Source organism: Actimicrobium sp. CCI2.3 (assembly GCF_035019065.1).
Lineage (GTDB): Bacteria > Pseudomonadota > Gammaproteobacteria > Burkholderiales > Burkholderiaceae_D > Actimicrobium.
Window position 1 is genome coordinate 57,672 of record NZ_JASJWR010000007.1, and the last position, 57,671, is coordinate 115,342.

48 protein-coding genes and 1 tRNA gene (2 of these 49 cut by a window edge) are annotated in these 57,671 nt (G+C 57.9%); 16 read left to right on the top strand and 33 right to left on the bottom strand.

All coding sequences use genetic code 11. The features are described 5' to 3' along the window. Nucleotides 1-671 carry the 5' portion of a protein-L-isoaspartate(D-aspartate) O-methyltransferase gene (locus tag QN370_RS05915; RefSeq protein WP_322128072.1) on the bottom strand. The gene continues 175 nt to the left of window position 1, outside the view, so 671 of the gene's 846 nt are visible here — the first part of the coding sequence; its start codon is at nucleotides 669-671; its stop codon lies off the left edge, out of view. After that, entirely contained in the window at nucleotides 668-1,405 is a 738-nt protein-coding gene (gene surE / locus QN370_RS05920; protein WP_322128073.1) for a 5'/3'-nucleotidase SurE, read from the bottom strand. Before surE ends, QN370_RS05915 begins: the two co-directional genes overlap by 4 nt. Nucleotides 1,406-1,530: 125 nt before the next feature. On the opposite strand from surE, the gene QN370_RS05925 reads away from it, so the two are divergent. Further along, the gene (locus tag QN370_RS05925) at nucleotides 1,531-2,511 is read left to right on the top strand and encodes an NADPH:quinone oxidoreductase family protein (protein WP_322128074.1); all 981 of its coding nucleotides are present in this window, start codon (nucleotides 1,531-1,533) and stop codon (nucleotides 2,509-2,511) included. Nucleotides 2,512-3,088: 577 nt separating this feature from the next. Beyond that, nucleotides 3,089-4,786 carry a methyl-accepting chemotaxis protein gene (locus tag QN370_RS05930; RefSeq protein ID WP_322128075.1) on the top strand — a complete coding sequence of 566 codons (1,698 nt, stop codon included), beginning with the start codon at nucleotides 3,089-3,091 and terminating at the stop codon, nucleotides 4,784-4,786. Between the two features lie 304 nt (nucleotides 4,787-5,090). On the opposite strand, the gene QN370_RS05935 is transcribed toward QN370_RS05930, so the two are convergent. The 3 genes from QN370_RS05935 to QN370_RS05945 all read right to left on the bottom strand — a co-directional run bounded on the left by QN370_RS05935 (nucleotide 5,091) and on the right by QN370_RS05945 (nucleotide 8,421). Next, nucleotides 5,091-6,011 (bottom strand): flagellar brake protein, encoded by a 921-nt coding sequence (locus QN370_RS05935; protein ID WP_322128076.1) that lies wholly within the window; start codon nucleotides 6,009-6,011, stop codon nucleotides 5,091-5,093. Between the two features lie 144 nt (nucleotides 6,012-6,155). Next, on the bottom strand, nucleotides 6,156-8,174 hold the full coding sequence (locus QN370_RS05940; protein WP_322128077.1) for an ATP-dependent DNA helicase: 2,019 nt from the start codon (nucleotides 8,172-8,174) through the stop codon (nucleotides 6,156-6,158). Between the two features lie 40 nt (nucleotides 8,175-8,214). After that, the gene (locus QN370_RS05945) at nucleotides 8,215-8,421 is read right to left on the bottom strand and encodes a YdcH family protein (RefSeq protein WP_322128078.1); all 207 of its coding nucleotides are present in this window, start codon (nucleotides 8,419-8,421) and stop codon (nucleotides 8,215-8,217) included. A 148-nt stretch (nucleotides 8,422-8,569) separates the two neighbouring features. Between QN370_RS05945 and QN370_RS05950 the strand changes: the two genes are divergently transcribed. Further along, the gene (locus QN370_RS05950) at nucleotides 8,570-9,328 is read left to right on the top strand and encodes a PP2C family protein-serine/threonine phosphatase (RefSeq protein ID WP_322128079.1); all 759 of its coding nucleotides are present in this window, start codon (nucleotides 8,570-8,572) and stop codon (nucleotides 9,326-9,328) included. 85 nt (nucleotides 9,329-9,413) lie between these two features. On the opposite strand, the gene QN370_RS05955 is transcribed toward QN370_RS05950, so the two are convergent. The 6 genes from QN370_RS05955 to QN370_RS05980 all read right to left on the bottom strand — a co-directional run bounded on the left by QN370_RS05955 (nucleotide 9,414) and on the right by QN370_RS05980 (nucleotide 18,637). Next, entirely contained in the window at nucleotides 9,414-10,229 is an 816-nt protein-coding gene (locus QN370_RS05955; RefSeq protein WP_322128080.1) for a hypothetical protein, read from the bottom strand. Between the two features lie 19 nt (nucleotides 10,230-10,248). Next, nucleotides 10,249-11,346, bottom strand: coding sequence for a cell division protein ZapE (gene zapE / locus QN370_RS05960; RefSeq protein WP_322129164.1), 1,098 nt, complete (start codon nucleotides 11,344-11,346; stop codon nucleotides 10,249-10,251). Between the two features lie 203 nt (nucleotides 11,347-11,549). Next, complete coding sequence (lpdA, locus tag QN370_RS05965; RefSeq protein WP_322128081.1) at nucleotides 11,550-12,977, bottom strand: dihydrolipoyl dehydrogenase; 1,428 nt, start codon at nucleotides 12,975-12,977, stop codon at nucleotides 11,550-11,552. A gap of 76 nt (nucleotides 12,978-13,053) precedes the next feature. Beyond that, nucleotides 13,054-14,352 (bottom strand): 2-oxoglutarate dehydrogenase complex dihydrolipoyllysine-residue succinyltransferase, encoded by a 1,299-nt coding sequence (gene odhB, locus QN370_RS05970; protein ID WP_322128082.1) that lies wholly within the window; start codon nucleotides 14,350-14,352, stop codon nucleotides 13,054-13,056. 61 nt (nucleotides 14,353-14,413) lie between these two features. Further along, entirely contained in the window at nucleotides 14,414-17,269 is a 2,856-nt protein-coding gene (locus QN370_RS05975) for a 2-oxoglutarate dehydrogenase E1 component (protein ID WP_322128083.1), read from the bottom strand. Between the two features lie 228 nt (nucleotides 17,270-17,497). Then, complete coding sequence (locus QN370_RS05980; RefSeq protein ID WP_322128084.1) at nucleotides 17,498-18,637, bottom strand: mechanosensitive ion channel family protein; 1,140 nt, start codon at nucleotides 18,635-18,637, stop codon at nucleotides 17,498-17,500. Nucleotides 18,638-18,748: 111 nt separating this feature from the next. Here QN370_RS05980 and QN370_RS05985 point away from each other — a divergent pair, with 111 nt between their 5' ends. Further along, entirely contained in the window at nucleotides 18,749-18,895 is a 147-nt protein-coding gene (locus QN370_RS05985; protein WP_322128085.1) for a hypothetical protein, read from the top strand. Nucleotides 18,896-19,100: 205 nt separating this feature from the next. Here the strand turns inward: QN370_RS05985 and gltA are convergent, their stop codons facing one another. The 7 genes from gltA to QN370_RS06020 all read right to left on the bottom strand — a co-directional run bounded on the left by gltA (nucleotide 19,101) and on the right by QN370_RS06020 (nucleotide 25,091). Continuing rightward, on the bottom strand, nucleotides 19,101-20,405 hold the full coding sequence (gltA, locus tag QN370_RS05990; protein WP_322128086.1) for a citrate synthase: 1,305 nt from the start codon (nucleotides 20,403-20,405) through the stop codon (nucleotides 19,101-19,103). 75 nt (nucleotides 20,406-20,480) lie between these two features. Continuing rightward, a complete protein-coding gene (locus tag QN370_RS05995; RefSeq protein WP_322128087.1) occupies nucleotides 20,481-20,750 on the bottom strand; it encodes a succinate dehydrogenase assembly factor 2 in 270 nt (89 codons plus the stop codon). Between the two features lie 74 nt (nucleotides 20,751-20,824). Continuing rightward, the gene (locus QN370_RS06000) at nucleotides 20,825-21,535 is read right to left on the bottom strand and encodes a succinate dehydrogenase iron-sulfur subunit (RefSeq protein ID WP_322128088.1); all 711 of its coding nucleotides are present in this window, start codon (nucleotides 21,533-21,535) and stop codon (nucleotides 20,825-20,827) included. Between the two features lie 111 nt (nucleotides 21,536-21,646). Next, complete coding sequence (gene sdhA, locus QN370_RS06005) at nucleotides 21,647-23,425, bottom strand: succinate dehydrogenase flavoprotein subunit (RefSeq protein ID WP_322128089.1); 1,779 nt, start codon at nucleotides 23,423-23,425, stop codon at nucleotides 21,647-21,649. A gap of 2 nt (nucleotides 23,426-23,427) precedes the next feature. Further along, on the bottom strand, nucleotides 23,428-23,793 hold the full coding sequence (gene sdhD, locus QN370_RS06010) for a succinate dehydrogenase, hydrophobic membrane anchor protein (RefSeq protein ID WP_322128090.1): 366 nt from the start codon (nucleotides 23,791-23,793) through the stop codon (nucleotides 23,428-23,430). Continuing rightward, nucleotides 23,793-24,203, bottom strand: coding sequence for a succinate dehydrogenase, cytochrome b556 subunit (gene sdhC / locus QN370_RS06015; protein ID WP_322128091.1), 411 nt, complete (start codon nucleotides 24,201-24,203; stop codon nucleotides 23,793-23,795). Before sdhC ends, sdhD begins: the two co-directional genes overlap by 1 nt. 123 nt (nucleotides 24,204-24,326) lie before the next feature. Continuing rightward, a complete protein-coding gene (locus tag QN370_RS06020) occupies nucleotides 24,327-25,091 on the bottom strand; it encodes a GntR family transcriptional regulator (RefSeq protein WP_322128092.1) in 765 nt (254 codons plus the stop codon). Nucleotides 25,092-25,416: 325 nt separating this feature from the next. Here QN370_RS06020 and QN370_RS06025 point away from each other — a divergent pair, with 325 nt between their 5' ends. From QN370_RS06025 to QN370_RS06055, 7 genes are all read left to right on the top strand, one after another. Further along, nucleotides 25,417-26,406 (top strand): malate dehydrogenase, encoded by a 990-nt coding sequence (locus QN370_RS06025; RefSeq protein ID WP_322128093.1) that lies wholly within the window; start codon nucleotides 25,417-25,419, stop codon nucleotides 26,404-26,406. Nucleotides 26,407-26,507: 101 nt separating this feature from the next. Then, complete coding sequence (locus tag QN370_RS06030) at nucleotides 26,508-27,485, top strand: HpcH/HpaI aldolase/citrate lyase family protein (RefSeq protein WP_322128094.1); 978 nt, start codon at nucleotides 26,508-26,510, stop codon at nucleotides 27,483-27,485. 16 nt (nucleotides 27,486-27,501) lie between these two features. Then, nucleotides 27,502-28,029: a hypothetical protein gene (locus QN370_RS06035; protein WP_322128095.1), complete on the top strand. Its 528-nt coding sequence runs from the start codon at nucleotides 27,502-27,504 to the stop codon at nucleotides 28,027-28,029. An 86-nt stretch (nucleotides 28,030-28,115) separates the two neighbouring features. Next, nucleotides 28,116-30,827: an aconitate hydratase AcnA gene (gene acnA, locus QN370_RS06040; RefSeq protein ID WP_322128096.1), complete on the top strand. Its 2,712-nt coding sequence runs from the start codon at nucleotides 28,116-28,118 to the stop codon at nucleotides 30,825-30,827. 241 nt (nucleotides 30,828-31,068) lie between these two features. Then, entirely contained in the window at nucleotides 31,069-32,316 is a 1,248-nt protein-coding gene (locus QN370_RS06045) for a DUF2863 family protein (RefSeq protein ID WP_322128097.1), read from the top strand. A gap of 56 nt (nucleotides 32,317-32,372) precedes the next feature. Further along, a complete protein-coding gene (locus QN370_RS06050) occupies nucleotides 32,373-34,271 on the top strand; it encodes a DUF1631 family protein (protein WP_322128098.1) in 1,899 nt (632 codons plus the stop codon). Between the two features lie 109 nt (nucleotides 34,272-34,380). After that, a complete protein-coding gene (locus QN370_RS06055; RefSeq protein WP_323581688.1) occupies nucleotides 34,381-35,991 on the top strand; it encodes a methyl-accepting chemotaxis protein in 1,611 nt (536 codons plus the stop codon). 85 nt (nucleotides 35,992-36,076) lie between these two features. Here QN370_RS06055 and QN370_RS06060 read toward each other — a convergent pair whose 3' ends face one another. Next, nucleotides 36,077-37,195 carry a M14-type cytosolic carboxypeptidase gene (locus tag QN370_RS06060; protein WP_322128101.1) on the bottom strand — a complete coding sequence of 373 codons (1,119 nt, stop codon included), beginning with the start codon at nucleotides 37,193-37,195 and terminating at the stop codon, nucleotides 36,077-36,079. Nucleotides 37,196-37,367: 172 nt separating this feature from the next. Here QN370_RS06060 and QN370_RS06065 point away from each other — a divergent pair. Next, nucleotides 37,368-37,444, top strand: a tRNA-Pro gene (locus QN370_RS06065). 193 nt (nucleotides 37,445-37,637) lie between these two features. On the opposite strand, the gene QN370_RS06070 is transcribed toward QN370_RS06065, so the two are convergent. The 8 genes from QN370_RS06070 to cyoA form a co-directional block, all read right to left on the bottom strand. After that, nucleotides 37,638-38,924, bottom strand: coding sequence for an anthrax toxin-like adenylyl cyclase domain-containing protein (locus QN370_RS06070; RefSeq protein WP_322128102.1), 1,287 nt, complete (start codon nucleotides 38,922-38,924; stop codon nucleotides 37,638-37,640). A gap of 312 nt (nucleotides 38,925-39,236) precedes the next feature. After that, nucleotides 39,237-39,797 carry a response regulator transcription factor gene (locus QN370_RS06075; protein ID WP_322128103.1) on the bottom strand — a complete coding sequence of 187 codons (561 nt, stop codon included), beginning with the start codon at nucleotides 39,795-39,797 and terminating at the stop codon, nucleotides 39,237-39,239. Next, nucleotides 39,790-41,097 (bottom strand): ATP-binding protein, encoded by a 1,308-nt coding sequence (locus QN370_RS06080; protein WP_322129165.1) that lies wholly within the window; start codon nucleotides 41,095-41,097, stop codon nucleotides 39,790-39,792. The genes QN370_RS06075 and QN370_RS06080 overlap by 8 nt, the downstream gene beginning before the upstream one ends. 20 nt (nucleotides 41,098-41,117) lie before the next feature. Further along, nucleotides 41,118-41,957 (bottom strand): SURF1 family protein, encoded by an 840-nt coding sequence (locus QN370_RS06085; RefSeq protein WP_322128104.1) that lies wholly within the window; start codon nucleotides 41,955-41,957, stop codon nucleotides 41,118-41,120. A gap of 49 nt (nucleotides 41,958-42,006) precedes the next feature. Continuing rightward, entirely contained in the window at nucleotides 42,007-42,540 is a 534-nt protein-coding gene (gene cyoD, locus QN370_RS06090; RefSeq protein WP_416172154.1) for a cytochrome o ubiquinol oxidase subunit IV, read from the bottom strand. Beyond that, nucleotides 42,537-43,145, bottom strand: coding sequence for a cytochrome o ubiquinol oxidase subunit III (gene cyoC, locus QN370_RS06095; RefSeq protein WP_416172155.1), 609 nt, complete (start codon nucleotides 43,143-43,145; stop codon nucleotides 42,537-42,539). The genes cyoD and cyoC overlap by 4 nt, the downstream gene beginning before the upstream one ends. A gap of 4 nt (nucleotides 43,146-43,149) precedes the next feature. Further along, nucleotides 43,150-45,153 (bottom strand): cytochrome o ubiquinol oxidase subunit I, encoded by a 2,004-nt coding sequence (gene cyoB, locus QN370_RS06100; RefSeq protein ID WP_322128106.1) that lies wholly within the window; start codon nucleotides 45,151-45,153, stop codon nucleotides 43,150-43,152. A gap of 125 nt (nucleotides 45,154-45,278) precedes the next feature. Next, entirely contained in the window at nucleotides 45,279-46,214 is a 936-nt protein-coding gene (gene cyoA / locus QN370_RS06105) for a ubiquinol oxidase subunit II (protein ID WP_322128107.1), read from the bottom strand. A gap of 117 nt (nucleotides 46,215-46,331) precedes the next feature. On the opposite strand from cyoA, the gene QN370_RS06110 reads away from it, so the two are divergent. Next, entirely contained in the window at nucleotides 46,332-47,681 is a 1,350-nt protein-coding gene (locus QN370_RS06110) for an MFS transporter (protein WP_322128108.1), read from the top strand. A gap of 482 nt (nucleotides 47,682-48,163) precedes the next feature. On the opposite strand, the gene QN370_RS06115 is transcribed toward QN370_RS06110, so the two are convergent. The 3 genes from QN370_RS06115 to QN370_RS06125 form a co-directional block, all read right to left on the bottom strand. Beyond that, nucleotides 48,164-49,309 (bottom strand): IS481 family transposase, encoded by a 1,146-nt coding sequence (locus QN370_RS06115; protein WP_323581689.1) that lies wholly within the window; start codon nucleotides 49,307-49,309, stop codon nucleotides 48,164-48,166. Nucleotides 49,310-49,858: 549 nt separating this feature from the next. Beyond that, nucleotides 49,859-50,329, bottom strand: a complete 471-nt coding sequence (locus QN370_RS06120; protein ID WP_322129167.1) for an MgtC/SapB family protein — start codon at nucleotides 50,327-50,329, stop codon at nucleotides 49,859-49,861. Between the two features lie 39 nt (nucleotides 50,330-50,368). Continuing rightward, entirely contained in the window at nucleotides 50,369-50,635 is a 267-nt protein-coding gene (locus QN370_RS06125) for a hypothetical protein (RefSeq protein ID WP_322128109.1), read from the bottom strand. Nucleotides 50,636-50,927: 292 nt separating this feature from the next. Here QN370_RS06125 and QN370_RS06130 point away from each other — a divergent pair, with 292 nt between their 5' ends. The 3 genes from QN370_RS06130 (at nucleotide 50,928) to QN370_RS06140 (ending at nucleotide 54,792) form a co-directional block, all read left to right on the top strand. Then, entirely contained in the window at nucleotides 50,928-52,592 is a 1,665-nt protein-coding gene (locus tag QN370_RS06130) for an ice-binding family protein (protein ID WP_322128110.1), read from the top strand. A 79-nt stretch (nucleotides 52,593-52,671) separates the two neighbouring features. Then, nucleotides 52,672-53,799, top strand: coding sequence for an outer membrane beta-barrel protein (locus tag QN370_RS06135; RefSeq protein WP_322128111.1), 1,128 nt, complete (start codon nucleotides 52,672-52,674; stop codon nucleotides 53,797-53,799). Between the two features lie 204 nt (nucleotides 53,800-54,003). Then, a complete protein-coding gene (locus tag QN370_RS06140) occupies nucleotides 54,004-54,792 on the top strand; it encodes a Crp/Fnr family transcriptional regulator (RefSeq protein ID WP_322128112.1) in 789 nt (262 codons plus the stop codon). Here QN370_RS06140 and QN370_RS06145 read toward each other — a convergent pair. The 3 genes in view from QN370_RS06145 to QN370_RS06155 are tightly spaced (each overlapping or abutting the next) and all read right to left on the bottom strand, a layout consistent with a single transcriptional unit that may run on beyond the window. Next, nucleotides 54,747-55,616 (bottom strand): Brp/Blh family beta-carotene 15,15'-dioxygenase, encoded by an 870-nt coding sequence (locus QN370_RS06145; protein ID WP_322128113.1) that lies wholly within the window; start codon nucleotides 55,614-55,616, stop codon nucleotides 54,747-54,749. The genes QN370_RS06140 and QN370_RS06145 overlap by 46 nt on opposite strands. Further along, the gene (locus tag QN370_RS06150) at nucleotides 55,613-56,788 is read right to left on the bottom strand and encodes a lycopene cyclase family protein (protein ID WP_322128114.1); all 1,176 of its coding nucleotides are present in this window, start codon (nucleotides 56,786-56,788) and stop codon (nucleotides 55,613-55,615) included. The genes QN370_RS06145 and QN370_RS06150 overlap by 4 nt, the downstream gene beginning before the upstream one ends. After that, nucleotides 56,778-57,671, bottom strand: the 3' portion of a protein-coding gene (locus QN370_RS06155) for a phytoene/squalene synthase family protein (protein WP_322128115.1). It continues 51 nt past the right edge of the window; the window shows 894 of its 945 coding nt (coding positions 52-945); its start codon lies beyond the right edge, outside the window; it ends in the stop codon at nucleotides 56,778-56,780. The genes QN370_RS06150 and QN370_RS06155 overlap by 11 nt, the downstream gene beginning before the upstream one ends.

Below are 57,671 nucleotides of genomic sequence, written 5' to 3' on the forward strand. Positions count from 1 at the left end.
CCCGCTGCTGCCAGGATAATGCCGTCAAAGGGCGCTGCCTGCGAGAGCCCGAGCATACCATCTCCGTACTGCAAACGGACATTTGCGATCCGCATCGGGCGCAGATTGGTGCGCGCCAGCTCATGCAACGGACGAATCCGCTCGATCGAATACACGTCTCTGGCCACCAGCGACAGCACCGCTGCCTGGTAACCACAGCCGGTACCAATTTCAAGCACGCGATTGAGCGGGCCGCCATTGCGCAGCACTTCGATCATGCGCGCGACGATGTATGGCTTCGAGATGGTCTGGTGATAACCGATCGGAATCGCGGCATCCACATACGCCTGGGCGACCAGGCCGGGCTCGATGAACAGGTGGCGCTGGACCGCTTCCATCGCGGCCAGCACCATGGTGTCCTTGATACCTTGCGCCGACAGTCGCATCACCATCGCGCGACGCACGCTATCTGACACCAGTGGTTGCTGGCGCTGCGGCAACTCGGCGGCGCGACGTTCCTGCGCTTCGGCTGCACGCACTACCGGCATCACCGGCGCGACATGACCGGCTGCATTGCGGGTCGCCGTCTGCGGCGTTGCGACACGGGGCGCGACAGAGCCGCTGTTACCGCGGGAAGATTTGCTGATCAGGGAGGACAGCGTCAACGGAAAGCGCTTGTCCTTATCGGTCATGACAAGCTTTTCTTGAGGCTGTCTAGCTGGGCACGGTGAGTCAGGTCGATCTGCAATGGCGTGATCGAAATCTTGCCGTTGGCAACCGCATGGAAGTCGGTTCCTTCGCCCGCCTCGCGGGCCTGGCCAGCCGGACCGATCCAGAATATCTCGCGACCATGCGGGTCGGTGGCACGGATTACCGCTTCCGATTGATGGCGCTTGCCGAGCCGGGTGGCAACGATGTCGCCAAGACGTTCATAAGGCAGATTGGGAATATTGACGTTGAGCAGATAGGGCTTGTCCAGGGTCTCGAACTTGCGCAGCACAATCTCGCGCGCCACCCGCGCCGCCGCATCCAGTTCACCCCAGCCTTTCTCGACCTGAGAAAACGCAATCGACGGGATACCGAACAGATAGCCTTCGGTGGCTGCCGCGACGGTGCCCGAATACAACGTGTCATCGCCCATGTTCTGGCCCTGGTTGATGCCCGAAACAATCAGGTCAGGCCGAAACGACAGCACGCCGGTCAATGCCACATGCACACAGTCCGACGGCGTGCCATTGACAAAATGAAAGCCGTTGGCCGCCTTGTAGACGGACAACGGCCGGTCGAGTGTCAGTGAATTGGAAGAACCGGAACGGTTGCTGTCGGGTGCGACCACGACGATCTCGGCGATCGAAGCCAGTGCATCGGCCAGCGCCACGATGCCGGGCGCGAGGTAACCATCGTCATTGCTGATTAAGATTTTCATGCGCCTGATTTTACCTGAAGCATCATCCGGAATCGGTCGTGAGCACGAGAATTTACGGCATAATCGACAAACTCAAAAAATCTAACGATCGTTCTATTAATTTTCATCCAACGAGGAGACACGCCATGAAAGCCATCGTCTGCAACGCCTGGGGACTGCCCGATACATTGGTCATTGAAGAGTTGCCCGATGCCGCGCCCGGTCCCGGCCAGATTGCCATCGAGATCCGCGCCGCTGGCGTGAATTTTCCTGATGTGCTGATCATCCAGAACAAATATCAATTCAAACCTGCCCTGCCCTTCACACCGGGTAGCGAACTGGCCGGCATCGTACTGGCCGTCGGCGAAGGCGTGACGCGCTACCAGGCGGGTGACGAAGTCATCGCTTTCAGTGCGCAGGGCGCGTTTGCCCAGCAGATCGTCGTTCCGGCCAATGCGGTGATGCCGATGCCTCCCGGCATGGACTTCGATATCGCTGCCGCCATCACACTGACCTATGGCACGTCGCATCACGCCGTGGTCGACCGGGCGCAGCTGAAAGCCGGCGAAACCATGCTGGTTCTGGGTGCTGCAGGTGGTGTCGGCCTGGCCGCCATCGAGATCGGCAAGGCGCTCGGTGCACGAGTGATTGCGGCCGCCTCGTCCGATGAAAAACTTGCGGTCTGTCGCGAGCACGGTGCCGACGTCACGATCAACTACAGCACCGAAGATTTGCGCGGAGCAATCAAGGCCGCCACCGATGGCAAGGGACCGGACGTGATTTACGATCCGGTCGGCGGCATCTATACCGAACCGGCCTTCCGTTCAATCGGCTGGCGCGGTCGTTATCTGGTAGTAGGTTTTGCCAATGGCGAAATCCCGGCCTTGCCGCTCAACTTGATGCTGCTCAAAGGCGCGTCACTGGTCGGTGTGTTCTGGGGCGAATTCGCCAAACGCGAACCAAAAGCCAATGCGGCCGCGATGCAGCAACTGATGGGCTGGCTGGCCAACGGCACGATCAAGCCACGGATTTCCGGGCGCTATGCGCTGGCGGAGACGGCGCAGGCGTTGAATGACATGGCGGCGCGCAAGGTGATGGGGAAAGTCGTGATCAAGCCCTGGGCTTGAGGAGGCGTTTTCTCGCGGGGGTAGCAAGCGGCGCACTGACTGCGGTTGCTGATTCTGTATGCACTCCGTCATGACCAAGCCGGGAGCGGACCGGCAGGCGGACCATACACTTCGCCAAAAAGAAGTCACCAAGAAAAAGGCGACCGCGAGACTGCTGCCCTCCGGGTTCCCAAAAACGGACTCTGCCTCAATGCGGAACAGGTCAACGTCAACTGCCACATCAACCGCAACCGCAAACCCAAAACCTCAAACCTGAGATATTCAACGTCGAGGCAGGCACTCCCGGCAACGCAACACGACCAATTTTATGGCCCGTGGGGTGACTGGCCGGATTGCCTCGACGTTACTCCCAAAATAGTCGTCACTTAGCCGCGATCAGGGAACAATCATTGCCCTGTCAAACCAGCTTACGACGCATTCACGTTCAAAACTATTTTTGAACCACACCCTCAAATTTGCAAATACTCAACCGTTAATTCCATAGGTATTAACTTTTGGTTTCTATGCTTTAATATTTAGTCGTTGCCGGTGCTGTGCGTACCTGTTTCATCACTTCACATTTAAAACTGAGGACACCATGAGAATCCATACGAAACTGATCATCTCTTTCGCCGTCCTTACAGGCATGGTCTTGCTTGTTGCCGCCATCGCTCTGAATTCGATATCCAAGGCGAATGATCACTTCTCTCAATACATTCATGGGATCAAGGCGCGCGGCGCGGAGGCAGACAAATTTCGTCGTGCGGTCGACGAACGGGCGATTGCAGTGCGTAATCTGGTTCTGGTCACCAAACCGGCAGATCTTGCACTGGAAACGGAGCTGGTTAAAGCCGCCCATGCGCGGGCGGGTGAACACTTCGCCAAATTAAAAGACATGCTCGCCAAGGCAACCGATGTCAGCGAAAAAGGTCGCCTGATGGTGGTCGAGATGGAGAAGCTCGAAACGAAATACGCACCGGTGGCGCTGGCCATCGTGGACCTTGCGCTAAAGAAGAAAACACAGGAAGCCATTGCGATGATGAATGACGAGTGCAGACCTCTGCTAGCGTCGATTGTCAAGCTGTCCACCGAATACGCAGAAGTCACCGAGGCACGCTCGATTCAAATTATTGAGGAATCACAGGCCAACTATATCGTGCGACAGAATCTGCTCATCGCCGTCTGTCTGCTAGGCATTTGCTTTGCCGCAGTCACTGGCGTGCTGGTCACACGCAGCATCACCCGGCCGATCAACAAGGCGGTGCAATTGGCCGATGCCGTTGCCAAAGGCGATCTGACCATGCAGATCGATATCGAGGGCAAGGATGAAACAGCAAGACTCCTCGCCTCGCTCAAGACCATGCAGGAGAGTCTTTCTCAAGTGGTCGCGGGCGTACGCCAAAATGCCGAAGGCGTAGCCACTGGCAGCGAGCAAATTGCGCAAGGCAATGCTGACCTGAGTCAACGCACGGAAGAACAAGCCTCTGCGCTGGAAGAAACCGCATCATCGATGGAAGAACTGGGCTCAACCGTGCGCCAGAATGCCGAGAATGCAAAGCGAGCAAGCCAGTTCGCACTAGGTGCATCGGCGGTGGCCTGCGAAGGCGGCAAGGTCGTCAACCAGGTGGTCGAGACGATGAAAGGCATCAATGACTCGTCAAGGCGCATCGCCGACATCATCAGTGTCATTGATGGAATCGCCTTCCAGACCAACATTCTTGCGCTAAACGCAGCAGTTGAAGCCGCCCGCGCCGGTGAACAGGGACGTGGCTTTGCGGTGGTCGCGTCGGAAGTGCGCAGTCTGGCGCAACGTAGCGCTGAAGCCGCCAAAGAAATCAAGAGCCTTATTGGCACTAGCGTCGAGCGCGTGGTGGAGGGCACCATGCTGGTCGATAAAGCCGGTGCCACGATGACGGAAATCGTTGACTCGATCAAACGCGTGACCGACATCATGACGGAGATCAGTGTCGCGAGCGTTGAGCAAAGCACTGGCGTTGGTCAAGTGAGCGAAGCAGTAAGCCAGATGGATCAAGCCACCCAGCAAAATGCGGCGATGGTGGAGCAAAGCGCCGCAGCGGCTGAGAACCTAAAAGATCAGGCCAGTGCACTTGTGCAATCGGTCGCTGTCTTCAAATTAACTATGCAGCAAGGCGTCAACAACAGCACTGCGCCAGCACCGGAGCGTCGCAGTCCGAACAGAGCCAGGAATGTGATCCGCCCCGCTTTCAAACTGGTCAATACACCGACACGCAAAACCATCGCCGCGGCCGCTCCTCCCCTCTCCAGCCTATCGTGAAACAACTTGATCGAACTCGTTCAGAAAGCTGGATACCGGGATTCCAGGACGACATTCGACACATCGCAACACAGGATGTGTCGACTGCCGATACGTAGGTCGGAGTTGGGGAGACAACACCGATCAGCAAGTGATCTGGCGACTGGACATCGCGCGAATCGCCGATGCCCACGTCAGACCAATGATGGTCTGACTGGTGGCTACGGAGAACCAGAAAGAGACATGTCGAATCAGGCACGGGCACTGTTCGGCATGCCAATGCATGGCAACGTCGGAATCAGCAGCGCCGCCCAAAAAGCAAACCTCAGCTATCCGTCTCGACCAGCGTCTGGTGCACGTAAGCCGACAGAACCAGACGATCCTGCACCGACACGTCAACAAATTCAAATCCATGCCGAAACCCCTCGCCGACATCCGCCGGGGCGACGGAACGCAGCACGGTTTGCAGATTCAGAAACAGGTCCTGCTCGGCCACAAAGACCTTCATCTTGATGCGGCCAGTCTCGCCTTTTTCACCGAGGATTTCCTTGGCAATAGCCGAGGCACCACCCATGCTCAAATCGGTGATGGTGGCAGCCGAATTGCGCTCGGGTTGCCCGAGGGAGATCGCCGAAATCACCCGCACGGCAACCCGCGCGGTTTGTCGCACGACGGTGCAACGCAATTGCTTGGGATACGAAAGATGAAGGTAAGGATGCGGCGTATGGACCGAGCGCACCGCAGCGGCGATGAATGCGTACGCTTTTTTCCCGGAAAAGGCGCGGACAACAAAACTCTGGCCATCGCGTATCAACTCGTACTTGCCGTCCAACATGGGAGCGGTCACGTACACGGTTTTGCCCTTGACGAAGCCAATCAATTTGACCGTGTAGCGAATCGACGGCTTGTCCTGCATCTGCAACATCATTGTTTCGCCGATGTTCCAGCGCACATCCTGCATGTTCACGGCAATCTCGCGCTCGGCAGCTTCCGGCTTCGGTGCGACAGTGGCCTCGACCAGGCGCTTTGTGTTGTGTTCCGCCGGGATAGGGCCGGCAGGACGCTCCCAGCCACCTTGCTGGTAGTACCCGTTTTCCAGCACACCGGCGATCTTGGCAGGATTGTCGATCACGTATCCGGAAGCCAGTAGCAGGTTGCCGTGGTAGTCGTAGATAGCGCGTGGCAATGGCTTGCCGACGATGATTTCGGAGGCACGAACTGGAATCAGAGCAAGGGACTCGGACATGCACACCCTTCTGGATCAGGCGCGGAATCGGCTTGGCATGTTGCCTGCCCGGGTACCGCATCGCCCGAAATAAATGTGCCCAAGTATAACAACTATTGCTTCTGAGTTATTCGACAAAACCTGTGTGCGGCGACGCCCTCCTTGCTACGGCGTCGCTGAGAAAAAGGCCAGCACCGCATCACGCTCACGGGTGCGCTTGAAGGCTGGCAGGCTTTGCCAGATGCGCTTTCCGTACGGCTTGGAGAGCAGGCGCGGATCGCACAACATCAGCACGCCACGATCGCTTTCATCGCGGATCAATCGACCAGCACCCTGCTTGAGGTTGATGATGGCCTCCGGTAACTGGTGATGAATGAAGCCATTGCGGCCCTTGCGTTCGAGCGCCGCAATCCGTGCCGCCAGCACGGGATCATCCGGTGGTGAAAACGGCAGCTTGTCGATGATGACCAGCGACAGCGCGTCGCCGCGTACGTCGACACCTTCCCAGAAGCTCTGGCTACCAATCAGTACTGCATTACCCGCTGCGCGGAAGCGGTCGAGCAATTCGTTGCGTCCTGCCTCGCCCTGCACCATCAGCGGAAACGGCAAGTTGCGTCGGGCGAATTCGTCACGCAATCGTTCGGCGGCGCGACTGACCGCGCGTAGCGTCGTACACAACAGGAAGGTCCGACCACCGGCGGCTTCGATGACCGGCAACGCCGCATCAATGACCGCGTCGGTGTACTCCGACGAATTCGGCTGCGGCATATTGTGCGGTACGTACAGCAAACCCTGCTGTTCGTAATCGAACGGGCTGGGCCAGGAGCGCGCAACGACGTCGGCCAAACCCATCTGATCAGTGAAATGATGAAAATCGTTTTTAACCGCCAGCGTCGCCGACGTGAAAATCCACGCACGTGGCGAGCCTTCACGCTGCTTGCTGAAGATCGGTGCGATCGACAGCGGCGTCTGGTGCAGTTGCAGCGAACTGGAAAACGCCTCGACCCACAAGACATTTTCCTGGTCCGTATCGGTCACTGTCGCCGCCGCATCGGTGGCCACCAGCCAGGCCGACAACTGGTTGCCCAGCTCGATCGTACGCACCCGGCACAGCTCGATGGTTTCAGCGCGCTCTGCCTGTTTTTCGAGCACCGCGACCATACTCTGCAACTCGGTCTGCAAGGTCAGCAACGCAGGAAAGAACGCACTCGACGGCGCAATCTGGCTGACTGCCAGCCGCATCACATCCTGCGGAAAAGCCAGGCGCAAGTCGCGTGCAGCACGGTCGACCGGTGCCACCACGCGCGCCCAGTCTGCCCCGTCACGGGCATGCGACAAGCCTTCGGCCTGCACGTCGCGGCACAACTCGATGATTTGCGAGGTCGAAATGGTCTCGCCAAAAAACAGCGTCGCCGTATCCGGCAATTGATGGGCTTCATCGAAAATGATGGTGTTAGCCGACGGCAGCAATTCAGCCATGCCGGTTTCCTTGAGCGCGACATCGGCAAAGAACAGGTGATGGTTGACCACCACGACATCGGCTTGCTGGGCTTCCTTGCGGGCCTTCATCACGAAGCAATCCTGGTAGTACTGGCATTCGGCACCCATACAGGTATCGCGGGTCGACGTGACCAGATTCCAGATCATCGCGTTCTCCGGCACGCGCGACAGCTCGGACTTGTCGCCGGTCGTCGTGGTCTTCATGAAGCGCGAAATTTCACGCAGGTTGCCGATATCATCGCGCGAGGTCATGCGGCCGTTCTGCTGCGTGCGTTCCAAATGGAAATGACACAGGTAATTCGAGCGCCCTTTGAGCAACGCCACCGAGACCGGTGCATTGAGTGCCTTGCGCACCGTCGGGATGTCGCGGGAAAAAAGCTGGTCCTGCAAGTTCTTGGTCCCGGTCGAAATAATCACCTTGCCGCCCCATAGCAGCGCCGGTACCAGATAAGCAAAGGTCTTGCCGGTACCGGTGCCGGCTTCGGCGATGAGGGTTTCCTGGCCGGCAATCGCGTTGCCGATCGCCTTGGCCATTTCGGTTTGCGCATGGCGCGATCGAAAGCCGCGCACGGCCTGGCTCAGCGCACCGCCTTCGCCAAATAACCGTTCGACATCGGCATTATGAACACCGGGCACAAGGGGAGCGACGGTCGCGAGGGCGCCATCTGGAAGTTCTTCAGTCAAGTAAGCAATCAGTGAGTCGAGCGGGCAGCATGCTACGGATTCAGGCCGGAATGTCGGGAATGAGCTGCATTTTCAGCAGCGTGATGTGGTCTTTGAGTTGCAGCTTGCGCTTCTTGAGGCGTCGCAATTGCAATTCTTCGTGACGGGTGTCGCGGATCAACGTATCGATGACGGCATCGAGATCGCGATGTTCGACTTCCAGTTCGATGATGCGGCGGCGCACATCGTCCGACGGCGGGTTACTCATGATGAGCCGACATCCGTGTCGCAATCACGCTGCGATGCTGCGCACCGGGATACCATAAAAAGAGGGAATTCATTTGACTCCAGGTTTTACCGTGTAATGATTACGTACAATCCAAAAATCTCTAGCGCAGTTTAATCTACCCCGGTCCATGAGCCAATACAAGATAGAAGCAGGAACCGGCCAGTACATCGGTGACCGGGAAGAACAACAGGATCGGGTCGCCCTGTTTGGCTCCGACAAGGCCCCTGGCTTCATGATGGCCGTACTCGCCGACGGAATGGGCGGTCGCACTGGCGGAGCGATGGCCGCAGAACAAGTCATCCGCACTTCACGCCAGCTGTTCGACGAATTTTCACCGCTGACCGACGACGTCGACGTGATGTTACACACTATCGCATTCGAAGCGCACACCATCATCAAACTCAGCGGACTGACTGCCGAAAAAGAACCCCACAGCACACTCGTCGCGCTAGTCCTGACACCCTCCGGAACTGCCCACTGGGCCCATGCCGGTGATTCGCGGTTATATCGCTACAGCGGTCCGGCCTTTGCGGAACGAACTGTCGATCACTCGTTTGTCGAACGCCTGATCAAACAGGGTAAGCTCAAGAAGGAAGAAGTCGCCCGCCATCGCCTGTCGAATATCCTCGTCAACGTACTGGGCAGTCCGCAAAAAGAACCGTTCGTGACGCTGGGTCGGCATGATGGACTGAAAGCTGGCGATGCGTTCCTGCTGTGTTCGGACGGTCTCTGGCAGTACTTCAACAAACGGGAAATCGGTGCAGCCATTACCAACTACGCGCCGCGTCAGTGCTCCGAACGACTGATTGAAGAAGCCCGTGAACGGGCCGTTGGCAGCAATGCGGACAACTGCACGTTGGCGGTGATAAAGCTCGTAGCGAAGTAGGCGACTGCGCCAGCGCAAACAGCGCTCTGCGTGACCTGAAGGTTCGGCATGTATTTACTTCAGCGCGACCAGTCTCGTCCCGACCTTATTGCTTCACAGCCGCAGCAGCCGCCGCAGCAGCCGCCTCCTCCGCAGCTTTCTCGTTAGCCGCTTTCAACGCAGCCGCTTTTTGCTCCTGCTCCACTAACTTTGCCGCTTTGCGCTCGGCGATCTGTTTCTGACGTGCGGCGGTTTCACTTTGTTTTTTCTCGAACACCGTAACGTTGGCGGCACGCTGCGCCTGACTGGCCAGCTCGGCGGCTTGTTGCTGCCCGGCCTTGAGATCGAAAGCGCGCTGCCTGCTTTGCGGATCGATACCAACCTCGCGTTGCGCCGTCTCTTGTACTTTCCGATCATTTTTGGCGCGATCAGCAGCCTTCAGCGCCGCCGCTTTTTCACGTGCCTGCTGATCCAGCAAGCGCTGTGGTGCTTCTGCCTGCTCTTGTGCCGTACGCTCTGCGAGTGCCTTGTCGCGCTGCTCGGCCCGGTCACGCCGGTTGATGTAATTGGCCTCGACTTCGACCGCACGGACTTCAGCGAGCGCAATGCGTCGTTGCTCTTTGCCGCGATCAGTGCATGCCGTCATGAAGAACTTGTCGAAACACACGCCTTGCACACGCAGGTAATCTTGCTCGACCATCTCGCGCCGCGTCTTGGCATCACTCAGTGCTTGCGACGCCAGTTCGACCGTACCAATCGAACCAGGCGGCCAATCGAGCCGCAAGCCGGACGGGGGCAACGGTGCCTCCACCGCATCGGCCGGATACAGCACGGAACAGGCACCGGCCAGACTGATGCTGATAGCCAGGAGCGCCAGTCGCAAGGCACGGCGTATGGAAAAAAAATGGGGCTCGGAAATCATGATTGACTATCTTTCAGGTTCAGACCGCAACATCAATATCATTGCGGCGCGGTGCTTCCATGTACTCGCGCGATTGCATTTCGATGATACGCGAGACAGTCCGATGGAATTCATTTGCCAGTGTGCCTTGCGTGTACAACTCGTCCGGCGCAACCGCCGCAGACATCAGCAGCTTGATCTTGTGATCGTAGAACACGTCGATCAGCCAGGTAAAGCGGCGCGCTTCCGACGACATCGACGCGGACATTTCGGGAATACCCGACAGCACCACCGTATGGAACCGGCTGGCGATTTCAAGATAGTCATTCTGCGATCGCGGACCACCGCACAGCGTGGCGAAATCAAACCAGATCGCACCACCGGCACGCCGCAATGCGCGGATTTCACGCGCTTCGATGCGTACCCGCGGATCTTCATCCGCCGTATCCGCAACGCTGGCGAAGGCATCGCGCAAGGCCTTGTCCGACACCGCATTGAGTGGCATGTGATACGCCTCGACCTGCTCCAGCGCACGCTTGCGGTAGTCATTGCCGGCATCGACATTCATCACGTCCAGATGCTGCTTGAGCAGCGCAATGGTGGGCAACATACGGTCACGATGCAGTCCGTCCGGATACAGGGTATCGGGCGCGTAATTCGAGGTAATCACAAACGACACGCCGTTGGCAAACAGCGCACGCATCAGGTTGTACAGGATCATTGCGTCGGCGATGTCGGAGACATGGAATTCGTCGAAGCAGATCAGCCGGTATTTCTTGGCGATCTGACGTGCCACTACATCGAGCGGATCGGCGACTTTTTTCAAGGCATCGAGTTGGCGATGCACGTCGCGCATGAATTCATGAAAGTGCACACGGGTCTTGCGCACCACCGGCACGACTGAATAAAAACTGTCCATCAAAAACGATTTTCCGCGACCGACGCCACCCCAGAAATACACGCCACGGGGAATATCAGGCCGGTTGATCAGGCGCTTGAAACTGCTTGAACGCTGCGACTTGAAAGCGATCCACGCGTCATAGCTTTGTTGCAGCCGTTCGACGGCAGCACGCTGTGCCGGATCGGCCGTGAACCCGCGCTCAGCGAGCGCGTGTTCGTAAAATTCCATGACAGTCATCGGCTTCGGGTTCACGCGGGGTTCTTTCAATAGCGGCAAAAGAGGCAGGACAAGAATAAAAATATCGCCCCGGAAACCGTTCGGCCTGAGCTTGTCAATGCACCCGTTTCGGTGCCATCAGCCAGCTCAGGCCGAACGATTTACAAGACAGTCAGCGCGGTGCGCGCATGGACACAGCAACATGCCCACGCGCGCATGCTGAATCAGAAGTTCAGCGCACGCTTGTCAACGGCCAATGCCGCTTCCTTGGTCGCTTCCGACAGCGAAGGATGCGCATGACAGATGCGGGCGATGTCTTCGGCCGAGGCACGGAATTCCATGGCGACGACGGCTTCGGCAATCAGCTCGGAGGCCGATGGGCCGATGATGTGGACGCCGAGGATTTCGTCGGTCTTGGCGTCGGCAAGGAACTTGACCATGCCGTTGGTATCGCCCAATGCCCGCGCACGGCCATTGGCCAGGAACGGGAACGAACCGGCTTTGTAGGCCACGCCAGCAGCTTTCAATTCCTGCTCATTCTTGCCGACCCAGGAAATTTCCGGCGAGGTGTAGATCACCCATGGCACGGTATTGAAATTGACATGTCCGTGCTGACCGGCGATCCGCTCGGCCACGGCTACACCTTCTTCTTCGGCCTTGTGGGCAAGCATCGGTCCGCGCACCACGTCACCGACTGCCCAGACGTTGGCGACACTCGATTTGCAGTCGTCGTCAACAACGACAAAACCGCGCTCGTCGAGCTTCAAGCCGATGGCTTCCGCGTTCAGCCCGATCGTGTTCGGGGTGCGACCAATCGAGATGATCAGCTTGTCGAACACCGCTTTTTGCGCTTCGCCCTTGGCATCGACATACTCGACGGTCACGTCTTTCTTGCCAGTCGTGATGGTGCCGATCTTGACGCCCAGCTGGATGCCGAGGCCCTGCTTGGTGAACAGCTTGAACGCTTCCTTGGCGATCTGCTCGTCGACCGCGCCGAGGAACGTCGGCAAGGCTTCGAGCATCGTGACCGCTGATCCGAGACGACGCCAGACACTGCCCATTTCGAGGCCGATGACGCCGGCACCGATGACACCCAGACGCTTCGGTACGGCACCAATCGTGAGTGCACCGGTGTTCGACAGAATCATTTTTTCGTCAAACGGGGTACCCGGCAAAGCGCGCGCATTCGAGCCGGTGGCGATGACGACATGCTTGGCGATCAGTGATTCGTCGGTCTTGCCGGTGACCGAGATTTCGGTACCGCTGGCATCGTGCTTGACGAACGCGCCGCGACCATGAAAAAAGGTGATCTTGTTTTTCTTGAACAGATACAGGATGCCGTCGTTGTTCTGCTTGACGACGGTGTCCTTGCGCGACAGCATTTGCGGCAGGTTCAGGCTCAGGCCCTTGATATCAATTCCGTGGTCGGCAAACGCATGGCCGGCGTGTTCGAAATGTTCGGACGACTGCAGCAGTGCTTTCGACGGGATGCAACCGACGTTGGTGCAGGTACCGCCCGGTGCAGGACCGCCAGCAGCGTTTTTCCACTCATCGATACAGGCTACCGAGAAGCCCAATTGGGCAGCGCGGATCGCGGCGATGTAGCCACCGGGGCCTCCACCGATGACGACGACATCAAAATTTTTCGACATGTTCTTTTCCTTGTTGACTCTTCACACGCCGAAGCGGCCGGCGCAATACTGCGCGGGCCGCTTCGGTGGAGACTATTTACAGGTCCAGCAGCAAACGTGCAGGATCTTCCAGTGCTTCCTTCATTGCTACCAGCCCGAGTACGGCTTCGCGACCATCGATGATGCGGTGATCGTACGACAGCGCCAGGTAGTTCATCGGACGGATCACGATCTGGCCGTTTTCAACGACAGCACGGTCCTTGGTCGCATGCACGCCGAGGATAGCCGATTGTGGCGGGTTGATGATCGGGGTCGACAGCATCGAACCGAACGTCCCGCCGTTCGAGATCGAGAACGTGCCGCCGGTCAGGTCATCCATGGTCAGCTTGCCGTCCTTGGCCTTGGCACCGAATTCGCCAATCTTCTTTTCGATCTCGGCAATCGACATCTGGTCGGCATTGCGCAGCACTGGCACCACCAGACCGCGTGGTGAACCGACGGCGATACCGATGTCGAAATAGCCGTGATAGACGATGTCATTGCCATCGACCGAACCGTTGATGACCGGGTATTTTTTCAGGGCAGCGACCGCCGCCTTGACGAAGAACGACATGAAACCCAGCTTGACGCCGTGCTCTTTCTCGAACTTGTCCTTGTACTTGTTGCGCAGCTCCATGACCGGAGCCATGTTGACTTCGTTGAACGTCGTCAGGATGGCGTTGGTCTGTTGCGATTGCACCAGACGCTCGGCGATACGCGCACGCAAGCGGCTCATTGGCACGCGCTGTTCAGGACGCTCGCCAAGGTTCGGACCCGCGCCGGTGGCGATTTGCTGCAGCGCCGGTTTGGCGACAGGAGCAGCCGCTGGGACAGGAGCAGCGACAGGAGCCGGTTTCTTTTCCAGCTGGTTGATCACGTCACCCTTGGTGACGCGGCCATCCTTGCCGGTGCCATCGACCTGTGCGGTGGTCATGTTGTTCTCGGCCAGCATTTTTGCGGCGGCTGGCATCGCGACATTCGCAGCGGCTTTCGATCCGAGCGTGTTGATGGCAGCAGTAACCGGGTCGGATGTCGTGCTGGCAGTGACAACGGAATCAGGATGCGGTTGCGGCACGGGCAATGCCGAGATTTCCAGCGGGCTGACCTTGGCCGATCCATCGGTATCGATCAGGGCGATGATCTGGCCGGCGACGACTGTCGCGCCATCGGGTTGCATCAACTGGGTGATGATGCCGTCGGCCGGGGCCGGCAATTCGAGCACGACCTTGTCGGTCTCGATATCGATCATGTTTTCATCGCGGCTGACTGGCTCGCCGACTTTTTTATGCCATTGCAACAGGGTCGCTTCAGCGACGGACTCTGATAACTGGGGGACTTTGACTTCTAGAATTGCCATGTAAAACTCCGATTCGGTGTGGTCTGACGGCGCTCCGGCTTCCGGTGCGCCGTCGCGTCAATTACTTGGTGAGGACGAAGCCCTTCAGCTTCGAAAACGCGATGTCGATCAGCGCCTTTTGCTGCGCGTAATGCTTGTCGTAATACCCTACCGCCGGGGAAGCGCTGGCAGGACGACCGGCATACGCCAGCTTCTGGCCATCAACGAGGTTCTCGAAGATGTTGTGCTGAATCTGGAACCAGGGTCCCTGATTCTGTGGCTCATCTTGCGCCCAGACCAATTCCGTAAAGTTCGGGAATTTTTTCAGTTCGGCGGCCAGCGTTTTATGCGGGAACGGATACAACTGCTCGATACGGAAGATGGCCGTATCGACCTGGCCGCGTTCCTTGCGTGCATTGACCAGGTCGTAATACACCTTGCCGGAACACGCAATGATGCGCTTGACCTTCTTGGCATCGATCTTGTCATCGACTTCACCGATGACGGTCTTGAAGCTGCCGGTGGCGAGGTCGGACAGCGGCGAACCGGCATCCTTGTTCCGCAACAGCGACTTCGGCGTCATGATAACCAGCGGTTTGCGGAACAGGCGGATCATTTGACGGCGCAGCAAATGGAAAATCTGCGCCGACGTGGTCGGTTGCACCACTTGCATGTTGTTGTCGGCGCACAGTTGCAGGAAGCGCTCGGGACGTGCGGACGAGTGCTCCGGACCCTGGCCTTCGTAACCATGCGGCAGCATCATGACGAGACCTGAAGCACGACCCCATTTCACTTCGCCGGAGCTGATGAACTGGTCGATCACGACTTGCGCGCCATTGGCGAAATCGCCGAACTGGGCTTCCCAGATCGTCAGCGTGTTTGGCTCGGCGGTCGAATAGCCGTACTCAAATGCCAGTACCGCTTCTTCGGACAGCACCGAGTCGATGACCTTGAACGGCGCTTGCTGCTCGGAGATGTTTTGCAGCGGAATGTAGCTGCCGGCATCCCAACGCTCGCGGTTCTGGTCATGCAAGACTGCATGACGATGGACGAAGGTACCGCGACCGCTATCCTGACCGGTCAGACGAATAGCGTAGCCGGATGACACCAGCGTGGCGTAGGCCAGATGTTCGCCCATGCCCCAATCCAGATTGAGTTCGCCGCGACCCATGCTGGCGCGATCGTTCAAGACTTTTTCGACCAGCGGATGGACCTTGAAGTTTTCCGGCACGGCTGTCACGCGCAACGACAGGCGCTTGAGTTCGGCCAATGGCACGGCGGTATCGGCCGCATCAGTCCATTTGCGGTTGAGGAACGGCATCCAGTCGACGGCGTACTTGCTCTTGAAGTTAGAGATGACCGGGTCGACCGTGTGGTGACCGGCATCCATCGCATCACGGAACGCCTTGACCATCAGGTCGCCGTCATCGGCACCAATCGTGCCCTGGGCGACGAGCTTGTCGGCGTACAGCTTGCGGGTACCCGGATGCAGGCCGATCTTCTTGTACATCAGCGGCTGCGTCAGTGCTGGCGTGTCCTGCTCGTTGTGACCCAGTTTGCGATAGCAAATGATGTCGACGACGATGTCTTTCTTGAACTCGATGCGATAGTCCATCGCAATTTGCGTAGCGAAGACGACGGCTTCGGGATCGTCACCGTTGACGTGCAGCACCGGCGCTTCGATCATCTTGACGACGTCCGAGCAATACAGCGTCGAGCGGGAATCGCGCGGGTCCGAGGTCGTGAAACCGATCTGGTTGTTGATCACGATATGCATCGTGCCGCCCGTGCCGTAGCCGCGGGTCTGGGCCAGATTCAGGGTTTCCATGACGACGCCCTGACCGGCAAAAGCGGCATCGCCGTGCACCAGAATCGGCAACACTTGCGAACCATCCTTGTCACCGCGACGGTCCATCCGGGCCTTGACCGAACCTTCGACGACCGGGTTGACGATTTCAAGATGGGACGGATTGAACGCGAGTGACAAGTGCACCGGGCCACCTGGCGACGTGATGTCGGACGAGAAACCTTGATGGTATTTGACATCGCCGGCGGGCAAATCATCGGCGTGCTTGCCTTCAAATTCCGAGAACAATTCTTGCGGCGTCTTGCCAAGAATGTTGACCAGCACGTTCAGACGACCGCGATGGGCCATGCCGATCACGATTTCCTGAACACCGCTTTCGCCGGCGCGCTGGATGGTTTCATCGAGCGAGGCAATAAAGCTTTCACTGCCTTCGAGCGAGAAACGCTTCTGGCCGACATAGCGGGTGTGCAGATACCGCTCGAGACCTTCGGCTGCAGTCAGCCGGTCGAGAATATGCTGCTTCTTTTCATTACTAAAATTCGCGGAAGAGCGGCTCGATTCAAGACGTTCCTGCAACCAGCGCTTTTCGCCCGGATCGCTGATGTACATGAACTCGGCACCGATCGACCGGCAGTAGGTGTCACGCAACGCGTTGAGGATATCGCGCAGCGTCGAGGTTTCGCCGCCGAAATAGGTATTGCTGATGTTGAACACGATGTCCATGTCGGCATCGGAGAAACCATAAAAACTCGGTTCCAGTTCGGGTATGGTCGGGCGTTCCTGACGTTGCAACGGATCGAGGTTGGCCCAGTGGCTGCCGAGGAAACGGTAGGCAGCGATCAATTGGGTGACAGCAACGCGCTTGCGGCCCATTTCGACATCTACCGACGCCACTACGGTGCGGATCGGGCCTTGTTTGGCACGTTCGGCGAAAGAAGCAATGACGGGAGCGTGGGCGACATCAGGCTTGTCGGAGCCATCAACGGCCGGGACATGCTGCATCGCATCGAAATACGAGCGCCAGTTGTCAGGCACGGAGCCGGGATTATCGAGATACGACTCGTACAGATCTTCGATGTACGGGGCATTCCCTCCGGACAGATAAGAGTTGGAACGGAACTGCTGCATCATATTGCGCACCTTTCTTCGCGTTTCGCGAGATTAGCGGGTTAGCTTAACCTTCCGCGACACGGCCTGACCGGTTAGCGGATTGCACATCAAGTTGTGGGGAAGGGCTGGGTATTCGGGTACTTTTTGAAACAGCCAACACAATAGCACGTTGAGAGAATGCGATGGCAGGCGACGGCGATCATTCTCGCATCGAAATGGGTGCGTTCGTCATCGCGGCGCGCGGTGAGCTCAGTGTGCAGCCCGAGGTAACGACGCCGGTTGCGCTTCGGCCACGCGCTCCCGGGTGTCCTGCAGATGGAGCCACTGCGCTGGCAAGGCGAGTTCGGCGTCATGGCGCGTCATGATGGCAGCAATCTGCAACATCACATCCTGCTTGATTTCGTGAAAGGCAACCCATGCCGTCGTGCGGGTGAAGGTATAGACCAGGATATCGAGCGACGAGGCACCGAACTTCAGCAAATTGACGATGGTGGTCTGGTTCTGGTCGATTTCCGGATGCGCCGCCAGCATGGCCTTGATATCGGTCACGATGCTGGCCACCTTGTCGATGTCGAGCAAGCGCAGCCGTATCGTTTCATCGATGCGCCGGTTGGTCATGCGCGACGCGTTCTCGACCGCGATCGTGTTGAACAAGCCATTCGGCACATACAGCGGTCGCGCGTCGAAGGTGCGGATACGCGTCAGACGCCAGCCGATGTCTTCGACCGTGCCTTCGATTTCCTTGTCCGGTGAACGGATCCAGTCACCGACTTCAAACGGACGATCCCAGTACACCATCAGCCCGCCGAAAAAATTCGCCAGCAAATCCTTCGCCGCAAAACCGACCGCGATACCGCCAACACCACCAAAAGCCAGCACCCCGGAAATCGAAAATCCAAGGCTCTGCAGCACCACCAGCGCGGCCGTGATCAGTACCGAGACCCGCAACAGTTTGCCGACCGCATCGACCGTGGTGCGATCAGCCGGCTTGTTGCGCGCGGTGCGTTGCGCGATCACGCCATCCTGCACATTTCGGATCAGGCGCAACAGGAACCAGGTGAGGCAACCGATGACGCCAATCGTGCGCGCCGGCGCTACCAGCTCGAAAATCGTCGCCTCTGTTTCGGCATCCAGCAAGTGCCCGACGAACGCCAGCCCGATGATCCAGGCCAGTACGGTCAATGGCTTGCGCAACGCCGACACCAGCGCGAAATCCCACGGCGTTTCGGTCAGGCGGGTGCGCTGCTCCAGCTTTGCCAGCAAGCGGCGCAGAAAAAAATTGAACACGACGACCAGCAGCACAACCAGGAAAATTTGCAACACAAGGGCAAACAGCGCGTTGCCACGGGTCAGTCGAAGCAGCCAGTCTTGCATGGAATCTAAGGACATCGGGGATCAATACAAAGGGTGAATGAGGTCAACGGCGTCCATTCTAACGCCGCCCCCTATCGCCTCCGGAAATCGTAGCGGATGCATTAGCACCGTTACAACCGAGCACAGGTGACAACACCTTCGTATGCCGTCGCCACGGTCGTCTTGTTTACGGGCGGTTATGGCAGCTCCGGCAAGGTGGTCGATGGCGTGCCCACTGGCGTGAATTTCCTGGATCGCAGTCGCAGCAATTACGCTGCGCCGGACAAACCATGACTCCACGTCGACGGTGGCAGCAACCCGACTGGTAACCCGTGCTCTGCACCGCACGGGTATGTCGGGATGGAACAGGAGGCGGTCGGCGTGATGGCAAACCGGATCGGTGCACACGACGGGCGACAAAAAAAAAGCTCCGCGAGCAACGTGTGCAGGCGGGGCTTTCTTTGGTACTGCCGGACCGGATTCAGGTCCCTGGCAGCAATTACCGTTGTGCGATCGGCGTCACTTCACGAGCGACTTCACCGACAAACAGCTGACGTGGACGGCCGATTTTCTGTTCCGGATCGGAGATCATTTCGTTCCATTGTGCGATCCAGCCAACGGTGCGTGCCATGGCAAAAATACCGGTGAACAGCGAGACCGGAATACCCAGTGCCGATTGCACGATACCCGAGTAGAAGTCGACGTTCGGATACAGCTTGCGGGTAACGAAATACTCGTCTTCCAGCGCAATTTTTTCGAGCGCCATCGCCAGCTTGAACAGCGGGTCGTCTTGCAGGCCCAACTCTTCCAGCACTTCGTAGCAGGTTTCGCGCATCAGCTTGGCACGCGGGTCAAAGTTCTTGTAGACGCGGTGACCGAAGCCCATCAGCTTGACGCCGGAGTTCTTGTCCTTGACCTTGGCGATGAACTCGGGAATCTTGTCGACGCTACCGATTTCCTTGAGCATGTTCAATGCGGCTTCGTTGGCACCACCGTGCGCAGGACCCCACAGGCAAGCAATACCGGCAGCGATACAGGCAAACGGGTTGGCACCGCTCGAACCGGCCAGACGCACCGTCGAGGTCGACGCGTTCTGTTCGTGATCGGCGTGCAGGATCAGGATACGGTCGAGTGCGCGGACCAGCACGTCGTTGACCTTGTACTCTTCGCACGGATTCGAGAACATCATCCGCATGAAGTTGGCGCTGTACGACAAGTCGTTACGCGGATAAACAAACGGTTGGCCGACGTTGTACTTGTACGCCATGGCAACGAGCGTTGGCAGCTTGGCGATCAGGCGAACCGCTGATACTTCGCGGTGATGCGGATCGGTGATGTCGAGTGAGTCGTGATAGAACGACGACAGCGCGCCGACCGTACCCACCAGCACCGCCATCGGATGCGCATCGCGACGGAAACCGCGGAAGAAAAATTGCATCTGATCATGGATCATTGTGTGCTGCGTGACGGTATCGACGAACTTGCTGCGCTCGTCGACCGTCGGCAGTTCGCCGTTGAGCAGCAAATAGCAGGTTTCCAGGAAATCACAATTCACCGCCAGTTGCTCGATCGGGTAACCGCGATACAGCAACTCGCCCTTGTCGCCATCAATGTAGGTGATGGCCGAATTACAGGCGGCCGTCGACATGAAGCCCGGGTCGTACGTGAACTTGCCGGTTGCGCCGTACAGCTTGCGGATATCGATGACCTCAGGTCCGACGGTGCCTTTGTAGATCGGCATCTCCAGCGACGGGCTGCCGTCGGAAAAAGACAGGGTGGCGGTTTTATCAGCAGTTTGGGACATGGCTGTTCCTTCTCTTGAACGGTGAGTCGGTGAATGGGTAAAAACTGGACATAGGGGAAACGAGAAACAGGTGCTTCAGGCTGAACGCAAACGCATCAGCAGAGCATGGACATGCGGCAAGTCGTCGGCACCATCGGGCTCTTTGCGAGCCAGAATCAGGTCCATCAGATCATTATCGGAAACGTCAAGAATACGGGTCAGCGCGTCGACTTCATCGTCAGTCAGACTCACTTCGTGCTCATCGAGAAAACGGGTCAGGATCAGATCATTTTCCAGCAGGCCGCGACGGGCACGCCAGCGCAGGCGGGAACGGTTGGCGGGATCAGACTGATGCGTGGTGGACATTGGCTACGGTCATTCTTGTCAGATGCCCCGCGATGCTTGCGCGGTCGCGGGGCAGTTCGATAAAGCAGCCTGGCTCAGACTGCGCGACGCACCATCATCTCTTTGATCTTGCCGATGGCCTTGTTCGGGTTCAAACCCTTAGGGCAGACATCAACGCAATTCATGATCGAATGGCAGCGGAACAACCGGTACGGATCTTCGAGGTTGTCGAGTCGCTCGGCCGTGGCTTCATCGCGTGTGTCAGCGATGAAACGGTAGGCTTGCAACAGGCCGGCCGGTCCGACGAACTTGTCCGGATTCCACCAGAACGACGGGCATGACGTCGAGCAGCAAGCACACAGAATGCACTCGTACAGGCCATCGAGTTCTTCGCGCTCGGTCGGCGATTGCAGGCGTTCTTTTTCCGGCGGGATCGTCGTGTTGATCAGGAATGGCTTGATCGAATTGTATTGCTTGAAGAACTGCGTCATGTCGACGATCAGGTCACGGATGACGGGCAAGCCCGGCAGCGGACGCAACACGATCGGCTGTTTCAGTTCATTCAGGTTCGTGGTGCAGGCCAGACCGTTCTTGCCGTTGATGTTCATTGCGTCGGAACCGCAGACACCTTCACGGCATGAGCGGCGCAGCGCCAGCGAGTCATCGACATCAGCCTTGATGCGTTGCAGTGCATCGAGCAGCATCTTGTCGGTGTCTTGCAACTCGACAGTCAGCTTTTGCATGTACGGCTTCGCATCCTTGTCCGGATCGTAGCGATAGATTTCAAAATTCAGAGTGCGTGGCATAAGTACCTTTTTTGCGGAACCGGCTCGCGCGCTGCGCGTCGCGGTTCTCAACATTCAATCGGTAGGCGAAACCGGGACTGGCAAGGCCAGGCCCATTCACCGGCATAGTAATTAAAACGTCCGGGCCTTCGGCTGGAACGTCTCGACGGTCAGCGGCTTGGTCACCACCGGTTTGTAGTCGAGGCGATTGCCTTCCGAATACCACAGCGAATGCTTCATCCAGTTGGCATCGTCACGCGTTTCGTAATCGCTTTGCGCATGCGCGCCGCGCGATTCCTTGCGTGCCAGCGCCGACGAAATGGTCGCCTTGGCGGCTTCGATCATGTTGTCCAGTTCGAGCGCTTCGACACGGGCCGTGTTGAAGACCTTCGACTTGTCCTTGAACGAAACGTGCTTGCGTCGCTCGTCGAGTTCCATGATCGCGTTGTAGCCACCCTGGAGCAACGCATCGTTGCGGAACACACCGCAATAACGCTGCATCGCTGCGCGGATATCGTTGGCGACGTGTTGTACTTTTTCGGAACCGGTCGACGTTTCGAGCTTGTTCAGGCGGTCCATCGCGAAGTCCGACGCATCCGCTGGCAACGGCTTGTTGCTGCGCTCTTTCAGGCCACTGGCCACGACATGGTTACCCGCTGCACGGCCAAACACCAGCAAGTCGAGCAACGAATTCGTACCAAGGCGATTGGCACCATGGACCGACACGCAAGCGCACTCGCCGATGGCATACAGACCGTTGACCACCGCGTTCGGGTTGCCGTTTTTAGGAGCAACTACCTGACCGTGAATGTTGGTCGGGATACCGCCCATCTGGTAGTGAATCGTCGGCACGACGGGAATCGGCTCTTTGGTCGCGTCGACGTTGGCAAACTTGTGACCGATTTCGAGAATCGATGGCAAGCGCTTCTGAATCGTCTCGGCACCGATGTGACGCAAGTCGAGCAGCACGTGATCCTTGTTCGGACCGCAGCCACGACCTTCCTTGATTTCCTGGTCCATCGAACGGGACACGAAATCGCGCGGAGCCAGATCTTTTAGCGTCGGCGCGTAGCGTTCCATGAAACGCTCACCTTCACTGTTGATCAGGATACCGCCTTCGCCGCGCACGCCTTCGGTGATCAGCACGCCCGCACCAGCCACGCCGGTCGGGTGGAACTGCCAGAATTCCATGTCTTCGAGTGGCAAACCAGCACGTGCTGCCATGCCCATGCCGTCACCCGTATTGATGAAGGCATTCGTCGATGCGGCCCAGATGCGCCCTGCACCGCCGGTCGCCATGATAGTGGTCTTGGCTTCGAGAATCATGCATTCGCCAGTTTCCATTTCCAGTGCCACCACGCCAATGACATCGCCTTCGGCATCACGGATCAGATCCATGGCCATCCACTCGACAAAGAAATGGGTTTTGGCGCGCACATTGCGCTGATACAGCGTGTGCAACATCGCATGACCGGTACGGTCCGCGGCGGCGCAGGCGCGTTGCACCGGCTTTTCACCAAAGTTGGCCGTGTGGCCGCCAAACGGGCGCTGGTAAATCGTACCGTCCGGGTTGCGGTCAAACGGCATGCCGAAGTGTTCGAGTTCGTAGACCACTTTTGGCGCTTCGCGACACATGAATTCGATCGCATCCTGGTCACCCAGGTAATCGCCACCCTTGACGGTGTCGAACATGTGCCAGAACCAACTGTCTTCGGCCATGTTACCCAGCGAGGCACCGATGCCGCCCTGGGCAGCTACGGTGTGCGAACGGGTAGGAAATACTTTAGAAAGAACGGCGACGTTCAGACCTGCTTCGGCAAGCTGCAGTGAAGCACGCATGCCCGAACCGCCTGCACCGATGATCACTGCATCGAAACGACGGGTGGGAAGGGCTGGTTTGATAACTGACACGATTAAGCTCTCCAGATAATTTGTGCCGTCCATCCGGCACAAGCGATCAGCCACAGGATAGTGGCGACTTGCAAAGAAATACGAACAGAAACAGGCTTGATGTAATCCATCCAGATGTCACGCATGCCGATCCAGGCATGGTAGAACAGTGCCAGGAAGGTCACAAAGGTGGCGATTCTGAACCACTGCTGGGCGAACAAGCCGGCCCAGCCTTCATAACTAAAATTTTGCGCCTTGAAAAATACGACTAGCAGAATTACGGTGTAAGCCGCCATCACCGCAGCCGTAATACGCTGGGCCAGCCAGTCCTTGAGCCCGTAATGGGCACCGACGACAAGGCGTTTTGGTCCGATATGATTATTGGCCATTAGAATGCTCCGAACAGTTTCAGAGCCACCAGCGCTGCCAGCGGCAAGCTGACGGCAAACACGATGGCGGCCGATTTGCGAGCGGAATCTTTTTCGATACCGATATGGTTGTCCATGAACAGATGACGAATACCCGCGCAGAAATGATGAATGAAGGCCCAGGACAAAGCCAACAAGACCAGTTTGACGAACCAGTTGGAGGTAATGCCCTTGAAATAAGCGAATGTCCCTTCGGACAGCAGACTTTGATCCAGCAGATACAGGATGAAAGGTAGTAGTGCAAACATCAGGAAACCACTGATGCGATGAAGGATCGAGATCAATCCCGCCAGCGGAAGGCGGTAATTTGCCAGCTGCGTGACGTGAATGTTCCTGAATTCCGGCCTGTTTGTTTTTGTTACTTCAGACATGCAAACATCTCCCCGACTTGATAATTTCTTGATTTTACCGATTTTGTGCGCCACACCATACTTAATCGGCGGACATCGACAATATAGCCCTTTACCGCCATGCCTGCTCGGCACGGAAACACCTCAAATCAACTCGCTCTGGTAGTGATGACTATCCGTCCGATACAATCCGCGTCGAACCTCGACCGGTTTGTCGCCATACGTCAATGACACCCGCTCGACGCTCAGCAGCGGCGTGTCGACTGGCACTTGCAACCAACCGCACGCCACATGATCGGCATGCACCGCGCGGATTTTTTCAGTCGCACGAATCATTCGGGTACCAAACTCCGTCTCGAACAAGCCATACATCGGCCCCTTGTACTCAACCAGTCGCTCGGAAGTCAGGCCCTTGAAAAGTACTCCGGGCAACCATAATTCTTCGAGAATCGCCGGTGCGCCATCAAATGACTGCACACGCTTGATGAAAATCACCGAATCAGCCGGCTTAATGTCGAGCAGACGGGCCACATCTGCCGGGGCGCGCTGACGCTTGACTTCAATGATCATGTTGTCAGCCTGATGGGCAATCCCCGTATCGGGCATCAGGCGCAGGAAACGAAACTGGGCGCGCACTTCATGGTGCGTCGCCACAAAAGTACCCTTTCCCTGCCGCCGCACCACCAGATTTTCGGACGACAACTCGTCGATGGCCTTGCGCACGGTACCCTGGCTCACCTTGAAGCGACTGGCCAGTTCGACTTCGCTTGGAATCAACTCACCCGGCTTCCATTCCCCGGCCTGCAAACTGGCCGTAATCAGCACCTTGATTTGCTGATATAGCGGACTGAACGTCGGCGCCACACCGGCACTGGCGGGTGCGATAGCTTGACTGGCAGGAGAAGGCATCGGATTAATCATGGAGCAGGATTTCAACACGAAAACACCCGCTCGTCCAGCAAATACTGTGATGTACTATGTCTTATATAAGATATAAGATGAAGATTGACAGCCATCATCTGCACGCCTAGAATCACGCTCAATTTTGATGCCGGACCGATTACTGGAACCCGCGGAATATCGACGCCAGCGCATGCGCCGGGTTGTTATCCGAAACAGGACAGGTTTGTGAAGTCTGGCTGACCAGCCGGGTTTTCAGCGGTATCATTGCGAGCTGACGGAGGCCGGCAAACCGGTTTCCTGCATTGTTTTTCATCCCACTTGGAGATTCATCATGGCAAAAGCCCCAATGCGTGTTGCAGTGACCGGCGCGGCCGGCCAGATCGGTTACTCATTGTTGTTTCGCATCGCCAACGGCGACATGCTCGGCAAGGACCAACCCGTCATCCTGCAATTGCTTGAAATCCCTGACGAGAAAGCGCAGAAAGCCCTCAAGGGCGTGATGATGGAAATCGACGACTGTGCCTTCCCGTTGCTGGCCGGCATGACCGCACATAGCGATCCAATGACTGCCTTCAAGGATATTGACGTGGCACTGTTAGTTGGCGCTCGCCCACGCGGCCCCGGCATGGAGCGCAAGGACTTGCTCGAAGCCAACGCGCAAATCTTCACGGTACAAGGCAAAGCACTGGACGCCGTCGCTTCGCGCAACGTCAAGGTACTTGTCGTCGGCAACCCGGCCAACACCAATGCCTACATCGCCATGAAATCGGCACCTAACCTGCCAGCCAAGAATTTCACCGCGATGCTGCGACTCGATCACAACCGTGCGCTGTCGCAAATCGCGGCCAAGACCGGCAAGCCAGTCGCTTCCATCGAAAAATTGTGTGTCTGGGGTAACCACTCGCCAACGATGTACGCGGATTACCGCTTCGCCACCATCGACGGTCAGTCAGTCAAGGACATGATCAACGACGCCGCATGGAACAAGGACACCTTCCTGCCGACAGTGGGCAAGCGTGGTGGTGCGATCATCGAAGCACGCGGTCTGTCGTCGGCTGCATCGGCGGCTAACGCGGCCATCGATCACATGCATGACTGGGTACTGGGCACGGCGGGCAAATGGACCACGATGGGCATTGCCTCCGACGGTTCGTACGATATCCCTGAAGGCACGATCTTCGGCTTCCCGGTCACCACCGAGAATGGCGAATACAAAATCGTCGCCGGCCTGGCCATCGATGAATTCTCGCGCGAGCGCATCAACGTGACGCTCAACGAATTGCTCGAAGAACGCGAAGGCGTCAAACACCTGGTCGGCTAAGCTAGCTGGTTGATCGGTTCCTGACCACCGGCGCTGCACTGTACGATGCAGCGCCGGTGGTTTTCCGGATTTTTACAGCAGCACTTTTTTCTCTATTGCTCATGCATCCATCCGAGGTCTTATTTCAGGGCAAACGTCCACCGGTATCGCTGCCGGTCTGTGATCATTACGCCGGCTCCGACAAGCTGATGCGCAAGTCGATTGCCCTGCAACAAGAGCTTGGTCCGGTCTTCGACATCACCTTCGATTGCGAAGATGGTGCCGCCGCCGGTGACGAACAACCGCACGCCGAACTGGTCGCCTCACTCATTGCCAGCGAAGCCAACACATTTAATCGTATCGGTGCCCGCGTGCACGACGTGCACAGCGAATTTTTCATTCCGGACGTCGCCATTATTTGCCAGGGCGCTGCTCAGCAACTGGCTTATCTGGTGATTCCGAAAGCCGAAAGCGTGCTCGACGTCATCGAAGCAATCGATGTCATCAACACGCATGCGCGTCACGCCGGACGGGATTGCCTGCCGATTCATGTGCTCATCGAGACGCATGGCGCGCTGGCCGATGTGTTTGCGATTGCAGCACTCGCGCAAGTTGAGTGCCTGTCGTTCGGCATCATGGATTTTGTCTCGGCGCATTACGGCGCGATTCCGGCCAGCGCGATGCGCACGCCCGGTCAATTTACCCACCCGCTGGTCATGCGTGCCAAGCTGGCGATTTCAGCAGCCTGTCATGCGCACGGCAAAGTCCCTTCACACAATGTCACGACCGACATCAAGGACAGCGGCATCGCTGCCAACGATGCCAGCCGGGCCGGTGCCGACTGCGGTTACACCCGGATGTGGAGCATTCATCCTGACCAGATCAAGCCAATCGTCAAGTCGTTCATGCCACGTAATTCCGAAGTGGCCGAGGCGGCACAAATTCTGACCGATGCCCAGGCCGTATCATGGGGACCGATCAAACATCATGGTCGATTGCATGATCGCGCCAGTTATCGCTATTACTGGACTATCCTGCAACGTGCACGCGCGAGTGGCATGCCGCTCCCCGACAGCGTTGCCCATTTGTTATCCACCTGATTCCGGAGATTCATTCATGACCAAACTGTTTTCCACCCTGCTGACTGGCCTGCTAGTTTCTGGCCTCGCATTGACTGCCCCGACCGTCTTTGCCGCCACCGACACCGGTGCCCCTGCCGTAAAGAAAGTCGTCAAGAAAGTCGTCAAGAAAAAAGCGGCTTCCAAGAAAGCGGTCGTTGCGCCACCAGCCGCCTACGAACTGGCCGCACCCGATGACGACGATACCGGCACGCCCATTGATGTTGCCGTTGCACCAGCCATCGAATACAAATGCGAACTCGGCAATACGCTGACGATCTTTCGCAACGACGGCGATGACAATTACATCGCGCTGCGCTGGCACAAAGTGCTGACCCGCATGAAGCGCGTCGCCACCACCACCGGCGCGCATCGTTTCGAGAACAAGCGATCCGGCCTGGTCTGGATCGGCATTCCTGCCAAAGGACTGCTGCTTGACTCGCGCAAGGGACAGCAACTGGCCAACGAATGCAAGGACCCATCCCAGATGGCACTGGCACTGGCCGCTGGCGACGCCCGTAGCTGATCGCACGAACACCCTGCCGGCACGGAGCAAAAGACTCTGGCCGGAACCCGTATTTCACTTGTCACCCCGCAATCATAGGAGAGGTCATGGCCCGCAATACGCTTAATACGCTCAAGGAATTCAAGCTGTCCGATTCCAAAAAAGGCAAGTTCTACTCACTGCCAGCACTGCAAAAAAAACTCGGTGTCGACATCTCGCGTCTGCCAGTCTCGATCCGTATCGTGCTGGAGTCCGTACTGCGCAATTGCGATGGTAAAAAAGTCACCGAAGCGCATATTCACGAACTGGCCAACTGGGGTGCCACGGCAGCCCGGATCAATGAAATCCCGTTTGTTGTCTCGCGTGTGGTACTGCAGGATTTCACTGGTGTGCCGCTGCTGGCAGACCTGGCCGCGATGCGTAACGTCGCTGCCAAAATGGGCATCAAAGCCAAGAACATCGAACCACTGGTGCCAGTCGACCTGGTCGTCGATCACTCGATCCAGATCGATCACTTCCGTGAAAAAGACGCGCTCGACCTGAACATGAAGCTCGAATTCTCGCGCAACAAAGAGCGCTACCAGTTCATGAAATGGGGCATGCAGGCATTTGACACCTTCGGCGTGGTGCCACCGGGCTTCGGTATCGTCCATCAGGTCAATCTGGAATACCTGGCGCGCGGCGTCCACAAGACAGAAGACAAAGTTTATTACCCGGACACGCTGGTCGGCACGGACTCGCACACCACCATGATCAACGGTATCGGCGTGGTCGGCTGGGGTGTCGGCGGTATCGAAGCCGAAGCCGGCATGCTGGGCCAGCCAGTCTATTTCCTGACCCCTGACGTGGTCGGCGTGAACCTGACCGGCATGCTGCGCGAAGGCGTCACCGCGACCGATCTGGTGCTGACCATTACCGAAATGCTGCGCAAGGAAAAAGTCGTCGGCAAGTTCGTCGAGTTCTTCGGCGAAGGCACCGAAACCCTGTCGCTGACCGACCGTGCCACGATCGCCAACATGGCACCGGAATACGGCGCCACGATGGGCTTCTTCCCGGTAGACGATCAAACCATCGAGTACTTCAAGGGCACCGGCCGCAGCAAGTCCGAAATCGAATCGTTTGAAGCGTACTTCCGTGCCCAAGGCCTGTTCGGTATTCCGAAAGCCGGCGACATTGATTACACCAACGTCGTCAGTCTGGATCTCGGCAAGGTCGCGCCATCTCTGGCCGGCCCGAAACGCCCGCAAGACCGCATCGAAATTGGTGCCGTCAAATCGACCTTCGCCGACCTGTTCTCGAAGTCGGTATCCGACAACGGCTTCAACAAGAAAGCAGACGATCTCGACGCTGTCTACACCAACACCGATGGCGTCAAGCTGATGAATGGCGACGTGCTGATTGCCGCCATCACGTCCTGCACCAATACCTCGAACCCGAGCGTGATGATCGCTGCCGGCTTGCTGGCCAAGAAAGCCGTCGAAGCCGGCCTGGTCGTCTCGCCGCACATCAAGACGTCGCTGGCACCTGGCTCGCGCGTCGTCACCAAGTACCTCGAAGCGGCCGGTCTGTTGCCGTACCTTGAAAAGCTCGGCTTCGGCGTCACCGCCTACGGCTGCACCACCTGTATCGGCAATGCCGGCGACCTGACGCCCGCAATGAACGAAGCCATTACCAAGCATGACGTGGTTGCTTCCGCGATCCTGTCGGGCAACCGTAACTTTGAAGCGCGGATCCACCCGAATATCCGTTCAAACTTCCTCGCCTCGCCACCGCTGGTCGTGGCGTACGCGATCGCCGGCAACATGACGCGCGACCTGATGACCGAGCCGGTTGGCACCGTCAACGGCAAGGACATTTTCCTGGGTGACATCTGGCCAACCTCGAAAGAGATCGCCAAGCTAATGAAGCACGCGATGAATGCGAAGACCTTCAAGGAAAACTACGCAGCCGTCAAGGGCGCGCCGGGCAAGCTGTGGGAAGACATCAAGGATGCGGCCAAGGGTGAAGTCTACAACTGGCCAACATCGACCTACATCGCCGAGCCACCGTTCTTCGCCGACTTCACGATGGAGCCGAAAGCGGCTGCCACCGGTATTACCGGCGCGCGCGCACTGGGCGTGTTTGGTGACTCGATCACGACCGACCATATTTCGCCAGCCGGTGCGATCAAGGAATCAAGCCCGGCCGGAAAATGGCTCAAGGCCAACGGCGTGTTGCTGGCAGACTTCAACTCGTACGGCTCGCGTCGCGGCAATCATGAAATCATGATGCGCGGCACCTTCGCCAACGTGCGGATCAAGAACCTGATGATCCCTGCCAAGGCCGACGGTTCACTGGTCGAAGGCGGCATCACGCGCTTCCAGCCAACTGGCGAAGAAATGTCGATCTACGATGCAGCGATGGCCTATGTCGAAGCGGGCACACCGACGATGGTGTTTGCCGGCGAAGAATACGGCACCGGATCGTCGCGTGACTGGGCGGCCAAGGGTACGCAACTGCTGGGCGTGAAAGCCGTGTTCGCCCGTTCGTTCGAGCGTATCCATCGCTCGAACCTGGTCGGCATGGGCGTCTTGCCATTGCAATTCCTGGGCACCGATAGCACCGTCACGCTGGGTCTCACCGGCAGTGAAACCTTCGACCTGAAAGGGATCGAAAGCGACATCAAGCCACAGCAAGAAGCCACGCTGGTGATTCATCGCGCCGATGGCAGCTCGCAAGACGTCAAGGTGCTGCTGCGTATCGATACACCAATCGAAGTCGATTACTACAAGCACGGCGGCATCCTGCCATTCGTATTGCGCCAGTTGCTGGCCGCGTAATTCGCTTCAGGTTCATGCAGTGCAAAACGCCGGGTTCGCCCGGCGTTTTTTTTGGGGTTGCGGGATCGGTGCAATTGATACGTCAGGTAGGGTGCAATAACCGAAGGGCATTGCACCGCTTTTTTTCGCGCAGAACCCGATTCGCGATAAACCGTATAAACCGATCTGTCCGGGCCACCCTATCCGCCCCGCGAATCCTCTACAATGACGAATTGCGTTTCAGTTACCTCACTTACCCCTCATGCGTCGTCAAAACAAAACCGGTTCCCACAAAATTTCCCCTGACAGCCAGCGCCTGGCGACGTTTGCCTCAGCCATCGTGCTGTCTTCGAGCCGCATCGAAGAGCGCGGCTGGGAAAGCCAGCTCGATGCCTTGTTACAAAAGCTGCTCAAAGCCGATCATCAGGACACCATCGATAGCGCGCTCGACCTGCTGTTCCAGTCCGATGCGATGGCGTACGACGTGCTGATGGAGGCCGCGGAAGCCAATAGCGAATCGGCCGTACTCGAACACGATGACCAGCTCTACGATGCGCTGCTGCTGGCCGTCCCCGTGCTGGCCTGGACACGTTTTTCGATTGCTTCCGGCCCGATTCCTGCCGACATGGTGATGACACTGAGCGCCCACTTGCAGGCGCACGTGCTGGCAGCCGACGTCAAGATGGCGATGGCACCAACGCTGTTTGCGATCGACCAGTTGCCCCGTTCGCATGTCGAAACCTGGACCGTGACGCATCGACTGGCGCAGGCTGCGCTCAAGAAAACAGTCCTGCGTACCCCCACCAGCGTACCGGAAACCGCGCCGTTCCTGGCTGACACGCGCTATCTGCTGGTGACGGTTGTCGTGCCGGCAGGCGCGCCGCTGATGCGCTGGCAAGCATCGCTTGACCTGGCCGACCGCGATCTCGCGCTGACCCAGTGGCAAGCGCAGGCACTGCCGAACGTGACGCGACTGCTGCCCGGCTGTGGCATCGAGCTGCTCTTGCCCGAAGCGTATTACGTCGCCTGTCGCGAAGGCGACCGGCAAATCCGGCCGGCCTCGATCAACGCGGCGGTGCATTTTCTGCACCACACGCTGGCCATCGAAACACGCGACCTCCAGGCCAGCATCGGCAGCTTCGGCGAAGACACCCTCCATGGCCGCGCTGACGAATACCGGATCGGCTTTAGTACCGGCAAGGATGGCGAAGTGGTCTACGGCGTGGTCTGGCCGCTGTATGGCGAGGAGGACGAAGAAGACATGGGCGACCCGGCCGAGCTGCCATTACAGCGACTGGCCGCTGGCGAAGTGCCGCATCCGACACCACTCGAAGAAATCACCGCGCTGCTGCGCGATGCCGGCGTGACACGCATTACCCAGCATCCGGACCGCTTCCCGCTCGAATTCTGCGATGACTGCGGTGCGCCACTGTTCCCCGATCCCGAAGGAGAACTGGTGCATGCCGAAATGCCCGAAGACGCGCCACAAGGATCACCTCATTTCCATTGACAAGTCGATAGGCGCACCGGCTGCGCCGGTCGCTTGACGACCACCAGAGAGAGGCCATGGATCGCGATGCACTGCTGAGAACGATCCGCGACGAATTTCTGCGTGCTTTCGTTCTGGCAGCAGACCGGGCTTTGCCACGCGCTGCGGCGACCCTGCTGCGCAGCGCAGAGACCACGTTATCAGCGACGGACCAGCGCCGCTTGCTGAGTGCGCATCACCTGTTCCGCGAATGTGAAACCGAGCTGAACAAGCACCTCCGCCACAACTTGGACTTGTTGCTTGACCGCAGTTTCCAGACCACGTACAGCACGTTTAGTCCCGCCTTGACGGACAGCTTCACAACGACCGAACTGACGCAGCTCGATCCCACCGTGCACGTCGACCTGCTGCGCATTAACGAAGTCACCGCGCGTTTTCGGCATGCCGCCGACAACCCGTTGCGCGACCTCACTATTCGCATCGCGCGCCTGTTCGACCAGGACCGCATCAATGAGCGCGACAATCCGTTCCGGCCATTCTTGCTGTCACGCGCGTTAGCAAGCGCCATCGACAACATTGGCCAGCAAGCCGATATCAACACCACACTGTTCGATCAGCTGGCTGACGACATGCGCAGTGAAATCACCGTGATTTACGATGCCGTCAATAAGTTACTGGCCAGTCACGGTATCGCCGCGACCACCGACCACCACGAGCAGATGACAATCGAGGTCGTTGCCAGATTGTTCGACTTCATTCGTCGCGACCCGCAGATACCGGTCGACGTGCGCGCCCAGCTCGCACGACTGCAGTTACTCGTACTCAAGATCGCGCTGCGCGACAATGCACTTCTCACCGACAAGAATCATCCGGTACGACTGCTGATGAACCGGATTGGCGCGGTCTCGGTCGGCCTCAACCAGACCGATCCCCTTGGCGTGCACGTCATCGCTGAAATCCGACGCGTCGTCGATGCCCTGCTCACCGACCAGCGCGAACATGCCGATCTTTTTCCCGTGTTGCTGGAGCAGTTCGACGCCTTCATTACACAAGAATTGCGCGGCAGTGACAGCCCGGTAGATCTCGCTGTCGTGGCACTTGAAAAAGCCCGGCACCGCACGCTGCACCTTGCCCGTCTGAAGGCCGGACTTGCGGAAAGTCTTGACGGACTCAACATCGATCCGTTCCTTGATAATTTTCTGACGACGACCTGGATCGGAGCCATCGAACGCGCCGAGCGTCACAGCGACACAGCGGGGCTCCACTTGCGCCAGCTTGTGCCAGACCTGCTATGGAGCATTATTCCCAAGCATTTACCCGCGCAGCGCCAACAGCTACTGGGCATGCTGCCAGGCCTGGTCGACATTTTGCGCGAGGGGATGCTGCAAGCAAAGATGAGCGGTATCGAACGACTGGATGTGTTGAACTGGCTGGTCGAGCTACACAGCCGTGCATTGCGCGGTGCCGTGGCTGGCGGACCGGACTTGATGCTCGACACCTTGCAGCAGCGCTTCGCGCTGTTCACCAACGCACCCGACCGTGGCACCAGCACGGTGCCCATCGCAGCGCTTGAAGTCGCAGGTGCCGACCCGCATTCCGACGACTTCCTCATCGAAGCCTTGCACGAGACCAATGCTGCGCTAGTGTTGCTTGATCCCTTGCTTGATCCGATGCTTGATCCGATGCTTGAGCAAGACGCTCCGGAGTCGTCGGTTGATGTTCAGACAGATACCAATAGCATCCTCGCCAGACTGCGCAGCGGAGTGTCCATGACCATCACGCTCGGCACCCTCCCAAGCTCTGGCAGACTCCACTGGATCGACCACCACACGACGACATTGCTGCTGCAACTGGACGACCACCCTGCGCCGTCGATGCTGAGCGTGCGGCTGTTCCTCCGCCTGCACAGCCTCGGCCGGGCTGGTTTCAGCGAAACTGCACCGTTATTTGAACGGGCGGTGCATGCACTGATCTGAGCCAATCCACCAACCGTCGCTCACTTTATTTCCGTTCAGCAAGGCATTCCTGACAAATTACTGACAGCTCGCTATAGAATGACGACCGCTCTTTCATGGTGGAAAAAAAATGATTCCTCAATTCGTTCGTGATCTGAACATCGGCAACCGCCTTGGTCTTGGCTTTGCAGTCTTGCTATTGCTATCACTAGCCGTCGTCGCCATCGGAATCACACGACTAAACGCTGTCGCCGGTGCCACCCGTGACCTGCTGAAGGAACCGCTCGCTACCGAGCGACTGGTCAGCGACTGGAATCGCAACATCAGTGCCGGAGTGCGCCGCACGTCGGCGATTGCGCGCAGTAGCGATACGTCACTCGGGACTTTTTTCGCCGAGGATCAGGCCACCTCGACGAAGAACTCCAGCGAACTGCAGCAGGCGATCGGCACGCTAATGCGGACAGCTCAGGAAAAGGCTGTCTTCGCCGAAGTCGGTGCCTTGCGCAAGGTGTACCTGTCGAGCCGGGACCAGATTGTCTCGCTAAAAAAAGAAGGCAAACTCGACGAAGCCAACCAGGTGCTGGACCAGAGCTTTACGCCAGCGGCAAAACGCTACCTCCTCAAGATAGAAGAATTACAAAATGAAGAGCGCCGCCAGATCGATCAGGCCGCCATGGATATCGAGGCGAATTACCAGTCCGGTCGTAACCTGATGCTGGTCTTCGGCGTCGTGATGCTGATATTGGGTGTACTGATATCGTGGCTGCTGACCCGTTCAATCACGCAACCGCTGGCCAAAGCGGTGGGCTTTGCGCGCGAGGTGGCCAGTGGCAACCTGAGCGCTACGATTCGCAGCGATCGAGATGACGAAACCGGTCAGTTAATCGACGCCTTGCAAGCAATGGTGACAAATCTGTCGACACTGGTCACCGGAGTACGCAACGCCACTGACAACATCAGCGTTTCCGCGCAACAGATTGCCTCCGGTAATGCCGACTTGTCCCACCGCACCGAATCCCAGGCCAGCTCACTCGAAGAAACGGCCAGCGCGATGGAAGAACTGACCAGCACCGTGCGCCAGAATGCCGACCATGCGCACCAGGCCAACCAGCTTGCCGTCTCGGCGAGCGGCATTGCCATCAAGGGCGGTGCCGTAGTGCGCCAGGTTGTCACGACCATGGCAGCCATCAACGACAGCTCGCGCAAGATCGTCGACATCATCGGTGTCATCGACGGCATCGCATTCCAGACCAACATCCTGGCGCTCAATGCCGCTGTCGAAGCCGCCCGTGCCGGCGAACAAGGTCGCGGCTTTGCCGTTGTTGCTGCCGAAGTACGCAACCTCGCGCAGCGCAGTGCCAGCGCAGCGAAAGAAATCAAGACACTCATCAGCGACTCGGTCAAACAGGTCGAACAGGGCAACCGACAAGTCGATGAAGCCGGCAAGACGATGAACGATGTCGTCGACAGCGTCGGCCAGGTCGTCGGCATCATGCAGGAAATCACTGTCGCCAGCCAGGAACAGCGTGCCGGCATCGAGCAAATCAACACCGCCATCACGCAGATGGATGACATGACGCAGCAGAACGCCGCGCTGGTCGAGCAAGCTGCTGCTGCAGCCGAAAGCATGCGTAATCAGACGGTGCTGCTGCTTCGAGACGTCAGTGCGTTCATCATCACGGACAGAGCGCGCACGGCGACCCCTGCGCAAGTAAATGCCCGATTACTCATGCAGGGCTGATTTGACGAGAGAGGGATCGTGGTAGCTCGGTGCAATGCCCGAAGGGCATTGCACCACTCACACCGTCAGCGTGCGCCAGAAAAAATCACACCGCATCCAGCATTGGCACCAAAATCGCCGCACCGAGTTGCGCACTGCGATCGCCATCCCAGCCAATGCGCGCATCCGGCAAGTTTGCATTGTCCTTGAATGGCATTTCCAGCGTCAGCGACACACACTTGAAGTGATGCGCCACATACTTCGATGCCAGCTTCAGGACCTCTGCACGGTACTTGCCGGTACCATATCCGAACTTGGTCTGAAAATCGGGACTGGCCTGCACGAAGCCATCAATAAAGCGCTGCTGCGCACTGGCTTGCTCGGCACTGAAATCTTCCAGCATTTCGCTGCCGGCCACGAACACGTAAGGCAGCGCTTCATCGCCATGAATATCGAGAAACAAATCGCAGCCTGTTTCGTGGATCTTCGCTTTGACGCCCAGCACTTCCGGACTGCTTTCCAGCGACGGCGTCATCCACTCGCGGTTGAGATTGGCACCGGTAGCATTGGTACGCAAGTTACCGCGCACCGATCCATCCGGATTCATGTTGGGCACGATGTACAGCACAGCCTTGTCGAGCAATGCGACGGCGACCGGATTGTCGGGATCCAGCAATGCGCCGACCATCCCTTCAACACACCACTCGGCCATTGTTTCGCCAGGATGCTGACGAGCGATGACCCAGATTTTTTTGGCGGCGGCCGGGTTGCCGATGACAATGGCGTTGACGTCACGGCCATCCGCTGTTGTGGCGAGATCAATGATGCGGGCCAGTGGCGACGCTTCGGCATCACCGAGCAACTGCAAATGCCGCTCCCATGAGTACGGCTCGAAATACGCGTAATAGACGCTGTCGCGTTCAGGCGTATGCGCAATCGTCAAGACCTGACCATCGAACGTGGTCGGCACGCGAAACCAGCTCTCGCGGTCATAACTGGCGACTGCCTGGTAGTTTTCCCAACCACCCGGAAAAGCCGCTTGACCCGCATTCAGCAAACGCAATTGACACGCTTCGCCACGCGCCCCCTGCAAGCGGAAATAAAACCATTGCGCGAAATCAGCATGGCTGTCCTTGCGGATGTTCAGGTCAATCTGTTGCGGATTGGTTGCGGCGATGATCTCGATGGCGCCGGCATCGAACTGGTGGCTGATCTTGATGGGCATGGAGCTCGATTCTTGAAAAGGAGGAAGAGGACAGCCAGGGCTCACGAAAACGTGCATCAAGGCTGTCGTGTGGAGATCATGATAAAGGATTTTTTTGCGACAAGAAGGCCACGCAAAATAACGTACTGACATGGCGGCATGACGACTTGCTCTGCTATACTCCGAAGCTCGTCGGGGCGTAGCGCAGCCTGGTAGCGTACGTGCATGGGGTGCACGGGGTCGAGTGTTCGAATCACTCCGTCCCGACCAGTATTATCAAGAGGTTACAAGCTTGCGCTTGTAGCCTTTTTTGTTGTGCGGCTGACTGTCTCTTATTTTTATCTCCACAGCTCACCCACAACAAATTCTCAGCAGATTACAAGAGGACACGAAGTCCTTGAATGGTGATCGGCATCGAAGCACAGCAGGATTCAGAGCGTGACTGGTTTAAAACGACGTGCCGTCACTCGCGAACAAACTGATCAGAAAACTCCTTCAAGACTAACGCGTCATTTTCCAGAGCATTACGCGCTGAATCAAATGAAGAACGACGATAAGTCTTCACAGGAATTTCCGCAGCCCATTTATCATTCCCGAAAAACTGAAATCCGCTTTCCTTGATTTCCTTGAAAATCTGAATCGCTTCCTGTTTATTTCTTACCATGACCACGCCACCATAATGTCCGATGCGCTTCGGCAAAAAGATTACACCAGGATAGTTATCGGCAATAACGGTATAAGGATTCTGCGTATCGGCTCCATGCTGAACAATACAATTGTCGTCAGTTCGTCCTAATGCCTTGTTTATCTCAGGAATAAATTTATTCAACCTTGGTGAAATAATTCCCCGATCGCACTCTGGTTCGGCGACGTGAAGACTATCCTCATGCAACTCAGGTTTTGCTATTCCAGCGCTAGTCGATAAAGGTATATTCTCTTTTTCATCTGACATTTCAAAGTCACGCAATAACTTGTCCGATATCGCTCTGCCGGAAGCGCTGGATGACTTATAGTTATCCTGCGTACCGAACCGGTCAAACGGCACCGCAAACAAGAGCAGGTCATAGTCAGCTGTTATCGGACGTGGCGGCTTCCCGGTGCTGCCGGACTGGGCCAGGACATTGACTGGCTCACCTTGATACGCTATTGCATATTCAGCCACCTGATTGCGAACCGATAATTTAGCTGAAAAGACATGCTGTTGATTATTTTTTTTGGCGAGAATACATAGATTATCCGAACTCCCCGTGATGCCTTGGGTGATGATCCCCATTCTACATAACGTATCCAGACGATCCTGATTAATCACCAACGGAATACTAACGGCATGTTTATTATTAATACAGGCGTTAATTTCACCATTTGCTTTCTTAATTACTTTTGTCTTTCCGGCGATTTTACTTAATTCTTGCAGAACAGGAATAAACCCTGCCATCGGCCCCCAATCTGCACTTTTACCTTTGATAGTCAAACCTTTTGTGGGATAACCCTGCTCAAGCAATTGGGTTGCTAACGGATTAACCGGACGAAATCCGAATACAACGTCATTTTTTGTTGCCAGATCGGACAAGATGGTGAGGTGACTGTCAACAATGCCATGTTCGCTGCCACGTGCACGAACTGCTTCAATACCGCAGACTATCGCGCCGGATTCGTTATTACGGGAGTTTATTCGGGAAGATGATTGCGAAGATAATACTGAACGCAATACAGGATTTTTTTGTGATTTAATCATCATGATGATATTCATTTTGAATTTATTTTTATCTTAAAATATCTGCAATCATAGATATTCATTTATTTTAAATAAACACAAACTGATTATCAAATAACACAGGGATTATTAATTAATTCAAGCCCGCCCATTCATCACAGTTCGATTTATTGTCAATTTGTGGCTGCAGAGGATAAACAGTTCCTTATTGACGACAAATATCACCAAAAGGTAATGCAATGTGTGTTGCATTGACCCTTACGATCAAACCGACGGCATTGTGCATCGCGCAGCAATGCCGAGGATTTCCTGCACGTTTTTTAGTACTGCAAGATGACCAGACTGGCCTTATTTGACGCGCTGCTTCTCCAGCTTGCGCGCCAGCGTGCGGCGATGCATGCCGAGCCGGCGTGCCGCTTCCGAGATATTAAAGTTCGATTCACGCAAGGCGTCATGAATGTGCTCCCATTCGAGCGTCTTGATCGACGTCGACCGGTTGGTCAGGCTGACGTCGGTCTTGCCAGCGATGTTGCCGAAAGCGGCTTCGATGTCGTCGGTGTTGGACGGTTTGGCGAGATACTGGCAGGCACCGAGCTTGATCGCTTCCACCACCGTGACGATGCTGGCGAAGCCGGTCAATACCACAACCAGAATCGACGGATCATGCAAATTGAGCATGCGTACGCAATCGAGCCCTGACGATATCCCGTCCAGCTTCAGATCAACCACGGCAAAGCCGAAGGCGTGCTGTTTCACCAGCAGCGCGGCTCCTTCAAGGTTACTGGCAAGGAAAACCGTGTAGCCGCGCCGCTCGAACGAGCGCCCGAGCGTGCGTGCGAAGACCGCATCGTCTTCGATAATCAGCAACTGACGGGTCACCGGCGGCGCATTGTCGATCAGGTCATTCAAGGCTGATTGCCGCCAACGGAAGAGTGACCTGGACCAGTGCCCCACCCGACACAAGATTGCGGGCATGGACCACGCCGCCCAGCTTGCGCACCACATTCACGGTGAAAAACAGACCAAGCCCTCCCCCCGGGCGTCCTTTGGTGGACTGGTAGGGTTTGCCGAAGTGCGTCAACATCGGCGCAGGGAAGCCATCGCCGGCGTCGGTGACGACCAGCCGGAGCACGCCGCCTTCGCGCATGGCTTCAAAACGCAGCCAAGTTGGGGACGACTCGAAAGCGTTATCAAGCACGTTGCAGATCATTTGCTTGAGTGCGGAATCGAACACCACCGGCATGTCCTGTTCGATGTGGTTGTTATATTCAAGGACAACCACCGGGCGGGTGACGCGCCATTCCAGTACCAGCTCATCTAGGAACGTGCAAATGGTGGTCTTGATCGACGATTCGCCACGGGCTTCGCCGGCCGACATGAGCACACCGCTCACGATCGTCTTGCAGCGTTTGAGTTGCGCCTGCATTTCACCCAGCTCATCGAGCAGTTGGGGGTTCTTCCGGAACTCCGGCATGTGCCGCCAGTCGCCGAGAATTACGGACAGCGTTGCCAGCGGCGTACCCAGTTCGTGCGCTGCGCCGGAGGCCAGCAATCCCATGCGGACGATGTGCGCTTCTTCGGCAGCATGCTGGCGCAAGTCGGCCAGCATGGCTGCGCCACTACGCAAATTGTTGTTGATCCGGCTGACAAAAAACACCAGCAGACTGGCATTGAGCGCGAAGCACAACAGCATGCCTTCGATGTACAGATTGGACAGACCGCTAAGCTGCTCGGTTGGAAGGAGCAGCGGCTTGGCATACAGCGACAGACAGGCCAGGCAAGTACTGGTGATAGCGACAAACACCCAGGTCGACCAGGCTTCAAGCAGCACCGCACCCAGGATGACCTGCAGCAGGTAGAGGAAAGCAAACGGATTGGTGGTACCGCCGGTCAGATAGAGTAGCCCAGTCAATGTCGCCGCATCAACCAGCAAGGCGAGAAACAGTTCGCCATTGGTCACCACCCGTGATGCCCGCCAGCGTAAATGACTGGCGATGTTGAAGAGGATGAGGCAGGCCAGCACCTTGAGCAGATCACGCAGCGGCAAGGCAATACCAAAACCAAAAATGACCACGGCAATCGTCGTGATCTGCCCCACCACGGCGATCCAGCGTAACTGGATCAACAGCAGCATGTTGCTGTGGCCAGCATTGCTTTCGGCACCAGGCCCGTCCTGTGACACCGATGATGGTGTCTGATTTTCCGGCATGGCGGACAGGCGAAATGGGTTCATGTCGTTGAGTCTAGGTCATTGTCCGGAAACTTGCCCGCGCGCAGCAAACGTCGCTCCTCACGCAGATTCCAGGCTACGGCACCGCCAAGCATGAACGCCAGAATAAACCACGTAATGGCATACACCAGGTGGCTGTTGTGGAAGGCAATCACCGTCAATCCGCCGACGGGCTGATCGCCGGACGGATCATCGGATCGACCACCGGCGCTGGCTGCGTCGGCATCGACGAAATACGGTGCAACCGGACCGACCGCGCTGACGATATTGCCGGCAGCGGCAATCGCGCCAACATCCCGTGAATACCACCGATTGTTGGCAGGATCATTGCGACGCAGGAATGCTCCGCCTTTTTCAGTGATGCGCAGCAGTCCAGTGACAGTCGTTATCGCACCGGCGCGATCGACGGCATCGGCGACAGGACGTCCCGCTCCCGGCAACCAGTCGCCAGTACGGGCAGGCACATAGCCGCGGTTGACCAGCACCACATCGCCTGCGGCACGCCGCAGCGGTGTGAGTAACCAGAAACCACTACCGCGCTCGGTCACCGCCTGTACCCGCACCGAACGGCCATACAAGTATTGACCGGTAACTTGCACATGGCGATAACCATCCGATTCGGCCGTCACACCGGACCAGTCCGGTGCTGCAGGCACGTCGACGGCCGGGGCATTAACCCGCGCATCGACACGTGCGATCAGGTCGAGCTTCCATTGCAAGCGCGCGACCTGCCAGCCGCCCAGTCCCAGCAAGGTCAGAAAGATCACGCCGGCTCCGGTCAGCAACAGTACCTTGCCGGTCTTCGAGCGCATTCGGGAGACACCAGCCGCCGCGCTCACGCCAAGGATGCCGGTCTGATGATCGACATCCGCACTGCAATGCGTTGCATCACGGTGCTTTTGGCGCGACGGGCATATCCTTCATGCCCTCCATGCCTTCCATCCCCTTCATCCCTTCCATCCCCTTCATGCCCTCCATGGCTGGCATCGCTGGTGCACTCTTGATCGACCCGGTCGTTGCATCGCCTGTGGTGTCGGGCATCATCCCCGGCATCATGTTGTGATTGAGGTGATACATGACCCAGATCGAACCGCTGAGCATGATCACGACCAATATCGTCGTGAAGATCAGCGCGAGTATCGACCAGCCGCCTTCCGACTTCGTATTCATGTGCAGGAAGTACACCATGTGTACGACGATCTGCACGGCCGCCAATCCAAGAACGACCAGAGCGGTCGTGCTCGAGCTCTCGAAGACTTTACCCAGCACGACCCAGAACGGAATCGCGGTCAGGATGACGGCCAGGATGAAGCCGGTCAGATAGCTTTTTGCGGTGCCATGATCGGCATGCGTGTGATGACTCTCATCATGCTCGTTGTGGCCGCTGTCAGGGGCTGCCACGTGGTTATGTGTCGTACTCACGGCAGGACTCCCATCAGATAAACAAAGGTAAAGACGCCGATCCACACTACGTCAAGGAAATGCCAGAACATCGACAAGCACATCAGGCGACGGCTGTTTTCTGTTGTCAGGCCATACATGCCGACCTGCAACATCAATGTCACCAGCCAGATGATGCCGAACGTCACGTGCAAACCGTGGGTACCGACCAGCGTGAAGAACGCAGTCAGAAATCCGCTGCGTTGCGGGCCAGCGCCTTCCTGGATAAGGTGAATGAATTCATACATTTCCAGGCCAATGAAGCAGGCCCCGATCAGGCCGGTAATCCCCAGCCAGATCAGTGTGCTACGCACGCGCTTGCGCTGCATTTCCAGCATCGCAAAGCCGTACGTGATCGACGACACCAGCAAAAACGCGGTGTTGAGGGCAACCAGCGGCAGGTTAAACAGCTCGGCCCCGGTCGGGCCGCCCGCATAGTTCCTGCCGAGCACTGCATACACTGCGAACAGTGCAGCAAATACCAGGCAGTCGCTCATCAGATACAACCAGAAACCGAGCGTCGTGCCGTTCTCCGGGTGATGCTCCAGCACGTAATACCGCGTGCTGTCGGTGGAGGGAGAAGTCACTGTATTACGCATGTTGGGTCAGCAATCTTGTACGGTTATCTTCAATCCGGGTGACTTCTTCAGCCGGGATGTAAAAGTCACGCTTGTAGTTGAACGTGTGGGCAATAATCCCGGCAATCATCATGCCGAAGCTCATGCCAGCGACCAGCCACATGTGCCAGATCAGGGCAAACCCAATCACCGCAGTCATCAGCGCAATCAGGAAACCTGCTGCCGTATTTTTTGGCATGTGGATTGGCAGGAAACCGGTCACCGGACGGACATAACCATTTTGCTTCATGTCAGCCCAGGCATCGGTGTCATGAACCCGTGGCGTGAAGGCGAAGTTGTACGACGGTGGTGGCGACGAAGTCGACCACTCCAGCGTACGACCACCCCATGGATCGCCAGTGAAATCGCCCAGTTCTTTCCGACGGATGTAGCTGACGATCAACTGAATGATGAAGGCAGCGATACCCAGTGCGATCAGCACTGCACCAGCAGCGGCGATCTGGAACCAGATCTGCAACGACGGATCTTCAAAATGGTTCAGACGACGTGTCACACCCATCAGGCCAAGCACATACAGCGGCATGAAGGCGAAATAGAAGCCCACTGTCCACAACCAGAACGACCACTTGCCCCAGTACGAATCCAGCTTGTAACCGAAGGCTTTCGGGAACCAGTAATTGATACCGGCAAACATGCCGAACACGACGCCACCGATGATCACGTTATGGAAGTGCGCAATCAGGAACAGGCTGTTATGCAACACGAAGTCGGCCGCTGGTACTGCCAGCAACACGCCGGTCATGCCACCGATGACGAAGGTAATCATGAAGCCAATCGTCCACAGCATCGGTACTTCAAAACGGATACGACCGCGGTACATCGTGAACAGCCAGTTGAAAATCTTGGCCCCGGTCGGAATCGAAATGATCATCGTCGTGATACCGAAGAAGGCATTGACGCTGGCCCCCGACCCCATCGTGAAGAAGTGATGCAGCCACACAATGTAGGAAAGAATCGTGATCACCAGTGTCGCGTACACCATCGACGTATAGCCGAAGATCCGCTTGCTCGAGAAGGTGGCGACAATTTCGGAGAACACGCCAAATGCCGGCAAGACCAGAATGTAGACTTCCGGGTGACCCCAGATCCAGATCAGGTTGACGTACATCATCGAATTTCCACCAAGGTCGTTGGTAAAGAAATTGGTGCCGACCATGCGGTCCAGTGACAGCATGCCGAGTACGGCAGCCAGTACCGGGAAAGCGGCGACAACCAGGATGTTGGTACACAGCGATGTCCAGATAAAGATCGGCATTTTCATCAGCGTCATGCCGGGTGCGCGCATCTTGACGATGGTGGCGATCAGGTTAATCCCCGATAGTAGCGTCCCTACCCCCGCCACCTGTAGCGACCAGATGTAATAGTCGACCCCCACATCCGGACTGGACAATATCCCGGACAACGGTGGATAGGCCAACCAGCCGGTCCTGGCGAATTCACCCACGAACAGTGATGCCATCACCAGCATGCCGCCAAATGCGGTCATCCAGAAACTGAAGTTGTTCAGGAACGGGAAGGCCACGTCACGTGCGCCGATTTGCAGCGGAATGACGTAGTTCATCAGTCCGGTGACCAGCGGCATCGCGACAAAGAAAATCATGATCACGCCGTGCGCGGTGAAAATCTGATCGTAGTGATGGGCCGGCAGGAAGCCGCCGGAATCACCGAATGCAAACGCCTGCTGCGCACGCATCATCAGCGCATCGGAAAATCCGCGCAACAGCATGATCAGAGCGAACACGATGTACATGATGCCAATGCGTTTGTGGTCAATGCTGGTAATCCAGTCGCGCCAGAGCGGGCCCCAGAGTTTGTAGTACGTCAGTGCGCCTAGCACCGCTGCACCGCCTATCCCTACCATCAGGAAGGTCGCCAGAAGGATGGGCTCATGCAGGGGAATCGCTTCCCAGGTGAGCCTTCCGAAAATCAACTTCGTCAGATCCATATTATTGAACATCGTTTTTTCCTGAAACAAAATGAAGCTGCCCGGCAGGCGAGCAACGAGGCAGTCGCACCATAGCGACATGCCCGGACAAAACTGTCCGCTGATACTGGTGTTGTTGGTGCTGCTGGTACTGGAAATTATTCTTTTGCATTGCCATGCCCCATCGCCGCATGGGCATCTTTCATCATTGTCGCGTCCATGCAGGGCTCGCCGGCGACGACGCAGCGATTAACGATGGCATGGAACAGATCGCCATCGACTTCACCGAACCGCTGTACCGGCACGCGCTCGCTAGGCTTTTCAAGCTCGACGTAGCTGGCCCGGCGAAGCGTCTTGCCTTCGTCACGGACTTGTTTTACCCAGCCATCGAAACCTTCCTTTGTCATGCCATGGAACTTGAAGCGCATGTCCGAAAAACCGGCTCCGCTGTAATTGGCCGAGAAGCCGTCGTACACGCCCTGCTTGTTGATGACTGCATTGAGACTGGTTTGCATCCCCGGCATGGCGTAGATCTGGCCGGCCAGTGCCGGAATGTAAAACGAATTCATCACGGTCGACGCGGTGATCTTGAAACGGATCGGTACGTCAACCGGGGCAGCAAGTTCGTTGAGGCTGGCGATGCCCAGTTCCGGGTAAATGAACAACCACTTCCAGTCGAGTGCGACGACCTCGACGATCAGCGGCTTGGTGCCTGCGGCGATCGGGCGATCAGCGTCGATATGCGTCAGCGCCCGGTAAGGATCAAGCTTGTGAGTGCTGATCCACGTGATCGTGCCAAGCACGATGATGATCAGCAGCGGCGCGCCCCAGATAATCAGTTCGAGCCGGGTTGAATGATCCCAGTCCGGTTCGTAAATCGCAGCGGTATTGCTCTTGCGGTAGCGCCAGGCGAACAGGATGATCAGCACGATCACCGGCACGATAATCAGCAGCATCAGCAGCGTCGAGACGATGAGCAAATTACCTTGCTGCTGGGCGATGTAACCGGACGGACTCAACAGAACCGTGTTGCATCCGGCAAGCGGGAGGGTGGCTGACAGCAGCAGGAGACGGCGTAAATTCAAGGCAATCATGCTAGAAAATCCAGTTCGATATATCAGAATGTGCTAACTTAAATCCAACGTCCGTTTCGCACAATTGGACGTTTTGTCCACCCCCCCTGAATTTAGAGACTCGAAGGCAACAAGACCATGCAAATCAACCAGGGACACCACACCGGCAATGCCGCACCAGCGCAAACACATTCCAGCGTCAGAGACCGGAATCATGCCAACCATGACCACAGCGTCATCCGCCCCGCCGAAATCGCCGTTGGCGTAATCATCGGCAGGGCCTCCGAATACTTCGATTTTTTTGTCTATGCAATGGCCTCGGTACTGGTCTTCCCGTCCGTATTTTTTCCGTTTGCATCGCCACTAGACGGTGCACTGTACGCCTTTATGATTTTTTCGTTCGCCTTCGTCGCGCGCCCGCTTGGCACCGTGCTGTTCATGGAAATCCAGCGTCGCTTCGGACGCGAAGTCAAGCTCACGCTGGCCCTGTTCATCCTCGGTATCTCGACCGCAGGAATCGCCTTCCTGCCCGGTTATGCCAGCCTCGGCACTGCGTCGATCGTGGTGCTGTCGCTGCTGCGTATCGGCCAGGGCATTGCCGTGGGCGGTTCGTGGGATGGCCTGCCATCGCTGCTGGCGCTCAATGCGCCGCCGGAGCGGCGCGGCTGGTACGCGATGCTAGGACAACTGGGTGCGCCGCTCGGATTCATGGTCGCCGGCGGATTGTTCGCGTACCTGCTGTCGAACCTCACCAGCGCGGAGTTCATGGACTGGGGCTGGCGCTTTCCGTTCTACGCGGCCTTCGCGATTAACGTCGTGGCGCTGTTCGCCCGGCTGCGACTGGTCTCGACGAATGAATATGCCAACCTGCTCGACGAGCGCGAACTCGAACCGACCGGCATCGTCGAGCTGTCCCGCTCGCAGGGACGCAATATTGTCATCGGTGCGCTGGCCGCACTGGCCAGCTATGCGCTGTTTCATCTGGTGACCGTGTTTCCGCTGTCCTGGATATCGCTGCACTCGATCCGACCGATCAACGAGTTCCTCGAAATCCAGATCCTGGGCGCAGCGCTGATGGCGCTCGGCGTCGTGGTCTCGGGCCTGATCGCAGACCGTGTCGGCCGCCGGACCACGCTGGGTACTTGCGCGGTGCTGATCGCCATCCTGAGCGCCTTCGTCCCGATGCTGATCAATGGCGGCGCGATGGGCGAAAATATTTTCATACTGGTCGGTTTCAGCTTGCTCGGCCTGTCCTATGGCCAGGCTGCCGGTGCCGTGACGGCCAACTTTGCGTCACGTTATCGCTATACCGGCGCCGCCCTGACCTCGGACTTGTCATGGCTGGTCGGTGCCGGCTTTGCACCACTGGTCGCGCTGGCACTGGCATCGCACTTCGGGCTGGCCTACGTCGGCTTGTATCTGGTTTCAGGTGCGCTCTGTACACTAGCGGCATTGCGTATCAATCGCGCGCTGGAAATTCATAACTGATTCGATGCATTCGGTGCAATGTCCAACGGATGTTGTACTGCTCAGCCAAAGGGACGCACGCCATGCCGCCGCAAGGAACCGTCATCCGGAACGCTGGAGCGGACCAGCTCGTAGAAAGAAGCTGCCTGACAAACTACTTTGGCGACAACTAGATTGACATCCATCGATTGAGGTTTTGAAGTTGCAGTTGCAGTTGAAGTTGAAGTTGAAGTTGAAGTTGAAGTTGATTTTGATTTTGACGTGGCAGTTGACGTTGACCTGTTCCGCATTGAAGCAGCTGCCAAAAACGGTAGTCAGGCAAGGGATCAGAGGGGCGCATGTCTGAGCGAAGCGAGTTTGCGACCCTCCCCTTGACTGACTACCGTTTTTGGGAACCCGAAGGGCAGCCGCTTCGCGGTCGCCTTTTTCTTGGTTACTTCTTTTTGGCGAAGTGTATGGACCGGGGACATGGGTAACACATGTACCAGGACATGGGTAACACATTATGCGTCGGTTTTTTCCCGCAAATCGATTTTCATGAAGCGTTGATGGCAAAAATAAGCGTGGTAAAACCCGTCTTCATCACTGACTGGTCGCAGCGCAATCGCATACCCTTTTAGCGCATTGGGCACCTTGAATTGGTACTTGCCATGCTTGACCGCACCGTGCCATCCCACCTTGAGAATCAGGTCGTTCTCGGCATACTCGATCGGCGCTAATACTTCTGAGTATTTCAATATACTAGGCTGGTATCGGGTCACTGGCGTAGCCATCTCAATGCCTTGGTGAGGACGTTCCGTGTTGTAGACCGTGCGCCAGGAATCGAATGTCGATTGCACCTCTGCGAGGTCCGTGAAGTGCCGACCCTGCAGCACATCAGCCTTGAGCGTGCGGTGAAACCGCTCTTCCTTGCCGTTGGTCTGAGGGTGCGCCGGACGGCTGTGACTGACCCAAATACCTTGGCGAATGAGCCAGATAGTCAAGGGTGTAATGCCGTGCTCGTGGGCGCGCGGACTGCCCCACGGCGGTCCATTGTCGGCATTAATCTGGACCGGTAAGCCATAACGCCGGAACGCGCGAATCAAGTGCTGCTGCACTGTTGCGAGGTTTGGCTGCGCGCAGGCTTCCAGAATCAGGTTGAACCGGGAGTGGTCGTCAAGCATCGTCAGCGGATAACACATGCCTGCGAGCGTTGGGAAATTACCCTTGAAATCAATCTGCCAGAGCCGGTTGGGCTGGGCATGCTCGAAGCGCTTCCAAGCTCGACTCTGCTGGCTCTGCGCTTCATCGATGAAGTCGTGATGTCGCAGTATCCGGGTGATGGTACTGGCGGCCGGCACATCCACATGGCCCATGTCGGCTAGTCGCCGCTGGAGCTTCCTGCTACCCCAGGTCGGATGCGTCTGGCGTAACGCCAGCACGAATTCTTCGACGCTGGCGAGAGTGCGGCACGGTATTGTCAGCGGTCGTCGGGAGCGATCTTCCAAGCCGCGCAGGCCCTCCTGTTCAAAGCGTTGTAGCCACTTGTAAGCGGTCTTCGGGCTGATGTCGAAGCGGCGGCACAGCTCCCGTTTATTAGCGCCTTCTTGCGTGGCCAGGTAAATAAATTCTTGTCGCAGCGTCATGGTATTTGTTGTCTTCCAGGTCATGGTTGAGGGTCCTTTGGATTAGATTGCACACAACCCAAAGTGTTACCCATGTCCTGGTACACCTGTTACCTATGTCCCCGGTCCATACAGCGAAGCAAAAAGAAGTGACCGGCTGCCGGGCCGCCCCCGGCTTGGTTGTGGCGGAGCAAAGACAGAATCAGCAACCGCAGACAGTGCATTCGGTGCAATGCCCTTCGGTTATTGCACCCTACGCGAGTGGCACGCTAGGTCATGACGGAGCAGAAAAAGAATCAGCAACCCCAGCACGGAAATTGGATCGTAAGCGCTCCGAATCCGCAAGCAGGGTCAGAGTAATTTTCGCGATACCCCTGCGAAAAAAAACTCTGACCCTGGTTGCTACAGATGGGGGTTTGCGACCGCAGGAAAAAGCAAACCGTAGTCGCCCCCGGCTTGGTCAAGACGGAGCACATACCGTATCAGCTACCGCAGTCAGAGCATTCAGTGCAATGCCCTTCGGTTATTACACCACTCCCGCACCGAAGCGCCCTCAACAATCACCGACCTCAGCGATGCAAACCCAGGCCCGGTCTACTTTTTTGCCAGCCTCAGCACAAGCAAGATGAACAGCGCAAACACCGTACCAATCACCGCCGTCGACTCACGTCCCACGCCAGCGGCGATACCGACGGCAGCGGTCAGCCAGATGCTGGCAGCGGTTGTCAGTCCGCGAATGGCATTGCTATCGTCGTGCTTGATGATGGCACCAGCACCGAGAAACCCGATGCCGGCAATGACGCCCTGCAAGACCCGCGACATATCCCCTTGCGACGTTCCGGCCTGCAGCGGCACCAGCACGAACAAGGCCGCGCCAAGCGCCACCAGCATGTGGGTACGAAACCCGGCGGGCGACCCCGCTGATTCGCGCTCGTAGCCGAGCACGCCACCCAGCGCGATCGCCACCATCAGACGCACGCAGATGCGTGTTACTTCGGTGGCATCGGATACGTCCGAAAACTCCTGCCGCACGGTCAGCAGGATTTCAGACCACATCGACGCCATTGTCATGCTTGCCTCCTGCTCGCGCGGCCACGCCGGGAATCAACCAGCAAGACCCTTGGCCAGCACATCCGCCACCAGCACGTTCAGATCCACCCCGCGCTCTTTGGCCAGTGCCTGCAATTGCAGCACCAGATCACTATTGAGCTTGACGGCAAACGGCACCAACCCCAGTGCCTGATCGCGCTTGCGCTGTTCACGCCGGTCAACCGTCGCCACTTCGACGTTCTCGAATCCGCTCAGGCCGGGGGCGGCAGTCTTGCCCATCAGCTTCTTGGCATCGGTCTTGGCCATTCCTGTTTTTTTCATGATGCATGCTCTTTTTGATTGAAGGTCGCCATAGTAGCGGTTGAGGCGATGGCGCGTATGGCAATTTAATGCGGGGTGGCGCACTGCCAGCGACAGGATTGGCACGTGACGCACCCGATCAGCGCTGCCAAGCTGAAACTATTTGAATTCAGATCGTCAACTAATTTGATCTGTGTTCGGTACCGAACGGATCCATTTTTTCCGACGCGGGATACTCCCGACGGGGACGATACGTGCATGCCGACAACCGCTCAGGCAATGACGCTGTCCATTCCCGTCACGAGGAAAACAAATGAAAAACAATCACACTGTCCGCGCCGGACAGTTGCCCGTGCGTCTGACTGGCCTGGTACTGCTCGCCGCTACCGTGCTCGCCGGTTGCGGTGGCAGCAGCCGCGATCCCATTCTCGGCGTTCCTGACGTGGCGGTAGCCGTGCAGACCGATGCGACGCGTCCGCGCATCACGCGCACCGTTCCTGCAACCGTCATTCCAGGGCCGGCCATCGGCGTGGCAAATAACACCGCGCTCAGCGCGACCTTCAGCAAGGCCATGAAGGCCAGTTCTCTCAATACCGGCAGTTTCACGCTGTCGTGCGCGGCACCGTGCGTCGCACCGCAAGGTACGGTCAGCTATGCCGCCGACAGTCGTACCGCAGTATTCTCGCCGGTGACACCACTGATCAACGGCACCACGTACACCGCCGTTGTCACCACCGCCGCCACCGACCTGAGTGGCAACGCGCTGGCCGGCAATCAGGGGGCGTTGCCGGCAGCGAGCAATTACGCCTGGAGTTTCACCGCCGCCGCCGCAGCACCCGCCGGCAATCCGGTGGTCAACTCAACCAGTCCGCTGGCCAATGCCAGCGCCGTGTGTCCGGCGACGGCGATCACTGCCCGTTTCACGGTACCTTCGGGACTGGAAATGGATCCGTCCAGCATCAATACCAGCACCTTCACGCTGACCGGCCCGTCTGCGGTGAGCGCCTCGTCGGTCACGCTCGATGAGGCCACCGGCACCATCGCGACGTTCACGCCAGCCAGTGCACTGACTGCCGGCACCACTTACACGGCGACACTCAAGGCTGGCAGCAACGGCGTACGTGACCTGGCATCACCAGGCAACACGATGACCAGCGATGTCACCTGGCGCTTCACGGCCGGCACAGCCAGCGCGACCTGTCAGGCTTCTTCACTGGCACCGAGCCAGTTCCCGCTGGGTGCCGCAGTGACCTTCGGTACCTTCGGCGGCTCTGCCGGCATGACCAACATGGGTATCCTGAGCGTGATCAATGGCGACATCGGCACCACTGCCATCTCGACCGCCGTCACCGGCCTGCATGATGCCGGCCCCGGTTGCACCTATACCGAAACCGGCAGCAACGCCGGCTACGTCAACGGTCTGATCTATACCGCCGCCCCGCCACCGACAGCGGCCTGTCCTTCCGAAGGCAATGCCACCACATTCGCCATTGCCACCAAGGTCCGTGCCGACGCGCTGACCTTGTACAACGCCCTGGCCGCCTTGCCTGCCGGGAGCGATCCGGGTGCCGGCAGTCTGTCCGGGCTGGTCCTGGCACCGGGCGTCTACACCGCCGCATCAGGTTCGTTCAAGCTGCAGGGCAGCGACCTGACCCTCGATGCGCAGGGCAATCCGAATGCGGTGTTCGTGTTCCAGATGGCCAGTTCGCTGACCGTCGGCGGTCCGGGTGCCGCTTTCCCGCGCAACATCATTCTGGTTGGCGGTGCGCAGGCAAAGAACGTGTTCTGGCAGGTCGGCAGTGCTGCCACCATCAATGCTGCCGGAGGCGGCACGATGGTCGGCACGATCGTCTCGCAAGCCGGCGCGGCCTTCTCGACTGCGGGCAATGTCGACATCCTGACGCTCAACGGCCGCGCCTTGTCGCTGGGTGCATCGGTGACGCTGGTCAATACCGTGATCAACGTACCGGCTCCGTGACAAGGCACTGTCCGTAACACCATGACGTCCGTGCGACCGCTGGCCGCACGGACTTTCTACACTCCTGCAGGAGAAACACATGCACTCATTCAAAGTCGCGGGTCATGCCGGACTGGTCGCACTGGCAGTCCTTGCCAGCCCATTGGCGTTGGCAAGCGAAAGCGGTTGGTACGGCGGACTCAATGCCGGACGCGCACGTACCAGCATCGATGACCAGCGCATCACCAGCGGGCTGCTCGGTAGCGGATTTGCCACCAGCGCCATCGTCAATGACAACAGCGCCACTGGCTTCAAGGTCTTTGGCGGCTACCAGTTCAACCGCCACTTCGCGCTCGAAGGCGGTTACTTCGACCTCGGCCGCTTCGGCTACCGGGCCACGACGGTGCCAACCGGTTCCCTCGATGGCACGATCCGCCTGAAGGGATTGAACCTCGACACCGTCGGCATCCTGCCGCTCACCGAGAAACTGTCGGCATTTGGCCGGATCGGCATCAACTACGCCGACGCCCGCGACCGCTTCAGCGGCAGCGGCGCTGTCAATGTACTCAATACCGCACCGCAGAAACGCGACACCAACATCAAGTTCGGCCTCGGCCTGCAATATGCCGTCACCGATGCGCTGGACCTGCGCGTCGAAGCCGAGCGCTACCGGATCAACGATGCCATCGGTAACCGTGGCGATGTCGATCTGGTGTCGGTCGGACTGGTCTACCGTTTCGGCGACAAGTCCAGCGCGCCGGCACCGCGCGTCACCGAGCCGGTCGCGCCCCTGCCACCGCCAGTGGCAGTCATGGTGCCACCACCATCGGCACCCGCACCCATACCACGCAAGGTCAGCTTCTCGGCCGATTCGCTGTTTGCGTTTGACCGTGCCGACATCACGCCGTCGGGCAAGCTGGCACTGGGCAAGTTCGCCAGCGACCTGGCCGGTACCGACTATGACCAGATCAGCGTCACCGGCCACACCGACCGCATCGGCAGCCATGCCTACAACCTGACACTGTCAGGTCGCCGTGCCGACGCCGTCAGGGACGAACTGGTGAACGCCGCCGGTATCCCGGCTGCGCGTATCCGCAGCCAAGGCATCAACGGTGCCGAACCGGTCACCAAAGCGGGTGACTGCGTCGGCACGCGCATCACGCCGGCGTTAACCGCCTGCCTGCAACCGGACCGTCGCGTCGAGGTGGAAGTCAGCGGCACACGCTGATGTAGTGCCATTCTGGAGCTGTGATCACCGGTTTTACACCGGTGTTTTTTTTGATATGCCCGAAAAATATTGTAATAAAGTAAATAATTAATTTCAAAAAGTAATCTTCAAGATGAATGTTTGATACCGGTGATATCGTCCAATTTCGCTGCAACGACGTCGCTATCCTGCGCATCAATCGTCATCGACGAGGACCATCACACCATGGATTCACAGCACAATCCCAGGCAGAACCATTTACTGGCAGCCTTGCCGCAGGCCGAATTCGCCCGCCTGTTACCGCATCTCGAACTGGTTCCTCTGCTGCTCGGCGAGGTCCTGTCGGAGTCGGGCTGCAAGCTGCATCATGTCTATTTTCCGACCAGCGCCATCCTGTCGCTGCACTACCAGCTACAAAACGGCAACTCGTCCGAAATCGCCGGTGTCGGCAACGAAGGCGTACTCGGCGTGTCGCTGTTCATGGGCGGTCTGACCACGCCGAGTCGGACGATGGTGCAAACCGGCGGATACGGCTACCGTATCGCAGCCCGCACCTTGCTCGATGAATTCAAGCGTTCGCAATCGGTAATGCATCTGATGCTGCGCTATACGCAGGCGCTGCTGACACAGATGGCGCAAACCGCCGTCTGCAACCGCCATCACACCGTCGAACAACAGTTATGCCGCTGGCTGCTGCTCACGATGGACCGCCTCGACACCCATGAACTGAAAATGACCCAGGAACTCATCGCGACGATGCTGGGCGTGCGCCGCGAGGGCGTCACCGAAGCAGCCGGCAAGTTGCAGGAACTCGGCTTGATCCGCAATCGTCGTGGTCACATCACCGTCCTCGACCGGGACGGGCTGGAATCGCAGTCCTGCGAATGTTATGCAGTAGTGAAGCAGGAATTCTCGCGTTTGCTACCAGCCCGTCCCTCTCGATCAGCCTCACCGCTTTCCCTGCTGCGCTACCAGCGACTACCGAACCGCACCCGCTCGATGAGCGCCATGTGAGGCACGGTCAGCGCGGCGAGACCGATAAAAATCAGCCGCACCAGCCGCTCCTCCAGCGCCACATCGCGCCAGATCCAGAGCGCTCCAGCCAGCAGTAGCGCCACCGCTACCATCGGCAGTACCGCATAGCGCAAGCCACTGCGCGCTGCTCCCGGACCGGCATATGCCAGCGACCGCAAAAAATGCCGGGCACCATGCATGCCGCAAAAAAACACCGTGAACGCCACCAGCGGCGATGCAGCGATCGCCAGCACGGCAACGGCCAGCATTTCCAGCGCCGCCTGCCAGCGCTGACGTGCCGTCCACAGCACGACAAAAAAAGTCGCCACCAACCACGGCCACGAAGCCAGATGCAACCAACCGGCCAGCGTCGCTGCATCCGCCGGATCGGCCAGCATTCCGAACAGCCGTGCCACCTCATCGACATGCAGACAAGCCGGCAGCACGATCATCAGCCCGCCGTACAGCACCCGAAAAAATACGCCGCTGCCAGCTTCCGGATCACCTGAAAAATGCGCCAGCGAGATCAGCAGAAAGCCGCCCAGAAAATAGCCCGGTGCACGCTGCCAGAGCAGCAGCACCAGCAATGCCGGTAGCAAGTAGGCCAGCGTGAACAGGCTCCAGTCGCGCAGTCCCGCCAGCGCATGCAGGCGCTGCGCAAACAGCGGGTCGAACGCCCCGTGCGGAACGCCCAGCACGACAATCAGACCGACCAGCAACAGCAACATCGCCGACCCGACGGTGGCACCGACCGGCAGGCTGGCAAGCGCCACCAGCAACGCAATAGCGCTGAAGAACAAGCCCTGCCAGCGCAGCGCCGTCATGCGAGTGCGGCGCGGCGCTGACGCACTACGCGTTGCAGCGTGGCCGGAATTTGCCGCAAGAAAGGGCGTGCCGGCAGCGCCGCGATCAGCGCAAGATAATCGGTCAGCGAACCTTCGTCACTGAGAAAGCGCAGCACGCGCGCGCCATCAGGCTGGCCGAACAGCGCCACGAACAGCGCCGGTGCGCGGGCCGGTTGCGTGTGCAGCACCGACAAAAATAACTGGTCCATGGCCTGCAGCAAAAACGGATCGGCGACGTGTCCCTGCAGCGGCAGACCGGCAGCAATACGGGCAGCACACTGGCCGGCCCAGCGCTGAATGCGCTGAAACGCATAGCCGGAACTGGGCCGGGCACCACCGTGACCGAGACCGGCCCGCACATAGGTCGGATCAACCGGCGCCCCCGTGGGCACACTCCCCATCGGCAGCACCCCGTGTTCGGAACGGTGCTGTTGATAAGGCAGACCACGCACCCGCGCGGCAACAGCCAGCGCGAGCGGAGCGGCAAGATCGGCCACTGTCAGCGGCCTCGCATCGAAGACCGTGACTTCGATCAGTGCGCGCTGCGCCGATAACGGCAACACGTAAGTGAACGTGATGCGCTCAGGATCTGCCAGCGAAAAGTCCATCAGGTCCACGCAAGCCGGATCGAATACCGCGCCGTCGCAATCAATTTCAACACCGGAAAACGATTGCCAGAGCGTCGCGCCACCCAGCTCAGGCAATGCACCCGGACGGGTGTCGACCACCGTGGCGGCCGTGTAATTGGCAGCGCTGGTGCTGACCTGCCAGCGGCCATCCTGCCTGACCGGTGCGGCGGTCACGCGCTCGCCGGCAGCGATCGTGATGCGCGCATTACCGGCAATGGCGCGCAGCGCCGCCGCATAAAAATCTGCCGCTGCAATCATCCGGTACGGCGTGGCAGCGCAGTCGACAAAGGCAATCCGTCGCCCCGCCCGCACCATCATCGTTGACCACTGATGGCAACTCAGGTCAGCCAGTGGCGCATCGGCATTACCCCAGAAGCACCAGGTACGGTCATTGGTGTAGGCCGTGCGCGGCTCGATGATGACCGTGCGCGGACAGTCGCGACCCAGCGCCGCCAGTTGCATCGCCAGACTCAGGCCCGCGCAACCGCCGCCGAGGATCAACAGTGCGGCGTCAGTCGACATAAGGCAATCCGTGCAGCAACCGGTGCAGCGACTGGTCATGCCGTACTGAGGGATGCAAGTAATCGGGATGACTGGCCAGTTTTAGAAGAGCCAGTATCGTCAGGCCCGCCTTGGTGCGCGTCGGAACCATCGCCCTGCCCTGCCAGCAGGCATGATCAATCTGGCGCAACTGCGTGCCAATCGCACGGTAGACCCGCCCTGCCACCAGCATGCCGGCCCGCGCCCGCAGCGGCAAGTACGCCAGTCCCCGTTCGCCGCTGCGGTAATACTGATCGGCAAGCGCCAGCAAGGCAGCGACCGATCTGCGCACGACCGGTTGCAGTGCCAGAGCAGGATCGACCAGCAACGCGGGTGCCAGCTCCCCGACCAGCGTCGCCGGCAGATAACGCCGGCCGATGCGGGCGTCCTCGCACACATCGCGGCAGATATTGGTCAGCTGCATGCCGATGCCAAGATCAATCGCGTGGTGCAGTGCTTGCGGATCATCGACATCGAGCACCTTGCACATCATCAGACCGACAGTGCCGGCGACGCGGTAACAGTAGCGCAGCAGTTCGGCTTCGTCGGCGAAGCACACCGGGTCCAGATCGCCATCCATGCCATGCAACAGTTCCAGCACGATCTCCGGCGCGATGCGGCATTCGGTCATCAGGGCAAGCATGTCGGCGACGACCGGTTCGTCGTCAAGGGGTTCGCCACGGGCAATCGCGACACTGATCATTGCCAGCGCGGCCCGGGCCACCACCGGCGAACCCGACTCATCGGCGATGTCGTCGATGCGCCGGCAAAAACCGTACAGGCGGGTCGCGCGCGCCGCATGCCCGGCACCGAGCAAGCGACGGGCCCAATGAAAACTGCGGCCTTTTTGCACCAGCACTGCATC

What these genes read in the sequence shown, in the direction of transcription:
- QN370_RS06135 (WP_322128111.1), top strand. Translation starts at nt 52,672, where the DNA reads ATGCACTCATTCAAAGTCGCGGGTCATGCCGGACTGGTCGCACTGGCA.
- QN370_RS05955 (WP_322128080.1), bottom strand. Translation starts at nt 10,229, where the DNA reads ATGATTTCCGAGCCCCATTTTTTTTCCATACGCCGTGCCTTGCGACTG.
- lpdA (WP_322128081.1), bottom strand. Translation starts at nt 12,977, where the DNA reads ATGTCGAAAAATTTTGATGTCGTCGTCATCGGTGGAGGCCCCGGTGGC.
- sdhC (WP_322128091.1), bottom strand. Translation starts at nt 24,203, where the DNA reads ATGTCTGAAGTAACAAAAACAAACAGGCCGGAATTCAGGAACATTCAC.
- cyoA (WP_322128107.1), bottom strand. Translation starts at nt 46,214, where the DNA reads ATGATTGCCTTGAATTTACGCCGTCTCCTGCTGCTGTCAGCCACCCTC.
- QN370_RS06140 (WP_322128112.1), top strand. Translation starts at nt 54,004, where the DNA reads ATGGATTCACAGCACAATCCCAGGCAGAACCATTTACTGGCAGCCTTG.
- QN370_RS06020 (WP_322128092.1), bottom strand. Translation starts at nt 25,091, where the DNA reads ATGCCTTCTCCTGCCAGTCAAGCTATCGCACCCGCCAGTGCCGGTGTG.
- QN370_RS06045 (WP_322128097.1), top strand. Translation starts at nt 31,069, where the DNA reads ATGCGTCGTCAAAACAAAACCGGTTCCCACAAAATTTCCCCTGACAGC.
- surE (WP_322128073.1), bottom strand. Translation starts at nt 1,405, where the DNA reads ATGAAAATCTTAATCAGCAATGACGATGGTTACCTCGCGCCCGGCATC.
- QN370_RS06035 (WP_322128095.1), top strand. Translation starts at nt 27,502, where the DNA reads ATGACCAAACTGTTTTCCACCCTGCTGACTGGCCTGCTAGTTTCTGGC.
- QN370_RS06025 (WP_322128093.1), top strand. Translation starts at nt 25,417, where the DNA reads ATGGCAAAAGCCCCAATGCGTGTTGCAGTGACCGGCGCGGCCGGCCAG.
- QN370_RS06120 (WP_322129167.1), bottom strand. Translation starts at nt 50,329, where the DNA reads ATGGCGTCGATGTGGTCTGAAATCCTGCTGACCGTGCGGCAGGAGTTT.
- QN370_RS06110 (WP_322128108.1), top strand. Translation starts at nt 46,332, where the DNA reads ATGCAAATCAACCAGGGACACCACACCGGCAATGCCGCACCAGCGCAA.
- QN370_RS05950 (WP_322128079.1), top strand. Translation starts at nt 8,570, where the DNA reads ATGAGCCAATACAAGATAGAAGCAGGAACCGGCCAGTACATCGGTGAC.
- QN370_RS05980 (WP_322128084.1), bottom strand. Translation starts at nt 18,637, where the DNA reads ATGTCCTTAGATTCCATGCAAGACTGGCTGCTTCGACTGACCCGTGGC.
- QN370_RS05945 (WP_322128078.1), bottom strand. Translation starts at nt 8,421, where the DNA reads ATGAGTAACCCGCCGTCGGACGATGTGCGCCGCCGCATCATCGAACTG.
- gltA (WP_322128086.1), bottom strand. Translation starts at nt 20,405, where the DNA reads ATGTCCCAAACTGCTGATAAAACCGCCACCCTGTCTTTTTCCGACGGC.
- QN370_RS06080 (WP_322129165.1), bottom strand. Translation starts at nt 41,097, where the DNA reads ATGCCGGAAAATCAGACACCATCATCGGTGTCACAGGACGGGCCTGGT.
- QN370_RS06000 (WP_322128088.1), bottom strand. Translation starts at nt 21,535, where the DNA reads ATGCCACGCACTCTGAATTTTGAAATCTATCGCTACGATCCGGACAAG.
- QN370_RS06150 (WP_322128114.1), bottom strand. Translation starts at nt 56,788, where the DNA reads ATGTCGACTGACGCCGCACTGTTGATCCTCGGCGGCGGTTGCGCGGGC.
- sdhD (WP_322128090.1), bottom strand. Translation starts at nt 23,793, where the DNA reads ATGGCCAATAATCATATCGGACCAAAACGCCTTGTCGTCGGTGCCCAT.
- odhB (WP_322128082.1), bottom strand. Translation starts at nt 14,352, where the DNA reads ATGGCAATTCTAGAAGTCAAAGTCCCCCAGTTATCAGAGTCCGTCGCT.
- QN370_RS05935 (WP_322128076.1), bottom strand. Translation starts at nt 6,011, where the DNA reads ATGTCCGAGTCCCTTGCTCTGATTCCAGTTCGTGCCTCCGAAATCATC.
- QN370_RS05975 (WP_322128083.1), bottom strand. Translation starts at nt 17,269, where the DNA reads ATGATGCAGCAGTTCCGTTCCAACTCTTATCTGTCCGGAGGGAATGCC.
- acnA (WP_322128096.1), top strand. Translation starts at nt 28,116, where the DNA reads ATGGCCCGCAATACGCTTAATACGCTCAAGGAATTCAAGCTGTCCGAT.
- QN370_RS05925 (WP_322128074.1), top strand. Translation starts at nt 1,531, where the DNA reads ATGAAAGCCATCGTCTGCAACGCCTGGGGACTGCCCGATACATTGGTC.
- QN370_RS05995 (WP_322128087.1), bottom strand. Translation starts at nt 20,750, where the DNA reads ATGTCCACCACGCATCAGTCTGATCCCGCCAACCGTTCCCGCCTGCGC.
- QN370_RS06060 (WP_322128101.1), bottom strand. Translation starts at nt 37,195, where the DNA reads ATGCCCATCAAGATCAGCCACCAGTTCGATGCCGGCGCCATCGAGATC.
- QN370_RS06145 (WP_322128113.1), bottom strand. Translation starts at nt 55,616, where the DNA reads ATGACGGCGCTGCGCTGGCAGGGCTTGTTCTTCAGCGCTATTGCGTTG.
- QN370_RS06125 (WP_322128109.1), bottom strand. Translation starts at nt 50,635, where the DNA reads ATGAAAAAAACAGGAATGGCCAAGACCGATGCCAAGAAGCTGATGGGC.
- QN370_RS06030 (WP_322128094.1), top strand. Translation starts at nt 26,508, where the DNA reads ATGCATCCATCCGAGGTCTTATTTCAGGGCAAACGTCCACCGGTATCG.
- QN370_RS05930 (WP_322128075.1), top strand. Translation starts at nt 3,089, where the DNA reads ATGAGAATCCATACGAAACTGATCATCTCTTTCGCCGTCCTTACAGGC.
- QN370_RS06115 (WP_323581689.1), bottom strand. Translation starts at nt 49,309, where the DNA reads ATGACCTGGAAGACAACAAATACCATGACGCTGCGACAAGAATTTATT.
- QN370_RS06050 (WP_322128098.1), top strand. Translation starts at nt 32,373, where the DNA reads ATGGATCGCGATGCACTGCTGAGAACGATCCGCGACGAATTTCTGCGT.
- QN370_RS06130 (WP_322128110.1), top strand. Translation starts at nt 50,928, where the DNA reads ATGAAAAACAATCACACTGTCCGCGCCGGACAGTTGCCCGTGCGTCTG.
- QN370_RS06055 (WP_323581688.1), top strand. Translation starts at nt 34,381, where the DNA reads ATGATTCCTCAATTCGTTCGTGATCTGAACATCGGCAACCGCCTTGGT.
- QN370_RS06070 (WP_322128102.1), bottom strand. Translation starts at nt 38,924, where the DNA reads ATGAATATCATCATGATGATTAAATCACAAAAAAATCCTGTATTGCGT.
- zapE (WP_322129164.1), bottom strand. Translation starts at nt 11,346, where the DNA reads ATGACTGTCATGGAATTTTACGAACACGCGCTCGCTGAGCGCGGGTTC.
- cyoB (WP_322128106.1), bottom strand. Translation starts at nt 45,153, where the DNA reads ATGTTCAATAATATGGATCTGACGAAGTTGATTTTCGGAAGGCTCACC.